Origin of the sequence: Caulobacter sp. CCNWLW153 (assembly GCF_036889365.1) — a bacterium.
GTDB classification, from domain to species: domain Bacteria; phylum Pseudomonadota; class Alphaproteobacteria; order Caulobacterales; family Caulobacteraceae; genus Caulobacter; species Caulobacter radicis.
On record NZ_JBAKFV010000008.1, the window covers coordinates 1 to 57,671 of the forward strand.

Genomic DNA, 57,671 nt, shown 5'->3' on the forward strand with positions numbered 1-57,671 from the left:
CCCCCCCCCCCCCCCCCCCCCCCCCCCCCCCCCCCCCCCCCCCCCCCCCCCCCCCCCCCCCCCCCCCCCCCCCCCCGCGACTGGGCGCGGCGCTCCGTCCCTCGCCCCCTCCGTCACGCTGCGTATCCGCAGCGCGCCACCTCCCCCGTTGCACGGGGGAGGAGTTGGCGGTGTCGATTTCGTCCTTCATCAGTAGAACTTCTTCAGATCCATGCCGCGGTACAGGTCCGCCACCCACTCGCCGTAGCCGTTGAAGGCCAGGGTGTCGCGCCGCCGGAACTCGCCGATGCGGCGCTCGGTGGCCTGCGACCAGCGGGGGTGGTCCACGGCCGGATTGACGTTGGAATAGAAGCCGTACTCCCGCGGCGCCGACAGGTTCCAGGCGGTCGGCGGCTGGCGCTCGACGAGGCTGATCCGGGTGATCGACTTGATGCTCTTGAAGCCGTACTTCCACGGCACGACGAGGCGCAGCGGCGCGCCGTTCTGGTTGGGCAGGGTCTCGCCGTAGAGGCCCACGGCGATCAGCGTCAGCGGGTGGACGGCCTCGTCGATGCGCAGGCCCTCGCGATAGGGCCATTGCAGCACGTCCCAGCGCTGGCCGGTCATTTCCGAGGGCCTCATCAGGGTCTCGAAGGCGACGAACTTGGCCTTGGAGGTGGGTTTGACCGCCGCGATCAGGTCCTTCAGCGGAAAGCCGACCCAGGGGATCACCATCGACCAGCCTTCGACGCAGCGCAGGCGGTAGATCCGCTCCTCCAGCTTGTTGGCCTTCATCAGGGCGTCGATGTCGAAGGTCTGGGGGGCCTCGCAGGCGCCGTCGACGCGAACCGTCCAGGGGCGGGTCTTCAGCTTGCCGGCGTTTTGCGCCGGGTCGCCCTTGTCGACGCCGAATTCGTAGAAATTGTTGTAGCTGGTGACGTCGTCCTTCGGCGTCGGCTTCTCGGTGGTCGAGAAGCCCTTGGTGAAGGCCAGCGGCGCGGCGTGCGCCATGCCGCCCAAGCCCGCCAGGCCCAGGCCCGCCGCGCCAGCGATGAACTCACGTCGGCGCAGGTGGAGCCCCCGGTCGGTGACGTCGTTTTCGGTCAGGTCGGGGCGGTGGCGGATCAGCACGGGCGTGTCTCCGGTTTCAGTGTCGAAGATACGGAGCCGGACGCGGTTTGGTTATGGCTGGGCGTCGTTTTTTCTGCGCGGCCGCTCGGGACGTTCGTCGCGGGGCTTTTGGCGCGGGGCGTAGACCCGGCGCAGGCCCTCGGCCAGCACCTTGCGCTCCTCGAGCGGCAGGCTCTCGGCGAAGGCGACGAGGCGGCCGTCGACCTTGGCGCGGACGCCGCTTTCCAGCGCCCGGGCGGCGGCCATCCGGCGCTCGGCCTGCGCGCGGTCGAAGCGGCCGTCGGCCATGGCCTCGACCACGGCGCGGCGCTCGGCGCGGGCGGCCTGGGCGTCGGCGCGGTTTTCCAGCGCCGCTTCGCGCAGGGTGCGGCGCAGGGCGCGGCGCTGGTCGGGCGGCAGGTCGCGGCCGGCGGTCCACAAGGGCGGGCGCTGGGCCAGGGCGGCGGCCGGGGCCTCGCGGCGGGTCTCCTGGCGCATCCAGGCCGCGCCGGCGATGCCGCCGACCAGGAACAGGTTCAGCGCGCCGGAGACCACCAGGGCGACGATCAGGGAACGGTTGGCGCTCATAGGTCGGTCGCCTCGTCCAGGAGTTCGGGCAGGGCCTCGGCCGCCGTGTCGGGCTCGGGCTGGTCGTAGGCGGCGGCCAGGAGGGCGTCGGCCCGGCGGTCCAGCCGCTCGCCCGCGCCCGAGGCGACGCCGACGGCGACGCCGGCCACGGTGGCGACGGCCAGGCCGATACCGGCGGCCAGGCCCGCCCACCAGGCGCTGGCCGAACGCCGCGGCTTTGGCGCGGCCTCCAGCAGCAGGCCCAGCAGGGCGGCGTCTGCGCTCTGCGCCGGGGCCAGGTCGAGCAGGCGGTCCAGGTCGGCCTCGGCGGCCAGCACCGCGCCCAGCCGCGAGGGATCGGCGGCCAGGGCCGCGCGGGCGGCCTCGCGCAGGTCCTGCGGCCAGCGGCCGATGTCGCCGCCATGGGCGGCCGCCAGGTCGGCGAAGCGGTCGGGGGTCATGGTCGCGCGCCCTCCTTCAAGCTCATCGCCCAGATGGTCATCTGACCGCCTCCATCAGGTCGGCCAGGGCCGCGCGCAGGGCGCGCCGTCCTCGGCCCAGCAGGCTTTCCAGCGTCTCGACCGACACCCCCAGCAGGGCGGCGGCCTCCTTGTTGCCCAGGCCCTGGTGGTGGCAGAGCACGATCGCCTCGCGCTGGCGCTCGGGCAAGGCGGCCAGGGCCGCCTCGATGCGCCCGCCGATCTGGACGCCCAGCAACGCGCCCTCGCCGGTCGGGGCAAGGTCGGCCACTTCCGGGGGCTGCGCCATCGCCGTCTCGCGCCGTCGCCGCAGCCGGTCGCGGCACAGGTTCAGGGCCACGCGGTGCAGCCAGGTGTCGAAGCGGGCCTGGCCCGGACGCCACGAAGGCGCCTGCTTCCAGGCCCGCAGGAAGGTCTCCTGGGCCACGTCCTGGGCCTCGTCCGGATCGGCGAGCAGCCGCCGGGCCAAGGCGAGAATGCGCGGCAGACGGGCGTCCAGCAGCCGTCGCACGGCGGCCTGCTCGCCCCGTCCCACGCCTTCCAGCAACGCCAGGTCGGGGTCTTCCCCCTCGCTCGCCAAGCCTCACCTCGTCACGCCAAGCCCATGCCGGCCGTCACATCGCCGCCTTGGCCTTGCCGGCCGCGGCCTGTCGTTCGGCCGAGGTGAGCACGCCGTCGCCGTCGGCGTCCATCCGCTTGAAGCGCTTGGCCGCCATGGCCTCCAGCTCGGCGCGCGACAGGAAGCCGTCCTTGTCGGCGTCGAGGCGGCCCCAGAGGCGATCGCCCCGGCCGGCCTTGGCGCCCTGGGCCTTGGCGGCGTCGGGCTTCTTCTGGCGCATGGCCTCGAACTCGGTCTTCGACAGCTTGCCGTCCTTGTCGGCGTCCAGCTTGGCCAGCATCTGGGCCGCGCGCTGGCCCTGGAAGGCGGCCTGGGTCTCGCCGGCCGGCTTGGTCTGGGCCTGGGCCGAGGCGGCGCAGGCGGCGATCGCGGTCGCGGCGACCAGGGTGGTGAACGTCTTCATCGAATGCTCCGGGTAGGGGGGATGGCCCGTCCTTCAGGAGCTTCAACGGAGGAGGGCGGGGTTTCCGTCGCGGGTACGAGATCCTCCCCCTGAAGGGGGAGGTGTCGGCGAAGCCGACGGAGGGGGAAGTGGGCGGACTGTCGGCGTAGCGAAAGCTGAAAACGGCCCCCCTCCGGCCCTTCGGGCCATCTCCCCCAGAGGGGGAGGATCTCTTTTTCCCTCCTACTTCACCACCTGCTCGAACGCCTTGCGGGCCTCGGCCTTGGCCTTGACCAGCTTGGCCTTCAGCGAGCGGAACTGGGTCACGTGGCCCGCGCGCGCCAGGAGGGCGCGGAAGGCCTTGGGTTCGCTTTCCGGGTCGTCGCCGTTTTCCAGCGCCACCTTGATCAGCTGCGACAGGTCCTGCTCCAACCGCCAGGCCGACAGGGCCGCGGTCAGGGCCGCCTTGTCGGCGAGGCCCGCGTCGATCAGGGCCGACAGGGCCTCGCCGGTGTTCTGGGCCAGCGGGCCGCCGTCAGGCCCGTGGGCCAGCTGCAGGTACTGCGCGATGAACTCGATGTCGACGAGACCGCCGGGGTCGAGCTTCAGGTCCCAGGGGCCCTTGCCGGGCCGCTCGCGCTCCATCAGTTCGCGCATGTCCAGCACGTCGGCGGCGGTCCTGGCCACGTCGCGCGGGCGGCGCAGGGCCGCCTCGATCGCGCCTTCGGCTCGCGCCTTGAATTCCGGCGAGCTGGCCCAGATCACCCGGGCGCGGGTCAGGGCCAAGAGCTCCCAGGTCTCGGACTCGCGCTCGTAATAGTCCTCGAAGGCGGTGAAGCTGACGGCCACCGGCCCCTTGCTGCCCGAGGGGCGCAGCTTGAGGTCCACTTCATAGAGCGTGCCCTCGGCGGTCGGGGCCGACAGGGCCGAGGTCAGGCGCTGGGTGAAGCGGGCGTAGAAGACGTCGGCGCTCCAGCCCTTCACCTCCGAAACGACATCCTCTTGGGCCGCCGGCGCGTCGGCCGCGTACAGCGTCATCAGGTCGAGATCGGACTTGGCCGTCATCTCGCGCGAGCCGGCCTTGCCCAGGGCGACCACGGCCACCTGGCCGGGGAAGGCGCCGCCAAGCCGTTCGACCTCGGCCAGGGCGGCGGGCGCGAGGCCCCCGACGATCAGGTCGCCCAGGTCGGCGAAGGCCCGGCCCACGTCGCTGGCGTCGGCCGTGCCGCTCATCACCCGCACGCCGATACGGAAGGCCTGGTCGCGGAACAGGCGCCGGGCCGCGTCCATCGACGGCTCGAATTCGGCCGGGTCCCACGGAACCTCCGACGGCATCTCCATGGGGCCGAAGAAGGCCGGATCCAGCAGGGCGTCCAGCGCCGTCGGCCGGCGGGCGAGGGTGGCGGCCAGGCGCGGGGCGAAGGCCATGACCTGCACCACCAGCTCGAACAGGCGCGGCTGGGCCAGGAACAGCGACTGGATCTGCACGCCCGAGCTCAGCGAGGCGAAGAAGTCGGCGAAACGGTTGAAGGCCGGGTCGGGCGCGCCCGTGGCGTTGGCCGCGTCCAGCAGGCGGGGGGCCAGGCGCGTGAAGAGCTCGCGTCCGCGCTCGGTGCGGGTGGCGGCGATGTGGCCGTGGTGCCAGCCGCGGATGGTGGCGGCCACCCGCTCCGGCGACGAGAAGCCCATGCGCTTGAGCGTGGCCAGGGTCTCCGGATCGTCCTCGACGCCGGTAAAGACCAGGCTGCCGAACCGCGACGACAGCTCCTCCTCGCCCTTGAAGAGGGCGCCGTAGCGCTGGTTGACGCCCTTCAGCATCTTGCCGACGGCGGCGTCGAAGCTGCGCAGGTTGCTCTGGCCCCACAGGGCGGCGACCTTCTTCCGGTCGGCGTCGGACTCCGGCAGCTTGTGGGTCTGGTCGTCGGCGATCATCTGGGCCCGGTGCTCCAGGGCCCGCAGGTCGTGATAGGCGGCGGTCAGGTACTCGCAGTCCTCCGGCGTCACGTGGCCGGCGTCGCGCAGGGCGGCGAGCGCGTCGAGCGTGCGCGGGCTGCGCAGGTCCGGATGGCGGCCGCCCAGGATCAGCTGCTGCGTCTGGACGAAGAACTCGATCTCGCGGATGCCGCCGCGACCAAGCTTCAGGTCGGCGCCCTTGGCCTCCAGCCGTTCGTCCACCTTGTAGGCGTGGATCTGGCGCTTGATCGAATGGATGTCGGCGATGGCGGCGAAGTCGAGATTGCGTCGCCAGATGAAGGGTTGCAGCTCGGCCAGGAACGCCTCGCCCCGCGCGATGTCGCCGGCCGCGATCCGGGCCTTGATATGGGCCGCCCGCTCCCAGTTCTGGCCGACGCTCTCATAGTAGTCCAAAGCCGCGTCGATCGGCATGGCCGGCGGGGTCGAGGACGGGTCGGGCCGCAGGCGCAGGTCGATGCGGAAGACGTAGCCATCGGCTGTGCGCTCGGCCAGCATCCGGCCCAGGTGCTGGGTCAGGCGCACGGCCACGCCCTGCGGCTCGGTTCCTTCCGACACCGGCAGCGCCTCGGGCGCGTAGAAGATCGAAAAGTCGATGTCGCTGGAATAGTTCAGCTCGTAGGCGCCGTGCTTGCCCATGGCGATGCAGAACAGGCCCGGGATCGGGCCGTCCTCGCCATCCCCCACGCCGGTCAGCGCCCCGCGCGCCACCTCGACCCGGGCGGCCTGGGCCAGGGCCGCGTGCAGGCTGGCGTCGGCGAAGCGGGTCAGGGCAAGCGTCACCGCGTCGAGGTCCCAGACGCCGCCCAGGTCGCACAGGGCGGTCAGCAGGTGCAGGTCGGCCTTCAGTTCACGCAGTGTCCTGCGGGCGGTCTCGAAGTCGGGCTCGGCGGCGACGGCCTGGGCGGCCGCCAGGATCTGGTCCAGGCGCGCCTGCGGCTCGCTGTCCAGGATGCTGGCCAGGCGCACGCCGTCGCGACGCGCCAGGCCCGCCAGGTAGGGGCTGGCGGCGAACACCGGGGCCAGGGCCGGCCAGGCGGCGTCGACGAGGCCCATCCGCTCGCCGGCCCGCTTGGCGATCATCTCGTGGGCGCGCTCGGCGGCCTTGGGATCGACGATCGGACCGCAGGGGGCGAGGCGAGGGGCGAGCAGAAGAGTCATGGCGCGCACTCTTAACCGACTGCCCGCGTCCGCCAAGCATCGCTTGACGGCTTCATTTACGGGCGTAATCATCCAGGCCAGTAGAGCAGCGGACAGCCATGAGCATCACCCACGCCGAAAGCCACGTCATGGAAGCGCTCTGGACCCAGAGCCCCCTGACCGTCGAGGAGATCCTGGAGGCCGTCGCAGGCCCTCAAGGGTGGGGCGAGGCCACGGTCAAGACGCTGATCAACCGCCTGCTCAAGCGCAAGGCCATCGAGTCGCGCCGCATCGACGGCCGCGTCCGCTACGTGCCGATCGTCAGCCGCGCCGAGTACCTGCAGACCGAGAGCCAGGGCCTGCTGGACCGCCTGTTCGAAGGCCGCCTGACGCCGCTGGTCGCCCATTTCGCCAAGCACCGCTCGCTGTCGCCCGACGAGGTCAAGCAGCTGAAGCAGCTGATCGCGGAGCTGGACGATGCTGATTGAACTGCTGGCCATAACCCTGCTGCGGGCGCAGCTGGCCGCCGCCGTCGGCGTGTTGGTCGTGCTGGCGCTGCGTGTCCCGGTGCGCCGCCTGGTCGGCTCGGAGGCGGCCTACAAGCTGTGGCGCCTGGCGCCGGCCGCCGCCCTGGCCAGCGTCTTCCCCAGCCTGTCGGACGCCCTGGGCGCCGGCGCGGCGCAGCAGCCGCCCGAGCGCCTGCTGGCGGTGGGCTTCCTGGTCGTCTGGCTGGCCGGTGTCGTCGGCCTGGCCGGGTTCATCGCCCTGTCGGAGCGGGCCTTCCGCCAGCGCGCCCGCGCGGGCCTGGAAGGGCCGGCGGTCATGGGGGTGTTCTGCCCGCGCCTGGTTATCCCCCGCGACTTCGCCCTGCGCTTCACCGCCGACGAGCGTGAGCTGGTCCTGGCCCACGAACGCGCCCACATGCGGCGCGGCGACCCGCGCGGCAACCTGATCATCACCGCCTGCCAGGCCCTGGGCTGGCTGAATCCGATCGTCCACCTGGGGGCGTTCGTCGCCCGCCTGGACCAGGAGATCGCCTGCGACGGCGATGTCGTCGCCCTGCATCCCAAGGCCCGCAAGCGCTACGCCGAGACCCTGATGAAGGCCCACGCCTTCACCGCCGCCTCGCCGCTGGCCTGCGCCTTCGGCCGCCATCCGCTGGTGTCGCGCGTGCGGGTCATCGCCGGCCCGGCCCCGGTCTCCAGCGAGGGCCTGACCGCCGCCGTCACCCTGGGCGCGCTGACCGTGATGATCGTCATGGGCGTCTGGTCCCTGGCCCCGCGCGGCCCGGCCCCGCCCTCGACCCGCATCCCCGGCGCCAGCGCCCGGCTGTTCGTCGACGGCGTCACCCCGCCGCCGCTGAACCGCGCCGCGGCCGAGGCGCGGTAGGGATCAGCCCTCGCACCTCCTTCGTCATCCCGGAAAGCCCGCAGGGCTTATCCGGGACCCAGGGGGCTGGGCTCGGCGGTTGGGTGGTCTGCCCGATGGTGGTCGGCGCAGTGCGTCGGCCCCTGGGTCCCGGCTCTCCGCTGCGCTGCGGCCGGGATGACGACTGAAGGGGCGGTTGAATTATAAAATTACATGTGTAATCTTTTCTTCGATCAGAGGGGGAGATCACCGTGTCGTTCGTCCTGCCCGTTCCCGACGCCCATGTCGGCCGCAAGCGCGGGGTCGCCATCGCCTGGCGCATCCTTGGTCTCGTGATGGTCGCCTCGATGCTGGCGGCCCTGGCCTATGGGATCTTCGACTTCATCCGGTTCGAGCGGGCCATGGGACCTTTGCCGCCGGCGGAAGGCGCGGCGCTGGAGCCGGCCCGCCGCCAGGCCGCCCAGCGCTGGGCCGTGGTGCAGCCGGCCCTCGTCGCCCGCCTGAAGCAGTCGCGCGAGCTGGAGCTGGGCGGGGTGTGGATGATGCGCACGGGCCGGGTCTGCGGCGTGGTCAACGGCAAGACCAGCTTCGGCGGCTTCACCGGCATGACCCAGTTCTACACCCAGGGCGATGCGCCCGTGTTTCCCTATGACGACAAGGGCCGCTTCCGCGAGACCTGGCGTCTGTGCGACCGCGACCGCTGGGCGGTGATCCGCCAGGGCTCGGACGAGACCGGCTTCTGCGCCACGAAGTTCGGCCAGACCCGCTGCCGGGTGGTGCGCCGCCAGGCGACGACGATGCCGAGGTAAGGGAGCGGCAACTTCGCCCTTCTACAGGCTCAGGGTGAGTTTGCGTTGGCGCCTGCGCCTGCCTTGGTCCTCATCCTGAGCTTGTCGAAGGACGAGGACCACGCACTGGTCGTCTCCCCAAAAGAAAACCCGCGCCGCCCTGGAAGGAGAGCGACGCGGGCTGCCTAGGCGCCGGGGGGAGGTAGGATCGCGCCTAGAAGTTGTAGCGGAGGCCGACCAGGAACTGGCGGCCGCTGTGGGTGTAGACGTTCAGCCGGTTGCTATCGCCGACGTACTGGTCGTTGAACTCGTCGGTCAGGTTCACGCCCTCGATCGAGAGCTTGAGGTTGTCGCGGATGTTCCAGCTGGCCTGCATGTCGACGTTCAGGGTCTCGTTGGTGCCCTGGACGGTGTTGCCGTCGCTGCCGGGCACCTGGGTCAGGTAGCCGTCGCGATAGGCCAGCGAGCCGCGCACGCTCCACTTGGGGGTCTCGTAGTAGAGCGTCAGGTTGGCGGCGTTCTTCGACAGGCCCACCAGGGTGGCGTTCACCGTCGGCGCGCCCGGCGTCGTCGAGGTCAGGTACTCGATCTTGGAGTCGACATAGGTGTAGTTGGCCACCACGCCGAAGTTGCTCCAGAAGCCCGGCAGGAAGGTGAAGGGCTGCTGGACGTTGATCTCGAAGCCCTTCAGGTCGCCGCCGTCGCTGTTGACGGGTTGGGTCACCTGGAACACCTGGTCGGTGGTCGCGCCGGTGCCGGTCAGCAGCGAGTCCGGCAGGCCCAGGGTGTTGTAGACGGCCTCGCGGCGCAGGGTGGCCACGAAGGTGTCGATGCGCTTGTAGAAGACGCCCAGCGCGATCATCGCGCCCTTTTCGCGGTACCATTCCAGCGAGAAGTCCAGATTGTCGGACTTCGTCGGCGTCAGGTACGGGTTGCCCGAGCTGTAGGTGCGGTTGGCGCCCTGCACGGCCACATCGCCGCCGGGCGACAGCGAGCCGATGCCCGGGCGGGCGATGGTCTGGGCGGCGCTGACGCGGGCCACGACCGTTTCCGACAGGTCGGCGGCCAGGTTGAACGAGGGCAGGGTCAGGTTGTAGTCGCGGGCGACGTCGACCCGCTGGATGGCGCCGGCGACGGCGGCGTAGCCGGCCGACTCCTGCTTGGTATGGACGCGGCGCACGCCGGCGTCGCCGCGGAAGGGCAGGCCAAACGCGTCGAACTTGAACTCGGCCTGGACGTAGGCGCCGTAGTCCTGCTCCTCGACCGCGCCGTACTGGCCGCGGGCGCTGGAGTTGTTGGTGTCGGTCAGGGCGTAGATGCCGCTGTTGCTGTAGATGCCCAGGAGGGCGGCGTACTTGTCGATGTCGGGGATCAGCCAGGAGGTGAAGTTGCCCTCCGGCAGGTTCATGCCGCTGCCGAAGCCCGTGAACACCTTCGACACCGAGGCCAGCTGGGCCGGGGTCAGGGTCTGGACGACCGTTTCGCTGGTCCGGTACTGGCCATAGCTGTCATATTCGAACTTGCGCCAGTCCAGGCCCGCCTTGAGGCGCAGCTTGTCGTTCAGGTCCCACTCGCCATAGACCTTGGCGGTCGAGAACTGGTTCTCGACGAACTGCGGGCGGATGCGCACCTCGGAGGTGCCGTTGGTCGAGGACCAGTTGGCCGGATCGGTCGGGTCGAAGCCCAGCAGGATCTGCGGCGCGCGGCCCTTGCGGAAGTCGTACTGGTAGTTCTGGCTATTGGCCCGGTCGAAGGTGACGATGGTCGAGATCGGCTGGGTGAAGGTCGAGTCCGAATAGCCGGCCAGCATGCCCACCCGCAGGTTGCCGCTGAAGTCGTGCGTGCCCGACAGGGTGAACTGCTTGAACTCGGTGTTCAGCTCGTCATAGGCCGCCTGGGTGCGCAGATCGACATTGTCCATCCGGGCGTAGACCAGGTTGCCGTTCTCGACGACGCCGTCGCGGATGATGGTCTGGGGCTTGCCAGTGTTGGCGCGCGACAGGCCGATGGCCTGCAACTGGGCTTCCTTGCGGGTTCCGGCCAGGTAGGCGTAGAGGGCGTCCAGCGTGACCTGGGTGTCGGAATTGGGCTTGTATTGCAGCGAGCCGGCGATCCCCAGGCGCTTGGATTCGATGTCGTAGCTGACATAGCCGGGGATGCGCGGGGCGAAGATGTTGGCGCTGTTGATCTGGGCGACGGTGTAGCCGGGCACGGTCGAGGCGCTGTTGAAGCCGCCGTTGCTGGCGCCGGTGGCCCAGCGGGTGATGTTGGCGCCTTCCTCCTTCAGGTGGCGCTCTTCGTAGGCCACCGACAGCAGGGCGCCGACCTTGCCGTCGAAGAACACGTTGCTGGCCAGCACCGAGACGCGCGGCGTCGTCTTTTCCGACAGGTCGTTGTAGCTGGCGCCGGCCGACAGCACGAGCTGGGGCTTGCCGCTGTCGAAGGCCTTGGCGGTGGTCAGGTCGACCGTGGCGCCCAGCGAGCCTTCCTCGACGTCGGCCGAGGCGGTCTTGCGCACGGCGATGCTGTTGAAGAGGTCCGAGGCGAAGACGTTGAAGTCGAAGCCGCGGCCGCGGTTGGTGCCGCCGCTGTTGGCGGTGCCGCCGGTGGTGGAGATCGCCTCCATCCCGTTGATGCGGACGCGGGTGTACTCCGAACCCAGGCCGCGCACGGTGATCTGGCGGCCTTCGCCGTTGATGCGCGAGATCGACACGCCCGGGATGCGCTGCAGCGACTCCGCCAGGTTCAGGTCGGGGAACTGGGCGATGTCCTCGGCCTTGATGGCGTCGACCACGCCGCTTTCGTTGCGCTTGAGGTTGATGGCGCTCTGCAGGCTGGCGCGGAAGCCGGTGACGACGATGGCCTCGACCTCGTCGGATGCGGGTTCGGCCGCCGGCGGCTGGGCCTCCTGGGCCATGGCGGCGCCGGCGGCCAGAATGGTGAAGGCCGAAGCGCTGGCGCCGAGCACGGCGCGCAGGCGCGGATTCCTGTTGGACGTCATCTGTCCCTCCCGATGCCCGTCTGCGCGGGCCGCTTTTGGAAGCCGGCTCAGCCTGCTTCTTCGTTGCCTGAACCATAGGGACGGGTTCGAACGGAGGGCCAATCCCAATCAGGTATGGACCTATGCGCGATGTGCACCGATCCACAGGTTTCCGCTGCGGCGCCTGCCGTCTCGCGCGCGGGCGATCCTTTGACAGCCTTGGGTTTCGATGCGTACCGCGGTTCGATCCATGTCGCCCGTGGATCGGTCCATAGGCGATTTGACTTAGACCTGGGCCTCGACGCCCCTTAGCGTCCTCCCAAAGCGCCGACGACAGAGCGGCGCCCCAGGGAGAGCGTCCATGACCGACACCACCAGGCGTACCCGCGTGCGCTGGCTGATCATCGCGACGCTCTTCATCATCACGACGATCAACTACGCCGACCGCGCCACCTTCTCGATCGCTGGCCAGTCGGCGTCGAAGGAGCTGGGCCTGGATCCGGTGGCCATGGGCTACATCATGTCGGCCTTCGCCTGGGCCTATGTGCTGGGCCAGATCCCCGGCGGGGCGCTGCTCGACCGTTTCGGCTCCAAGAAGATCTACACCGCGGCCCTGGTGCTGTGGTCCAGCTTCACCCTGCTGCAGGGCTTCTCGGGCGCCTTCACGGGGCTGGCGGCGGCAGTGGCCCTGTTCTTCATGCGCTTCCTCGTCGGCCTTGCCGAGGCGCCGTCGTTCCCGGCCAACGCGCGCATCGTGGCGGCATGGTTCCCGGGCTCGGAGCGCGGCACGGCCTCGGCGATCTTCAACTCGGCCCAGTATTTCTCGCTGGTCGCCTTCGCGCCGCTGATGGGGTGGCTGGCCCACGACTTCGGCTGGCGCTCGGTGTTCTTCGTCATGGGCGCGATCGGCATCGTCGCGGCCTTCTTCTTCGTCAAGCTGATCCACAGCCCGGTCGAGCACCCGAAGATCAGCAAGGCCGAGTTCGACTACATCGAGGCCGGCGGCGGCCTGGTGCGGATGGAGGACAAGACCGCCAACGCCGGCGCCGCCTTCACCTGGGCCAACGTCAAGCAGGTGCTGACCAGCCGGATGCTGCTGGGCGTCTATATCGGCCAGTATTGCATCAACGTGCTGACCTACTTCTTCGTCACCTGGTTCCCGATCTATCTGGTCAAGGCGCGGGGGCTGTCGATCCTGCAGGCGGGCTTCACCGCCGCTCTGCCGGCCCTGTGCGGCTTCGCCGGCGGCCTGCTGGGCGGGATGATCTCAGACGCCCTGCTGAAGAAGACCGGCAATCTCGACATCGCCCGCAAGACGCCGCTGCTCCTGGGCATGATCCTGGCCACCTGCATCGTCATCTGCAACTACGTCGAACAGGAGTGGCTGGTCATCGTGATCATGGCCGCGGCCTTCTTCGGCAAGGGCGTGGCGTCGCTGGGCTGGGCGGTGGTGTCGGACACCTCGCCCAAGGAGATGGCCGGGGTCACCGGCGGGGTCTTCAACACCTTCGGCAACACCGCCGGCATCGTGACCCCGATCGTCATCGGCTACATCGTCCAGGCCACCGGCTCGTTCGATGGGGCGTTGATCTTCGTCGGCGCCCACTGCCTGATCGCCGTGCTGGCCTACTTCCTGATCGTCGGGAAGATCCAGCGCCTGCAGCTGAAGGCGGCCTGATGCTTTCTCGACGCCACGTCCTGGCCGGCGCCTCGGCCCTGGTTCTCGCCGGGATCGGCCGCGCGGCGAGCGCAGCGCCCGCCGCCCTGACCGTGACGACGCCGATGGTCGCGCCCGAATGGGCCCTGCTGCAACGCGAACTGCTGAAGGCCAACGAAGAGGCCTGCGAGGCCTTCTTCGCCCGCTATTTCGACGAGCGCGGCTACCTGCTGGCCTTCGAGCGCTGGGGCGCCAACGACGGCCCCGACGACGCCATCGAGAACGTCAACGACTGGCCGACCCTGCACGCCCTGGGCGCCGGCGACCGCGTGCTCGAGCTGGCCCGGAAGGCCTTCGAGGGCAATGTCCGCCAGTATACGGCGGCCCGGACCAAGGACGTGCCGTTCGCGCGCGAGGGCATGTACTACAAGGAATTCCCGGTCATGAGCGACTGGCAGCACCTTTCCGAGGGGCTGTCGGTGTTCAACCTGCTGGGCCTTTCCGCGCCGAACGATCCGCGCTTCCGCGAGCGGGCCAGGCGGTTCTCGGGCTTCTACACCGGCGAGGACCCGTCGACGCCGAACTACGACCCCAAGCTCAACGTCATCCGCAGCATGATCACCGGCAGCCGGGGTCCGATGCTGCGCAAGGCCACGCCCCTGGACTGGGCCGGCGACCCGTTCGACGTGACCCACTTCTACATGGAGCACGGCGAGCGCTCGTACGAGGAGACCCTGCGCCACTACGACGAGTACGACGACGTGGTCGGCGACAGTCCGCTGAACCTGCAGGCCACCAGCCTGGTGATGAACGCCTACATGCTGGACCACGAGGCCAGGTACCGCGACTGGATCCTGAAGTACGTCGACGGCTGGATCGAGCGGGCGCGGGCCAATGGCGACGTGATCCCCAGCAAGGTCGGGCTGGACGGCCAGGTCCCCAAGGGCCGGTGGTGGAGCGGGACCTACGGCTGGGGCTTCTCGCCCGTCGTGCCGCAGACCGGCAAGCGCGAGGACCGCAACCGCGTGCCGCGCGCCGTCGTCGGCTTCATGAACGCCTACCTGCTGACCGGCGACGACAAGTATCTCGACGTGTGGCGCCGCCAGAACGACGTCATCAACGCCCAGAAGAAGGTCGAGGACGGCAAGGTCTCGACCCCGCGCATGTACGGGCCCAAGGGCTGGTATGGCTTCGCGCCCGGCGAGTACCAGCTGAACGGGCTGGAGATCTGGTACCTGTCGATGAAGGGTTCCGACCGGGCCCGCGCGGCGGCGCATCCCTGGCTCGATTGGCTGGATGGCAAGGATCCCTCATATCCCGCCAAGGCTCTGCGTGGCGACCTGGAGCGGGTGCGCGCCCGCGCCCAGGCCCAGCGGGACGACACGTCGACCCCCGACACCCGCCTGGCCGACGCCGCGCTCGACATCAATCCGGCCAGCGTCACCGCCCTGATCCAGCTGATGGAAGGCGGCATCCACATCGCCCGGCCGCCGTGGTCGAAGTCCTCGCCCTCGCAGGGCGGGGCGCTGCACTACGCGCGCCTGCGCTACTTCGATCCCGAGCGGCGCCGGGCCGGCGCGCCGCCCGACGTGGCGGCCCTGGTCGAGCGGCTGGCCGACGACGAGACGGTGGTCAGCCTGATCAATCTGAGCCCCGTGACCCCGCGCACGGTGACGATCCAGGGCGGCGCCTATGGCGAGCACCAGATCCTCAGCGCCGCGATCGGCGAGGGCGCCGCCCAGGCGGTCGACGCCTCGGCCTTCACGCTGAGGCTGGCGCCGGGCTCGGGCGCGCGCCTGACCCTGAAGATGAAGCGCCACGTCAACCAGCCGACGTTGAGCTTTCCCTGGGACCGGGTGGTTTGAGACGGCGAAACCTCGCCCTTCGACAAGCTCAGGGTGAGGTTTCGACTGTGCGGCCGTTGAATTGGTCCTCATCCTGAGCTTGTCGAAGGAAGAGGACCCGCACGAGAAGATGGAGGGATCGATGGTTCGTGTTGCGTCCGCCGCGATCGTCGCGGCCCTGCTGGCTTGGCCGGCCTTTGCCCAGGATCCCAAGCCGATCGCCGCGGTCGCCGCCGGCGGGCCGGCCCAGTCGGGCGCGCAGGCCGAACTGCTGCTGGTCGATCGCGACGCTGACGACGGCGACAAGGGCTCGCTGCGCTGGGCTATCGAGACCAGCAACGCCGAACAGGGCCGCTACCGCATCGAGATCGCCGTCCCTGCCATCGTGCTGAAATCGGCCCTGCCGCCGATCAAGGGGCCGGTCATCATCGAGGGCCAGGCCTTCGCCCGCAACGGCGGGCACAATGTCGTCGACGGCTCGGGCTACCTGTCGCGCGACCTGAAGAGCTGCCCCGGCATGGTCCAGGGCCAGTACGGCACCAATGTCCGCACCGCCAGCAATCCCGGTTTCGCCCTGGTCGACACCAAGGGCGTGACCCTGCGCGGGCTGGAGATCCGGGGCTTCTGCATCGGGGTGCTGGTGTTGCGCACCTCGAACGCGGTGATCGCCGACAATCGCATCGTCAGGAACATCGGCGGCGCGGGCGTGATGCTCAGCGGCGATGACGGCAAGGGCGGCTCGACCTCGCACACCACGCTCGACAACAAGGTGCTGCGCAACGCGTTCGTCGAGAACGGCGACGGCCTGGAGCTGACGCGCGGCGCGGCCTTCAACCTGATCGCCGACAACAGCTTCGACGGCGGAGCCGACAACCTGGAGCCCTCGCAGGGCATCGAGATCCTGTGGGGCAACGACAACACCGTCGTGCGCAATCGCTTCTCCAACTACTCCGACGGCCTGCAACTGAACTGGGGCGCGCGCAACTACATCGGCGCCAACGTCTTCACCGGCAACGCCTTCGGGATCAGCGTCAGCGGGGAGGGCAACATGATCGCGGGCAACGAGATCCGCGGCAACGGGATCGGCGTCGCCGTGCGGCCCGAGGCCAAGGTCGCCGCCAACCGCATCAGCCAGAACGCGATCGCCGGCAACGGCAAGCCGATCAGGCTGTGCTCGGCCGGCGGCTCGTGCGACGAGAAAATGGTCCGCGGCGGCATCGTCGTCGGTCCGCCGGGACTGGAGCACGCCAGCTTCGTCGGCTCGCGCGGCATGGGCGTGGTGTTCGACAAGGCCGGCGCGGCCCAGGTCTGCACCGCGCCGAACACGCCGGAGAAGTGCCATGCGGCGCCGCAGTTCGGGCTCCAGCCGCCGAGGCTGGCGAGCGCTCACGTCTCCAAGGACGAGCTTGCCGTGGCCGGCGTGCTGGACGCTTCGCCCAACGCGGCCGTGGTGGTCGAGGTTTTCGGTAACCGGCCGCTGGGTCGGGAGGGCGAGCGCTATCTCGGGAGCCTGCGGGCCGTGACGGACGCCAGCGGCCGGGCCGAGTTCTCCGGCAAGGTCGCCGGGGCGAAGATCGGCGACGCCATCACCGCGACCGTCACGACCCCGGTCGGGGCGACCTCGGCGTTTTCCGCGGCCGTGGCGGTGGGGCGGTAAGGCCGCGCTGCCCCCTCAGTCGCTCCGCGACAGCTCCCCTAGAAGGGGAGCATCTTTAAGAGCGCCGGCGTCAATGGATCCTCCCCCTCTGGGGGAGGTGGCCCGGAGGGCCGGAGGGGGGACGTTTTCAGCTTTCGAGGTATCGGAAGATCATCACCGACTTCCCCCCACCGATCGCTACGCGATCGCCTCCCCCAGAGGGGGAGGTTCCTTGAGCCCCTTACGTCCCTTCCTTCATGAACGGCGCGACCGCGAAGATCTCGCGCTCTTCCTTGCGCGGGTCATCCACCATCGCCGAGGTCTCGTTGACCACCAGGGTCGGCCGTCGGGGCAGGGTGTATTTCTCCCACGCCGGGATCGCCGCGCAGTTGGGATCGCCCGTCCGCGCGAACGAGGCGAAAGCCGCGCCGAGCTGGTCGCGCACCTTCACCGCCGCCGGACCCGTGCCGGTCATCGAGCCCCTGGCGTCCAGCGTGCCGAACACCAGCGCGATGTCGTAGCTGTGATAGGCGCCCATCCGGGGATCGGTCTGGGCGCCGAAGTCCAGCTGGTACATCCAGGCCGGGGCGCCGATGCGGGCGCGCTGCTCGGCCTGGATCAGGTGGCCCGGCCACGAGCGCCCGGCCGTGGTGATGGCGAAGAAGAGGTCCGACGGGCTGGCCTGCGGATAGAGCGCCCGATAGCGGCCGACCAGGTATTCGGGCGACATGTCGAGCACCAGCTCGTTCTCCAGCTTGCCCGGCAGCTCGTCCCAGGTCAGGGCGAAGTTCTTGGGATCCCCGCCCAGGAAGGCCTTGGTCTCGTCGTGGGTGTTGCCGATGATCATCGGGATATGCCCGCTCTCGCGCGGGGCGTCGGGATAGAACGGATGGCGCGGCAGCACCCCGTGGTCCACCACTGACCAGAAGACGATGCCGCCCTTGCGCTCCAGCGGGTCGCGCATCCTCAGCGCCTCGACCAGCTGGGCCGCGGGCAGGGTCTTCAGCTTGTCGGTCTCGTCGGGTTTGAGGCCCAGCTTGTCCATGAAGGCGCGGGCGCGGATCGTGGCGTGGATCGGTCCCATGGCGGTGACGTGCTGGCCGCTCATGGTCGCGACCTTGTGGTAGAGGCCCGCCGCGCGCGGCATGGCCATCAGGGTCACGCACTTTGCCCCGCCGCCCGACTGGCCGAAGGTCGTGACGTTGCCCGGGTCGCCGCCGAAGCCCGCGATGTTGTCGCGCACCCATTGCAGCGCCAGGATCAGATCCAGATTGCCGACATTGCCGCTGTCGGCCAGTTCAGGTCCGCCCAGCCGCGCGAGATAGCTGTAGCCGAAGGCGTTGAGGCGGTGGTTCACCGTCACGACCACAACGTCGTAGGTCCTGGCCAGCCAGGTCCCGTCATAGAGCGGGCTGGAGCCCGAGCCGTTCGCATGGGCGCCGCCATGCACATAGACCATCACCGGCCGCTTCTTTCCGTCGGCCAGGCCCCGGGTCCAGACGTTGAGGAAGAGGCAGTCCTCGCTGGTGGCCTCGTCGCTCTTCAACTGCGGCGAGGCGGGGCCATAGGCCAGAGCGTCGGCGATCCCCTTCCAGGGCTGGGCGGCTTGCGCCGGCTGGAAGCGCCGGGCCGCGGTGTCGGCGCCGTAGCGCACGCCCTTGAAGACCTTGATCCCGTCGATGTCCGCGCCGCGAACCCGGCCCGCCGTGGTGGTGGCCACCGGAGCGGCGCGACCGGAGGCATTGACCTTCAGCGGAACGGCCAGCATGGCGGCGGCGCCCAGCACGGCGCGGCGATCGAGGGTCATGGTCTTCTCCCGTCTTTTATCGTTGGGCCGAGGCGGCCGACGGGAGGAAGGCGCGGCTCAGCGCTCGTCCGGTTCCGCAGGCGATGCCTCGGCCAGGCAAAGGTCGATGAAGGTCTGCAGGATCGGGCTCTCGTTGTCCTTGCGCCAGGCCATGTAGAGCTCGACCGGCCGGTCGGGCGTGGTCTCGACGGGGCGGAACTGCACGTCGTCGAAGTGCAGGCTCATGGCCGACTCCGGCACGATCGCGGCTCCCAGGCCCGCATGCACGAGGGCCAGCATCGAGTGGATCTGGGTGACGTGCTGCACATAGTTCGGGGCCACGCCATGGGCGTCGAACAGGGTGGTCAGCATGTTGTAGAAATAGCCCGCGCCCTCGGGCGAATACATGATCAGCGGCCCGGCGTCGAAATCGGCCAGGGTCAGGCTGGCCTTGACCAGGCGCGGGTCGCCGTTGGGCAGGGCGGCGACCAGGGGCTCGCTCAGCACGCGGGCGGTGGCGAACTCGGCGCGGTCCATCGGCGGGCGGACGAGACCGATGTCGATGCGGCCGGTCAGCAGGGCCTCGACCTGCTCGCGGGTGACCATCTCGCGCAGCGTCAGGTCGGCGTTGGGCAGGCGGGCGTTGGACAGGATCACCAGGCGCGGCAGGAAGCTGTAGCCGGAGACGGCGGTGAAGCCGATGGCGATCTGGCCGGCGTCGCCGCTGGCGATGCGACGGGTGGCGAGCGCCGCGCTCTCGGCCAGGCGCAGGATGCGGCGGGCCTCCAGCAGGAAGGCCCTGCCGGCCGGCGTCAGGCGCACCGAGCGGCTGGTGCGGTCGAGCAGGGTGACGCCGAGGATGCGTTCCAAGAGCTGCACCTGCCGGCTCAGCGGCGGCTGGGTCATGTTCAGCCGCTGGGCCGCGCGGCCGAAATGCAGCTCTTCGGCGGTGGCGACGAAGCAGCGAAGCTGGCTGAGTTCGAACATCGGAAAGCGCCCGTCGACAACACCCTGGAGTCGCGAGGCTAGACGTTCGTTCGGCCCTATCGCCAGGGCCTTCTTTCCGGGCAGGGTCGAGAGCGCGGTCATCGCGGGCGCGGCGGGGGTCGATACGCCGGGCGCATCGACCCCGTCATGCTCAGCCCTGGACGCGGGCGATCAGGCCCTGGAGTTCGGAGAACTCCGCGGGCGTCAGGTCGGTCAGCGGCTGGCGCACGGGCCCGGCGTCGCGGCCGACGGCCTTCATGCCGGCCTTCACGATCGAGACCGCATAGCCCTTACCCTTGTTGCGCAGGGCGATGTAGGGCAGCACGAAGTCGCGCAGGCCGGTCATCACCGTCTCGCGGTCGCGGGCGCGCACGGCCTTGTAGAAGCTCAAGGCCCACTGCGGCAGGAAGTTGAAGATCGCCGACGAGTAGGTCGTCACGCCCATTTCCAGATAGGGCAGGGCGAAGGTCTCGGCCGTCGGCAGGCCGCCGATATAGGTCAGGCGGTCGCCCATGCGGGCATAGACCCGCATCATCAGTTCCAGGTCGCCGACCCCGTCCTTGAAGCCGACGAGGTTGGGATTGCGGTCGCACAGCTTCTCGAGGGTGTCCTCGTTGATGATGGCGTTGTCGCGATTATAGACGATGACGCCCAGGCTGGTGGCCTTGCAGACCGACTCGATGTGGGCGAGCAGACCTTCCTGCGTGGCGTTGGTTAGGTAGGGCGGCAGCAGCAGCAGGCCATCGGCGCCGGCGGCCTCGGCGTCGCGCGCCAGGTCCGTGGCGATGGCCGTGCCGTAGCCGCAGCCGGCGATGACCGGGATCTTGCCGGCCGTCTCGGCGACCGCCGCGCGCACCACCTTGCCCACCTCGTCGGGACGCAGCGAGAAGAACTCGCCCGTGCCGCCGGCGGCGAACAGGCCGGCCAGCTCGTGGTCCAGCATCCAGGCGCAGTGTTCGCGATAGGGCGCTTCCAGGAACTGGTGCTGGGCGTCGAAATGGGTGACGGGGAACGACAGCAGGCCGCCGCCGAGCTGGCGGGCCACGTCCGTCGGCGACATCTGGCTCATGAAGTCCTCTCCGAGCGACGGCCTGTTCCCGAACGCCGGGAGGCCGTTTCTTGAGGCTGACGGTAGAGAGCCGGTCCGCCGGGGTCTAAGCCAAAGGCGCTATCGACCGATACCGGAATTGGCTCGATGGCCGGACGCCGAAAACCGTTCCCCGAACCCTGCCTGCGCGGTGAATTCCACCTTCGGGCGTGCCTCTGGGTTTGGGCTCGCGGATAGAGTTGCCCGCAAGTATCGTTTGGCGTTCATCTTTGCAGTCAGGTTGTCGAAACCATCGTTTTCCCGTTTCGGGAAGTAATGCGGCCTTTGGTCGCGGCGACACCCTCTGGAACTGCTGCTCAATCAGCCATACGGCCTCGCTTGTAGGTCCATACGCGTAACAGATAGCATCGGCCGTCCGCGCTCGTTGGAAAGCTTGACTATAAGAGTGGAAGGTTCTTCGGCGATGACAGCAATGCAGCCATGGCCGTCGATCGAGGGCCAAGACTCGCGGGCGCTGGCATGAGGGCGGGGGGTTCGCCCAAGTCGTTCCTGGAACGGGCGATGCTGCGCGTCGGGGTGGCGCTGCTGGTCGCCGCCTTCGTGGCCGTCGCCGTCGTGGCGATCGTCATGCCGCTCAGCTTCAAGGACCAGGCCCTGTTCGCCGGCGCGACCATCGTCGGCGTGGTGGTGGCCAATCGCCTGTCGCAGTCCAAGCACCTGACCATCGCCCTGTGCGTCGTCTCGGTGATCGTCAGCACGCGCTATCTGTGGTGGCGCACGACCGAGACCCTGCACTTTCGCAACGCCGCCGAGGCGTTCTTCGGCACGGGCCTGTATCTGGCCGAGATCTACGCCTGGCTGATCCTGCTGCTCGGCTACCTGCAGACGGCCTGGCCGTTGCAGCGCCCGGTGCGGCCGCTGGAGGGCGCGCCGCCCAGCTGGCCGACGGTCGACGTCTACATCCCGACCTACAACGAGAGCCTGGAGATCGTGCAGGACACGGTGCTGGCCGCGCTGGGGATGGACTACCCCCGCGACCGCTTCAAGGTGTACCTGCTGGACGACGGCCGCCGCCCCGAATTCAAGGAATTCGCCGAGCGCGCCGGCGCGATCTACATGACCCGCCCCGACAATTTCGGGGCCAAGGCGGGCAACCTCAATCACGCCCTGGAGCAGACCGACGCCGAGCTGGTCTGCATCTTCGACTGCGACCACATCCCCACGCGCGCCTTCCTGCAGATGACGCTGGGCTGGTTCCAGGAGGACCAGCGCCTGGCCCTCCTGCAGACGCCCCACCACTTCTACTCGCCCGATCCGGTGCAGCGGAACATCCAGACGGTGAAGGACATCCCGGGCGAGGGCGACCTCTTCTACGGCGTCGTCCAGCCGGGCAACGACCTGTGGAACGCGGCCTTCTTCTGCGGCTCCTGCGCGGTGATCCGCCGCTCGGCGCTGGAAGAGACCCACGGCTTCGCCCACGAGACCGTCACCGAGGACGCCCACACCGCGCTGAAGCTGCAGCGCAAGGGCTGGAACACCGCCTTCCTCGAGATCCGCCTGTCGGCCGGCCTGGCGACCGAGCGCCTGGCCCTGCACATCGGCCAGCGCATCCGCTGGGCGCGCGGCATGACCCAGATCTTCCGGGTCGACAATCCGCTGCTGGGCAAGGGCCTGACCATGGCCCAGCGGCTTTGTTACCTGAACGCGATGCTGCACTTCCAATTCCCGCTGCCGCGCATCGTGTTCCTGACCTCACCGCTGGCCTTTCTGCTCTTGGGCTTCAACATCATCAGCGCCTCGGCGCCGGTGATCCTGGTCTACGCCCTGCCGCACCTGGTGCACTCGATCGTCACCAACAACCGCATGCAGGGCGAGGAACGCATGGCGTTCTGGGGCGAGATTTACGAGACCCTGCTGGCCTTCCACCTGGTGGCCCCGACCATCGTCACCCTGTTCGCGCCCAAGCGCGGCAAGTTCAACGTCACCGACAAGGGCGGGCGGCTGGAGAAGGGCTATTTCGACTGGTCGCTGATGTGGCCGCACGTGGTGGTCGCGGGCCTGCTGATCGCCGGCCTGTGCTGGGGCATGTGGAAGCTGGTGACCGCCGAGCCCGACCTCGTCCTGTTCGGCACCCTGGTGCTCAACACCTTCTGGACGCTGTTCAGTCTGCTGGTGCTGCTGACGGCCATCGCCGTCGGCCGCGAGACCCGCCAGGTGCGCCAGCATGTCCGCATCGAGGCCTTCCTGCCCGCCCGCCTGCGCCTGACCAACGGCGAGGTGCTGGACGTGGAGACCCGCGAGGTCTCGATGGGCGGCCTTTCGGCGATCGTTCCCGACGGTTTCTGGGGGAACGACCGCCACATCGACACGGTTGAATTCCTGCACGACGAGCGCGCCCGCCAGTTCAAGGCCCGCGCCGTCATGTTCGACAAGGGGGTCTTGAGAGTGCAGTTCCTGCCGCTCGGCTTTGCCGAACGCCGCGACCTGGTGCGCAACGTCGTCGGCCGGGCCGACGCCTGGCAGCCCAACGCCCACTGGGCGCCGGTGCGGCCGCTGGCGGCCCTGGCCGGCCTGGTTCGGGCCAGCGCCAGCATCCTGTTCTGGTGGCGGGCGGCCAAGCCTGCGGCCTTGACGCCGCGCTCGCGCGCCAGCGGCCCCGACGGCGGCGCGGCCGTGATCCTGGCCGGCGCGCTTCTGGCCGGCGCCCTGGGCTGGAGCGGCCAGGCCAAGGCCCAGGCCGCGCCGACCGAGATCACGGCTCCCGTCCCGGCGGGCGCGACCCGCGTGCTGACGCTGAAGGACCTGGGCTTTGGCCAGACGCTGCGCCTGCAAGGCGTGCAGGGCGAGGCCGGGGTCGACTTCACCCTGCGCCGCGACGAGGTGGTCACGGCCGCGCGCCTGGTGGTCAACGGCGCCTATTCGCCGTCGCTGCTGGGCGACCTGTCGCAGCTGGCCGTCACCCTGAACGGCGAGCCCGCCGGCACGGTGATGCTGACCCCCGACCGCGCGGCGGGAACCGAGTGGTCGATCCCGATCGACCCGGCCCTGTTCCTGCGCGACAACAACCTCAACCTCCGCTTCATCGGCCACTACACCCGCGCCTGCGAGGACCCGCAGCACTCGTCGCTGTGGATGAACGTCTCCAACCAGCGCTCGCGCCTGGAGCTGACCGTCTCGCGCTTGCCGGGCCAGCCGGACCTGTCGCAGCTGCCCGGGCCGTTCTTCGACAAGGGCGGCGGCAAGCTGGTGCTGCCGTTCGTGTTCGCAGAGACCCCGTCCGACGCCGTGCTGCGCGGGGCGGGGGCGGCGGCCTCCTATTTCGGCATGCGGGCCAGCTATCGCGGCTTTGCCTTCCCGACCCTGATCGGCGCCCTGCCGCAGGGCGAGGGCGTGGTGTTCGGCCAGTCGGGCCAGGTGATCGGCGGCCTTGTCCTGCCGCAGGTGAACGGCCCCACCCTGGCGGTGGTCGCCAATCCGCAGGCGCCGGAGCACCGGCTGCTGCTGGTGATCGGCCGCGACACCTCCGAGATCCGCCGCGCCGCCCTGGCGCTCAGCATCTCGCAGGGCGGCCTCAGCGGGGCGATGGCCCAGGTCGACACCGCCCTGATCGCCCCGCGCGCGCCCTATGACGCGCCGCGCTGGCTGCGCATGGACCGTCCGGTGCGGATGGGCGAGCTGGTCGACGCCCAGCTGCTGCAGGCGCCGGGGCTGTCGCCGGCCCCGGTCAACGTGCCGTTCCGCGTGGCCCCCGACCTCTTCCTGTGGCCGGTTCAGGGCGCGCCGATGCGCGTGCGCTACCGCTATCCCAAGGGGCCGTGGTTCGACCGCGAGCAGTCGCGCCTGGACGTCTCGCTGAACGGCCAGTACCTGCGTTCCTACCGGCTCAGCGCCCAGGACCGCACCGCCGAGGTGCGCGGCCTGTTCAACCGCTTCGCCCGCAACGAGCACAGCCTCGATTTGCCGCCCTACCTGCTGTTCGGCGCCAGCCAGCTGCAGTTCTATTTCGACATCAAGAGCAACAAGACCGGCGCCTGCCAGGGCCAGCTCCCGACCAACGTCCACAGCGGCATCGATCCCGACAGCACCATCGACCTCAGCGGCGGGCGCCACTTCGCGGCCCTGCCGAACCTGGCCTTCTTCGCCAGCGCCGGCTTCCCGTTCACGCGCAACGCCGACCTCGACAAGACCACCGTGGTGCTGGACGCCGCTCCGGCCCCGGCCGACATCGAGGCCTATCTGAACCTGATGGGGCGCTTTGGCGACGTCACCGGCGCGCCGGTGACGCGGGTCGCGATCTCGCGCACGGCCGACGCGGCCTCGCTGAAGGGCCGCGACGTGCTGCTGATCGGACGGCCCGAGACGGCGCGGCGCCTCTCCAGCCTGTTCGCCGGCGCCCCGGTGACCTTCGAGACCGATCGCCTGCGCCTGAAGACCGCGGCCCTGGCCGAGCGGGTGTTCCTGATGGCCAACGGCGAGGCCGCCAAGGCGCGCGGACAGGCCGACGACCTGCTGGTGGCCGGCGACGGCTTCGAGGGCCTGGTCAGCTTCCGCTCGCCCTATGACCGCGACCGGGCCGTGGTGGCGGTGCTGGCCAGCGATCCGGCCCGTCTGCCGGCCGTTCTCGCCCGCCTGGACGACCCGGCCCAGAACGCCCGCGTGCAGGGCGACCTGGCGGTGGTCACCGAGGACGGCTTCTCCAGCTTCCAGGTCGGCAAGCAGTTCCACACCGGCGACCTGCCCTGGTGGGTCTACATGATGTGGTGGCTGAGCCAGCGTCCGCTGCTGCTGGCCGCCGCCATCTTCGGCGTGGGCCTGGCCCTGTCGTTCCCGATCATCTTCGCGCTGAAGTCCGTCGCGCGCCGTCGCCTCGAAGGGGGCAGCCACCAGTGAAGACCCTGCGTCGCATGTCCGTAGAGGCCGCCTTGGCCGCCATCCTGATGGCGGGCGGGACGGCCAGCGTCGCCGAGGCCCAGACCGGGAGCGCGCCCGGTGGGGCGGCGGTGTCCGCCCTCGTGCGCCAGGGCGACTTCTGGAGCCAGAAGGGCCGCAAGGACCTGGCCGCCGACGCCTACAAGCGCGCCCTGGCCGCCGATCCCGGCAACGCCGCCGCCAAACGCGGCCTGGCGGCGCTCGATGCGCCGTCGCGTCCGGGCGCCAGCGCCCCGGCGGCCGGCGGCGGCGACCTGGCCCGCGCTCGGTCCCTGGCCCAGAAGGGCGACAGCGCCGCGGCCGCGGCCGCCTACCGCCAGGCCTTCGGCGGGGCCAATCCGCCTGACGCCCTGGCCCTCGAATACTACCAGACCCTGGCCGGCGCCCCCGGCGGCGTCGCCCAGGCCCAAGCCGGCCTGCGCGCCCTGGCCGCCCGCAAGCCCGGGGACCAGAACGTGCAGCTGGCGCTGGGCCAGGCCCTGACCTATCGCGAGGGCAGCCGCCGCGAGGGCGTGGCCGTGCTGGCCCGCCTGGCGGGCGGCGGTGGGGCGGTGTCGGGCAAGGCCGCCAGCGCCTGGCGCCAGGCCCTGACCTGGATGGACGACAGCCCGCGCAACGCCGATCTGTTCGGCGACTACCTGGCCGCCCGTCCCAATGACGCGGAGATCTCGCGCAAGCTGGCCGCCGCCAAGGTCGCGCCCAAGGCCAGCGCCGCAGCACCCGTCGACCCGTCGGCCGGCGACCGCGCCAAGGGCTTCCAGGCCCTGCAGGCCGGCGACGTCGCCGAGGCCGAGCGCCGCTTCCAGGCGGCCCTGTCGCGCCGGGCGAGCGACGCCGACGCCCTGGGCGGCCTTGGCCTCGTGCGCCTGCAGGCCCAGCAGTTCACCGAGGCCGCTGACCTCTTGACCCGGGCCGGCCGCGCCAGTCCCGCCAGCGCCGGCCGCTGGAAGGAGGCCCTGACCAGCGCCCGCTTCTATTCCGGCCTGCAGACCGCCCAGGCCGCCCTCGACCAGGGCCAGGCGGCCAAGGCCGAGCAGACCCTGCGGCCGCTGACGGCCCAGGCCTATCCCGACCGCCTCCTGGCCTCGAACCTGCTGGCCGAGTCGTTGCGCCGCCAGGGCAAGGCCGCCGAGGCCGAGAGCGTCTATCGCCAGATCCTCGCCGCCGCGCCCACCCAGGCCGAGGCCCAGCAGGGCCTGGTGCAGGTGCTGCTCGACCAGGGCCGCACGGGCGAGGCCGAGACGGTCGCCACCGCCTCGCCGGCCCTGCAACCCGACGCCAGCGGCCAGAACCTGCTGCGCGGCCGCATCGACCACGAGCGCGCCAACCAGCTGTGGGCCAACGGCGACCTGTCGGGCGCCAACGCCGCCTTCGAGAGCGCCCTGGCCTCGGCGCCGAGCGATCCGTGGGTGCGGCTCGACTTCGCCCGGTTCCTGGCCGGGCAGGGCGAGGCCCAGGCGGCCGAGGGGCTGATGTCCCAGGTCTCCGCCGGCAGCGATCCCGAGCAGATCCACGCCGCCGCCGTCTTCGCCGACCAGCAGGGACGCCCGACGGAGGCCCTGGCCCTGCTCGGCCGCGCCTCGACCGCCCGGATGACGCCGGAGATGACCGCCCTGCGCGGCCGGCTGGAGATCGACGCGGCCATCGACCAGGCCAGGCAAGGCGGCAGCGTCGCCCAGCTTCGCGGCCTGGCGGCCCGTCCCGGCCTGTCGGTCGACGCGCAAGGGCGGCTGGCTTCGGCGCTGTACGACCTGGGCGACCGCCAGACGGCGCTGTCCATCGCCCAGCGCACCCTGGTCGAGGGCGTCACCGAGACGCCGGCCAGCTATGACGGCATGGTCGCGGTGCTGGCCAAGGCCGGCCGCGACGCCGAGGCCGCCGCCATCATCCGCCAGGCCGCCACCCGGGCGGGAACCTCGCCGGAAGGAACGCGCGCCGTCGCCGACCTGACCGCCACCCTGGGCGCCGAGCGGGCCGACCGCCTGCGCGCCGCCGGCGATCTGGCCAGCGCCTTCGACGTGCTGTCGGCCGCCTTCGCCGTGGCGCCCAAGAACACCCGCCTGCTGGCCCCGCTGGGCCGCGTCTACCTGGATGGCAGGATGTACGGCGAGGCCGCCCAGGCCTACGGCGTGCTGCTGCGCGCCAAGCCCGGCGACAAGGAGGCCCTGATCGGCCTGGCCGACGCCTCGGCCGGCAAGGGCGACCTGGCCGGCGCCCGCCGCACCCTGGCCCAGGCCATCGCCGCCTCGCCGCGCGACGCCGACCTCTATCTCGCCTCGGCCCGGGTCGAGCGCCAGGCCGGCAACGAGCGCGGCGCGCTGGAAGCCCTGCGCACCGCCAAGCTCCTGCGCGAGCGCACGCCGACCTTCGGCTCGGGGCTCGACGCGGTGCTGGCGCCCGGCGGCTCCAACGCCGCGCCGGGCGGGGGCCTGGGGCCCAACCCGTTCACCAGCGGCGGCGTCCCGGCCCGCACCTCGCCGGTGCTGCCGGTGGCGGCCAGTCGCTACGATCTGATGGGTTCGGCCGCCGCGGCCCCGCTGCTGGGCGTCGACGTCGCCTCGGGCGGCGACCAGCTGGCGGGCGTGCTGGCTCCCGCCGCCGCGCCGACCACCACGAGCGAGCGCAACTTCGCCGGCGTCGCCTTCCCGTTCACCGGCCGCAACGGCCGCGCGGGCGAGGCGGCCTCGCCGCGTCCGACCACAAGCGTGGCCCCCGCGCCGGGCAACCCGTTCGTGGCCCCGGCCGTCCGCGATCCGGTGGTCGGCGACATCGACCGCCAGATCGCCGAGATCACCGCCCGCACGGCCGCGCAGGTCGCGGGCTCGGCCCAGATCCGCACCCGCTCGGGCGAGGCGGGCCTTGGCCGGCTGCACGAACTGTCGGCCACGGCCTCGGCCTCGGCCAACCTCGGCGAAGTGCGCTTCATCGCCTCGGTCTCGCCGGTCAGCATCGACGGCGGCACGCCCTCGGGCTCGGCCGAGCAGCGCTATGGCGGCAACCAGATCGTCAACGCCCGGGCCATCGTCGGGGAGTTCGCGCCCGTCTATCGCGCCGCCTCGCCGCAGAGCGCCTCGGGCGCGTCGGTGAATCTCGCCATGGAAGCCGGGCCGCTGAAGGCCGACATCGGCACGACCCCGATCGGCTTCGGCGACATCGACGTGGCCGGCGGCGTGACCTTCTCGCCGCGCCTGGGCGCCAACGGCCAGGGCAAGGCCTGGATCGAGCGGCGCCCGGTCACCGACAGCGTGGTGGCCTATGCCGGCGCCCGCGACCCGGTCACCGGCCAGCGCTGGGGCAGGGTGATGCGCACCGGCGGCGGGGTCAGCCTGTCGTATGACGACGGCTATTCGGGCCTCTACGGCGACGCCAGCTACAGCCACTACGACGGCGAGCACGTGGCCGACAACGACGGCTACCAGATCAATCTGGGCGGCTACATCCGGCCCTATCGCCGCGGCGAAACCGAGGTTCAGGTCGGCTTCAACCTCAACCAGCAGGGCTTCGACAACAACCAGAACTTCTTCAGCCTGGGCCATGGCGGCTATTTCAGCCCCAAGACCTTCACCAGCCTGACCGCGCCGATCAGCGTCACCGCCAGGCAGGGCGCATGGAAGTTCAAGGGCGCGATCGCCCCCGGCTATCAGACCTACAACCAGGCCGGCGCGGCCTATTTCCCGATGGACGCCGCGCTGCAAGGCGAGCTGACGACGCTGGCCCAGGCCGACGCGGACGTCTTCCCGCGCTACCTGGCCCAGAGCGCCAGCGGCTTCGGGATATCGGGCGGGCTGTCGGCCGACTACCAGTTCCGGCCCGGCGCCAGCATCGGCGGCGCGGTCAACTTCAACACCTTCGGCGTCTACAACGAGACCGCGGTCAGCGTGGGCGTGAAGCAGATCCTCGGCGGAGATGGCGGCCGATGAGCGCCAGCGAATTCGATCCCCGGTCCAAGGACCTCGGCTACCTGCGCCGGCGACGGGTCAGCGGCCAGTGGGCGCCGTTCCTGGCGGCGCTGGCCGACGAGCTGGCGGCCGTGGCCGACAAGGGCGCGGTCAAGCGCTTCCTGTGCGCCACGGGCGAGCGGATGGCCCGCCGCCACGCCCTGCCCAAGCTCGAGACGCTGGACGAGCTGGAGGCGCGGCTGAACGAGATCCTCGACGCCATGGACTGGGGCTGGGTGCAGCTCGCCGTGGCCGAAGGCCACATCCTCATCACCCATGGGGCCTGTCCGAATGTTCTCGAAGACGACGACGAGCGCGCCTGGCCGCCCCTCATGGCCGAGCTTCTGGCGGGCGCCTACGGCGCCTGGCTGGCGGCGCAGGGGAGCCCGGGCGGGGTCACCACCTGCCGTGATCCCCTGGCTTCTCCGCTGGTGTTCGAGCACCGCGTCTAGGCTGCTGGCGGTGGCGCTGGTGGCGGCGGCCGGAGGATCGGGCGCCTGCGCGCGGCCGCCGGACGGCTGGGCGCAGTTCAAGGCGACCTACGTGCAGCCCGACGGGCGCACCATCGATCCCGAGAACGGCGGGGTCAGCCACAGCGAAAGCCAGGGCTGGACCATGCTGCTGGCCGAGGGGCGCGGCGACCGCGAGGCCTTCGACAGGGCCTGGACCTGGACCCGGACCAACCTCGTCCGCAAGAACGCGCCGCTGCTGGCCTGGCGCTACGATCCTCGGGCGACGCCGGCCGTCGCCGACGAGAACAACGCCTCCGACGGCGACATCCTGGCGGCCTGGGCGCTGCTGCGGGCCGGGCGGCGCTGGAAGAACGACGACTATCTCGCCGCGTCCAAGGCCATGCGCGAGGCGGTGGCCGAGCGGCTGGTGGTCGAGGTCGGCGGCCGCACCGTGCTGCTGCCCGGGCTGGAAGGCTTCCGCAGCCCGGCGGGCGTCGTCACCAACCCCTCCTATTTCGTGCTGCCGGCGCTCAAGGACTTCGCCGTCGAGGACGGCCCTGCGGCGCCTTGGCGCACCCTGGTCGCCGATGGGGTCAAACTGGCCAGGGAGGGGCGGTTCGGCGCGCAGAAACTGCCTCCCGACTGGCTTCTGGTGCGCAATGACGGCAGCTTGGCCTTAGCGCCTGAAAAACCTCCATTATTCGGTTTCGACGCTATTCGCGTGCCCCTCTACCTCGCCTGGGGCGGAGAAGATTCGCTGGCGCGCGAGACCGCGGCGTATTGGCGTGGAAAGATTCAAGCCCAAAAACCGCCACCGGCATGGGTCAATATGTCCGACGGGCGGGAAGCCGACTTTCCGCTATCTGGAGGTGGTGTCGCCATCGCCGCCCTGGCTTTGAACGACCCGTCGATCCAGGCGCTGCGGGGAGCGTCGCAGGATCGCACGTACTACTCTTCGGCCCTTGGCCTGCTCGCCGAAATGGCGGGGCGGGAGAAGGGACGCAAACGACCTTAACCCCGTACCGCTGGAAGCGGTGGAGCCGAACCATGGCTGGCGACGTCAACCGACTCTTTTCGATGATCAACCAGGCGAACCTGCCCTACCAGGTGTTCGAGCAGGTCTTCGATGACGTAGCGCCGGTGGTCGAGGCCCAGGCCGCCCTCAGCGAGGGCGAGGCCATGGCCCTGGCCTTGCGCAACGTCTTCGGCTGCCCCCCGGCCGCCAACGAGGACGCTGTGACCGTCGAGTCCGGCTTCCTGAAGGCCTATTGCGAGCCGGAGCCGGCGCCGGTCCAGCCCGCCGCGCCCGCCGCCGAAAAGCCGGCCGGCGCCCGCCTGGACGACATCTTCCGCCGCATGGTCGCGCGGGCCTAGTCGGCCGCGGCGAACCGCAGTTCCACCACCAGTCCCGGCCGCGGCGCGCGCGTGCGCGCGGCCAGGCCGATGCCGAGGCGCTGGGCGATCGAGCGCACGATCGCCAGCCCAAGCCCGGCGCCGTTCGCTTCGGTCTTGCTCCTGCCCCGGAAGAACGGGCTGAAGATACGGCCGATCTCCTCGGGCGCGACGCCGGGGCCGTGGTCCCACAGCGTCAGCCCCAGCGACGGGCCTTGCGCCGCGACCGCCAGCGACACGCTGCCCCGCCCGTAGGCGCAGGCGTTGAACACCAGGTTGCGCAGCAGTTCGCCCACCAGCACCGCGTTGCCGGCCGCGATGGCGCTCTCGGGCAGGCGGCGGCGGAAGATCACGTCCGGATAGTCGCGGGCCACCTCGGCGGCGATGGTCTCGACCAGCAGCCGCAGGTCGCTCGTTCCCTCGACGGCGATCGCCTCCGAGCGGGCCAGGGCCAGCAGCTGGCTGAGCACCTGCCGCAGGTTGGCGGCGGCGGCCATCGAGTCCTTCAGCAGCGACTTCTGCGGTTCGGTCTCGATCGTGCGCTCGACCAGGGCCAGGTTGGCGATGATCACCGACAGCGGCGTGCGCAATTGGTGCGAGGCGTCGGCCGAGAACCGCTCCAGCGCCTTGGTGAAGCGCTCCAGGCTCGGCATCAGGCGGTTGAAGGCCGCCACCACCGGCGACAGCTCGGCCGGGGCGTCCAGGTCGCGCACAGGCGCGAAGTCGGGCCGCGAGGACTGGGCGCGGCGGGTCAGGTCGGCGGTCAGGCTGCGTAAGGGGGCCAGGCCCCAGGTCACGGCCGGGATGACCAGGGCTGCGGCGACCAGCACCAGCAGCAACGGCAGGATGATGAAGTTGAACTGCAACTCGCGCACGCTGGCGCGGCGGGAGTCCAGGCTCTGGGCCACGGCGACCACGACGGGGTCGGCCACGCCGGGCACCATCACCGTCGCCTGGGCGATGCGCACGGGATAGCCGCGCATGTCTGCATAGGCGAAGTCGGTCTCGTTGGGCGGCGGGGCCGGCGGGTGGGGCAGGTCGTCATAGCCGGTCACCAGCCTGGGGCCCTGCCGCACGGCGTAGAACACCGCATCGCGCTCGGGGCTGTCGAGCAGGCCCAGCGACCAGGGGGGCAGGGCGACCTTGGCGCGGCCGTCCTCGGCCCCGATCTGGGCGACGATCGAGGCCACCGAGCCGGCCAGCAGCCGGTCGGAGGTCTTTTCCACCACCTGGTGGGCGGCCAGGGCGCCGGCCAGGGCCAGCGCCGCGCCCAGCAGGGCCAACGGCGCCACCTGGGCGATCAGCAGGCGGGCGACGAGGCTGGGCGGACGCCGCCGCCTCACGGATCCAGCCGATAGCCGGCGCCGCGCAGGGTCTGCAACTGCGGGCCATCGGGCAGCAGCTTGCGGCGCAGCCGGCCCACATGCACCTCCAGCGCGTTGGGCGAGGCGGGCTGCTCGTCGGGAAACACCTCGGCCGCCAGCTGGCCGCGGTCGACCACCCGCCCGGGGCGCATGGCCAGGGCCTTGAGCGCGGCCCATTCGCGGGGGCGCAGGTCCAGCCGCCGCTGGCCGACCCAGGCCGCGCCGGCCTCCCAGTCGCAGGTCAGCGAACCCAGGGTGACGATGCGGGCGGCATAGCCGCTCTTGCGGCGGACCACGGCGCGCACCCGGGCCACCAGCTCGAACGGGTCGAAGGGTTTGAGCACGTAGTCGTCGGCGCCCATGTCGAGGCCGGCGATGCGGTCCTGCACGGCGTCGCGGGCGGTCAGCACGACGATCGGGGTGGAAAAGCCCTCGCGACGCAGGCGCGACAGGATCTCGAAGCCGTCGATGTCGGGCAGGCCGATGTCTAGGATCATGGCGTCGAAGTCGCCGGGCAGGGCCAGGGCGAGGGCGGCCTCGCCGGTCTCGGCGCAGACGGCCTCGTGGCCCTCGCTCTCGAGGGTGGCGGTCAGCGAGCGGCGCAGAGGCGGATCATCCTCGACAACGAGTATCTTCATCGGGGATGTAGCGGGTCACGACGCGAAACGAGGGGAGCGCCGACCATCCGACGCCGATTGACAGTCGAGGTCAAGAGACGCCGGGCGCTGGGCCTGATCGGCGCGGCAGGGCTGGCCGCGCTGGCGACCGGGTGCGCGCCGCGCGTCGAAGGCCAGGCGACCAGCGGCTGGGACGTCATGGGCGCGCAGCGCGAGGGCGAGGTCGTCGTCTATGTAAACACCGGCGTCTACGGTCCGGTGGCGGAGGGGTTCCGCAAGCGTTTTCCCAAGATCAAGCTGACCATGGTCGAGGTCGCCGCCCGCCCGCTGCAGGCGCGGGTGATGGCCGAGACCGACAGCGGCGCACCGGTCGCCGACGTGGCCTGGAGCTCGTCGATGGACATCCAGGTCAAGCTGATCAACGACGGCTACGCCCAGACCTACCGCAGCCCCGAGGCCCGTCACCTGCCGGCCTGGGCGGTATGGCGCGACCAGGGTTTCGGGGTCACCGCCGAGCCGATCGTCTTCGCCTACAACAAGCGCCTGCTGAAGGAAGAGGACGTGCCGCGCAGCCACGCGGCGCTGCTGGCGGCCCTGCGCGACGACCCGGCCCGCTGGCGCGGGAAGGTGGCGATGTACGATCCCGAAAAGAGCGGGGTCGGCTTTCTCTACCTGTCCAGCGACACCCTGGTCTATCCGGACGCCTGGGCGCTTTACGACGCCCTGGCGGCTTCCGATCCTGGCCTCTACGTGCCGGGCGCGCCGATCCTGGCCAGCGTCACCTCGGGCAAGCACCTGCTGGCCTACGACATGAACCGCTCCTACGCCGACTGGTGGGCGCGAGGGCAGGGGCCGGACATCGGCTATGTCGTGCCCAGCGACTACTATCTGTCGATCGCGCGGGTGGCGTTCATCACCCGCGCCGCGCCGCACCCCAAGGCCGCGCGACTGTTCCTCGATTACCTGATGTCGGAGGAGGGCCAGCGGCGTCTGGCGCAGGCGCGGCTGACGCCGATCCGCGAGGGGCTGGGCGCTGCCCCGCCGCCGGGCGGGCGGCCGATCCGGGTCGGGCCGGCCCTGCTGGCCAATTTCGACCAGGGACGGCGGGCGGACATGCTGGCGCGCTGGCGTCGCGCCCGGGGTAATCGAGACTGATTGCTCTCGTTTTGGGCAATATGTGATCTTTATTTGTGCAAATCGGCCCGCTGGGCCGAGCGCCAGCCCATTTTTGCGCCGTGCGCCCGCGCCGCGAAGCTGTCACCGACCTGTCACGCGCCCCCGATCGGCTGAAACCGACGCGCGATGGCGGAACCCCCAGGGTTGATCGCCAGGAAGAACGTGCCCGCGCACCGGCCGGCACGCGAGGAAAACATGCCGTCTCCTCTGGTTTTGCCGACATCGGAACGCCCGGCCTAACTGATCCTGCTCTTGCGGAAGAGATCAGGTTCTACCCGACGCCGAAGGCGCAACCGCCCCGGAAACGCTCAGGCAAAAGGACCGCGGAGCACAAGGACGCTGGAAAGCAGGCGCGCCTCCCAGAGGAGCGTCTCGCCGAAGGAGCAAGGGCGCGGTCGCGTTCCGAATCTCTCAGGCCAACAGGACAGCGGGGGCAGAGGAACGCCTTGCGATCTGGCGGGCGGCGCATCGTGCGCCGGTGGCGGATCGCGGCTCCTGGATCGTCCAGTTCATGGGCGTTCGGGGCGGGGGCGACTGTCGACTGCATGTTTGAGAGGGGATCTCACTTGGCATTTTCACGTCACTCCCGCCGCGCCCTGCTGATCGGCGCCAGCATCCTGCCCGCGGCGCTCGCCCTGCACGGCGCCGCCCTGGCCCAGACCTCGGGCGACAAGGCCGACGACAGCGTCGGCGAGATCGTCGTCACCGCCTCGCGCATCGACCGCGCCGGCTTCCAGGCCCCGACCCCGACCGTGCGGGTCACCGACGCCGACCTCGCCGTCGGCGCGCGTCCGAACATCGCCGCGGCCCTGAACGACCTGCCGCAGTTCCGCGCCACCACCTCGGCCCAGACCACCGGCACCAACACCGGCGCCGGCAACGCGCCGCTCGACCTGCGTGGCCTGGGCATCAGCCGCACCCTGGTGCTGATCGACGGCCGCCGCTTCTCGGGCGAGAACGACCTGAACGTGGTGCCCAGCGTCCTGGTGAAAGGCGTCGACGTCGTCACCGGCGGCGCCTCGGCCGCCTGGGGCTCGGGCGCCGTGGCCGGCGTGGCCAACATCATGATCGACCGCAACTTCACCGGCGGGAAGCTGGGCGTCGAGGGCGGGATCTCGTCCTATGACGACGCCGAGCAGGTGCGCGTCGAAGGCGCCTGGGGCACCGGCTTCGCCGACGGCCGCGGCCACTTCGTCATCGGCGGCGAGTTCCTCAACAACGAAGGCGTCGTTCCCAAGAACAGCCGTCCGAACATCGGCCGCTGGGCCACCGTTCCCAACGGCGACGGCCGCTACAAGCTGGCGCCCGACGTCGGCTTCTCGAACGCGGCCTATGGCGGCCTGATCATGTCGGGCGTGCTGAAGGGCAAGGCCTTCAACCCCGACGGCAGCCTGCGCGACTTCGACTACGGCGCGGTCAGCGGCGCCAACTCGATCGGCGGGGAAGGCCCCTCGAACGACGACCTGTCGCCGCTGGTCACGCCCCAGCGCCGCTACGCCACCATGGCCAGCGTCACCTACGACCTGACCGACAGCGTCAAGCTGACCGCCGAGCTGCGCCACTCGCGGATGTGGAACGACTACGTCTGGTTCGGCGACCACAACCGCGGCAACCTGACGATCAAGGCCGACAACGCCTTCCTGCCGACCGCCGTGCGCACTGCCTTGGCCAATGCCGGCGAGACCCAGTTCACCATGGGCCGCTTCAACAGCGACCTGTCGTACTCGACCATCGACTTCGAGCGCGTGGCGACCCAAGGCACGATCGCCCTGGACGGCGCGTTCGGCGACGGCTGGCGCTGGAGCGCCTACTACAGCCACGGGGAGAACGAGAACAACATCGACACCCCCGGGTTCCTGCTGACCCAGAACTACGCCAACGCCGTGGACTCGGTGATCAGCCCGACCACCGGCCAGGCTGTCTGCCGCGTCGCCCTGACCGACCCGACCAGCAACTGCGTGCCGATCAACCTGTTCGGCGAAGGCGCGCCGTCGGCCGAAGCCATTGCCTATGTCACCGGCACGCCCAGCATGCGCGAGACCAGCAAGATCGACGTCGGCGGCTTCAGCCTGCGCGGCGAGCCCTTCGAACTGCCGGCCGGTCCCGTCTCGATCGCCGTCGGCGGCGAGGCCCGCAAGGAGTCGGTCGACCGCTCGGTCGGCGCGCTCGACACGGCCAAGGCCTTCACCTCGTTCAGCTTCTCGGCCATGTCGGGCAGCTTCACGGTCAAGGAAGCCTTCGCCGAAGTGCTGGTGCCCGTCATCCGCGACGTGCCGGTGCTCAACAAGCTGGAAGTCAACGCCGCGGCCCGCATCAGCGACTATGACACCACCGGCTCGATCTGGTCGTGGAAGCTGGGCGCGACCAACGAGTTCTTCCCGGGCTTCCGGGGCCGCATCACCCAGTCGCGCGACATCCGCTCGGCCAACCTGACCGAGCTCTTCACCACCAGCACGACGGGCTACAACACCATCGTCGACCCGGTGACCAGCTCCAGCGTCTACGTGCTGACCAACGGCGGCGGCAACCAGGCCCTGCAGCCCGAGACGGCCAAGACCTTCACCGCCGGCTTCGTCTACTCGCCGCCGCAGCTGCCGGGCTTCAACGTCTCGGTCGACTACTACAACATCGACATCGACGACGTGATCACCACGATCGGCGCCCAGGACATCGTCACCCGCTGCGCCGCCGGCAACCAGGACATGTGCTCGCGGATCACCCGCGACAGCGCCACCAACGCCATCACCCGGATCGTCTCCACCTACGTCAACCTGTCGAACTACAAGACCGACGGCGTCGACGTGGAGATGTCCTATTCGATGGACGCCTCGCGCGTGCACTCCAGCCTGGACGGCCGCCTGCGCCTGCGCACGGTCGGCACCTGGGTCAACAACCTGACCACCGACGACGGCGTCAGCGAGATCGACTACGTCCGCTCGCAGGGCTACTCGTTCGGCCTGGGCGTGCCGGAGTTCCGGGTCGTCAGCAGCCTGGACTATTCGGGTCCGGTGTTCGGGGCCAACCTGCGGGCCCGCTACATCTCGCCCGGCAACTACAACAACACCGTCGACCTCGTGAACGGCCACATCAAGGCCTACACCTATGTCGACCTGGGCGTGCGCGCCAAGCTGCCTGAGTTCAATGGCTACAACGTCGAACTCTACGCCAACGCCACGAACCTGTTCGACAAGGAGCCGCCGATCGGCTCGCTCTACTCGCCCTACTACGACGTCATCGGTCGCTACGTGACCCTGGGCGCGCGGATGCGCTTCTAGGGACGCTAAGGACCTGGCGCGCGCCGTCGCCCCCGCCGGCCGCGCCAGACCCCAGCGAGGTCCGGAGCCTTCCCCCAAGGCTTCGGACCCGGCCGATACCCGCGCCGCCGGCCGCACCCTCCGGGCCGGCGGCGCCTCACCCCCTCGATTGGTGATTTCCCCATGATCTCACGCCTTACCCTGGCGCTCGCCCTGATGGCGTCGAGCGGCGGCCTCGCCATGGCCCAAACCGCGCCCGTCGCCGCCGTTCCGGCCGCCATCGTCGCCGACGGCCTGCCGCCGGTCCCGCAGGAACTGGTCTCGGCGACCACGCCCTATCTGCAGGCTCGCCACGCCAACTTCCTGGGTTGGAACCCGGCCGACCGCTCGATGCTGATCAAGACCCGCTTCGGCGGCACCGACCAGGTGCACACGGTGGCGGGGCCGGGCGCCGACCGCCGCCAGCTGAGCTTCGAGGCCGAACCGATCCTGGCCGCCGCCCTGTCGCCGGCCGGCGACGCCCTGGTGCTGCAGAAGGACGTCGGCGGCGACGAGTTCTACCAGCTCTACCTGCTGGTCGACGGCCGTCCGCGCCTGGTCACCGACGGCAAGAGCCGCAACTGGTTCGGCGCCTGGTCGCCCGACGGCAAGCAGGTCGGCTACGCTTCCTCGCGCCGCAATGGCGCGGACATGGACCTCTATGTCGTCGACCCGCGCGATCCCAAGACCGACCGCCTGGTCGCCAAGGTCACCGGCGGCGGCTGGAACATCGCCGACTTTTCGGCCGACGGCAAAAAGGCCCTGGTGCTCAATCGCATGTCGATCAACGAGGCCATGGTCTACGAGCTGGACCTGGCCGGCGGCGCGATGACCCCGCTGACCGACCCGAAGGCCAAGGCCTCGTTCGTCGATCCGCACTACGCCCATGACGGCTCGGTGTGGCTGACCTCGGACAAGGATAGCGACTTCCTGCGCCTGGGGCGCCTGGACGCCAGGGCCAAGACCTTCGTCCCGGTCAGCAAGGAAGCGCGCTGGGACGTCTCCGACTTCGCCCTGTCGTCCGACGGCAGCTTCGCGGTCTACGCCATCAACGAGGCCGGCGTGTCGCGTGTGCGGGTGCTCGACCTGGCCAGCGGCGCGGTGCGCACCGTCGAGGGCCTGCCGGCCGGCGTCATCCCCTACAGCATCGGCCCGGCGATCGAGATCTCGCCGTGGGGCGAGATCGGCCTGTCGATGTCGTCCGCCAAGGTCGCCGGCGACGCCTTCGCGATCGACGCCAAGACGCTGAAGGTCACCCAGTGGACCCGCAGCGAGACCGGCGGCCTGGACCCCGCCAAGAACGTCGAGCCGCGCCTCGTCGAGATCAAGAGCTTCGACGGCGAGACGGTCTCGGGCTTCCTCTACCAGCCCGACCCGGCCAAGTTCCCGGGCAAGCGCCCGCTGATCGTCGACATCCACGGCGGCCCCGAAGGCCAGACCCGTCCCGACTTCCTCGGCGGCAACAACTACCTGGTCAACGAGCTGGGCGTGGCGCTGTTCTTCCCCAACGTCCGCGGCTCGTCGGGCTACGGCAAGCGCTTCGTCAATCTCGACAACGGCCCGTTCAAGCGCGAGGACTCGGTCAAGGACATCGGCGCCTTCCTCGACGCTCTCTCCACGGAGCCGGCGCTGGACGCCGACCGCTTCGCGGTCAACGGCGTCTCGTACGGCGGCTACATGTGCTACGCCTCGGCCACGCACTACAGCCCGCGCCTGAAGGGCGCCAACTGCTACGTCGCGATCTCCAACTTCGTCACGTTCCTGGAAAACACCCAGTCCTACCGGCGCGACCTGCGCCGGGTGGAATACGGCGACGAGCGCGACCCCAAGCAGCGCGCCCAGCTGATGAAGATCTCGCCGCTGACCAGCGTCGACAAGATCACCATCCCGCTGCTGGTGGCCACGGGCGGCACGGACCCGCGCGTGCCGGCCTCCGAAGCCGACCAGATGATCGCCGCCGTCCGCGCCAAGGGCGGAGCGGCCTGGCACCTGCTGGCCAAGAACGACGGCCACGTCTTCCGCAAGAAGGAAAACGCCGACTACTACTTCTGGAGCAGCATCATGTTCTGGCGAAAGACGCTGCTAGGCGAGTAGCGCCGGACGCTCAGGCCGGAGAAGAGCAGGGCGCGGGACGAGGGTTCCGCGCCTTGTTTCGTTTGGGGGGGGGCTTACAACCCACATGGCGGCCCGGGAGGGACTCGAACCCCCGACCTTCGCTTTAGGAAAGCGCTGCTCTATCCTGCTGAGCTACCGGGCCGCGTGGGCGGCGGAGAGGGTGCATAGCGCATGTTGCGCCGGGTGCGAAGCCTGAGCGTGGCGGCGGCGCGGCGGATTGTCGCAAGGGCGCGGGACGGAAACATCGCACGGCGCCGCTTCAAAGCCTTGATCTCGTTCGACTGTGGGTCGTCTGGAAGACTCTGTTAACCTTCCCGGCAACCGTGAGTAGATGTGTGCATCGTCACGCCTCTTGTTGTTGTCTCCCCGACGCGTGCTAGGCTCGCGTCCCAGTGGATCCGCGAGCGTCCTTTCGTATGTTGGATATGGCCGAGCACGACCTGTCGGACGGCGAAGACGATTCCGCCCTTCTGACCCTGGTCGAAACGATCGAGGAGCTGTCGGCGACCCGGACCATCGATGAGGTGGCCGCGGTGGTCCGCTCGTCCGCGCGCCGAATTTCGGGCGCCGACGGCGTGGCCTTCGTGCTGCGCGACAACGACTGCTGCTGGTACCTGGACGAGGACGCGATCGGCCCATTGTGGAAGGGCAAGCGCTTCCCGCTGACCGCCTGCATCTCGGGCTGGTCGATGCTGAACCGCCAGACGGTGGTGATCCCCGACATCTACCAGGACGACCGCATCCCGCACGACGCCTACCGTCCGACCTTCGTCAAAAGCCTGGTGATGACGCCGGTGCGCACCCGCGACCCGATCGCGGCGCTGGGCGCCTACTGGGCCAAGGAACACACGCCGCCGCCGGAGATCGTGGCCAAGCTGCAGGTGATGGCCCGCGCCACCGCCGCGGCCCTGGAAAGCGGCCGGCTGCACGCCTCGCTGAACAAGGAGCTGGAGCGGCGCACCTTCCTGATGCGCGAACTGGACCACCGGGTGAAGAACACCCTGGCCTCGGTGCAGTCGATCGCCAGCCAGACCCTGCGTACGGCCGCCTCGCCGCAGGCCTTCAACGAGTCGTTCGAGTCGCGCCTGCTGGCCCTGTCGCAGGCCCACGAGCTTTTGACCAAGCAGGCCTGGGGCAAGGCCCACCTGCGCGAGATCCTGGCCGCGGCCATGCGCCCGTTCGGCGGGCTGGAGGACGGCCGGTTCGTGGTCGAGGGGCCGCCGATCGAGATCACGCCCGAGGCGGCGGTGGCCGTGCACATGACGCTGCACGAACTGATCGTCAACGCCGCCAAGTACGGGGCCCTGTCGGTCCCGACCGGCTCGGTGTCGGTCGCCTGGCGCATCGAGGACGCGGGCGGTCTGCATCCCACCTTTGCTCTGGAATGGCGCGAGCGCGGCGGCCCGCCGGTGGCGCCCCCGGAACCCAAGGACGAAGGCTTCGGCTCGCGGCTGATCCGCCGCGGCCTGTCGCGCGACCTGGGCGGCGCGGCGGTGCTGGACTTCGCGCCCGAAGGCCTGACCTTCACCTTCCGCGCGCCCCTGTCGCAAAGGCTGGCGGCGGCATGAGCGGGCGTCGGATCATGATCGTCGAGGACGAGGCCCTGGTGGCCATGATGGTCGAGGACCTGCTGACCGATCTCGGCTGCGAGGTTTCCGGCTCGTTCGGCGCGGTGGGCGAGGCCCTGGCCTATCTCGACGACGGCAAGTCGTCGCTGGACGGGGCCGTGCTCGACATCAACATCGGCGGCGAGATGGTGTTTCCGGTGGCCGAGGCCCTGCGGGCCAAGGGCGTGCCGTTCGTGTTCGCCACCGGCTACGGGGCCCTGCCGCGCAAGGGCTTCGAGGACGTGACGGTGCTGTCCAAGCCGATCAATTTCGGCCACCTGCGCGACGCGGTGCACGGGTTCGGCCAGGCCGCCTGACGGGCCGTCCTTAAGTAGCCGCGGGCGCTCCGCTCGCGTTGACCTCAACCACGGTTGAGGTTCTAGAGGCTTCGTCGGTCAAGGGGCTCCCATGGGGGGCCGTGCATCCGGAGCCGACGCCATGTCCTTTTCCCTGCAACGCCCGCGCTGGGCGCCCGTCCTGGCCTGGCTGCTGGCCGCCTTCTTCGTGTTCGGAGCGGTCGGCAACCTGCTGGCGCCGCCCGACATCGCCGAGAGCTACCGGCGCTGGGGCTATCCGGACTGGTTCCACGTCGTGACCGGCGTCCTGGAACTGGCGGCGGCGGGGCTGCTGGCCTGGCGGCGTGCGCGGCCGGTCGGCGCGGGGCTGGCTGCGACGGTGATGGGGGCGGCTGTGCTGACGTTGCTTCTGCACCGCGACTGGGGCCATCTGCCGCCGCCGCTGACCGTGCTGGCCCTGTCGGTGCTGGCCGGCTGGGGGGCGCTGCGCAGCGGACGCGCCTAGCCCGGCTCGCCGTAGACGATCCCGCGCCCGTCCGTGCCCACGTACACGCGTCCGTACACCCGCATGTCGGCGGCCAGGCAGCGGAAGCGGCGGCCGTATTCGTGGCGGCCGTCGTTGACGCGGACCCAGCTCTTTCCCTCGTCGTCCGAGCGCCAGACAGCCCTGATCCCGTCCTTGCGGCCGATGGCGAAGAGGGCCGGCCAGGCCTTGCCGGGCGGCGGTGCGCCCAGGTCGAGCTGGTCGACCTGCACGCCGCCGTCGATCCGCGTGAAACGAGCGCCGCCGTCGGTGGAGCGGAACAGGCCCTGCGTCGAGACGAACCACAGGTGGCCGGCCTGGCCCGGCGCGGCCTTCAGCGGCCAGGGGATCTCGCGCCAGGTCACCTGGTCGGCGGAGAGGTCGGCGGGCAGGCCGCGCGTCGGGGCCGGGGCGAAGCTGGCGCCGGCGTTGGTGCTGAGGAAGCGCTTGCCGGTCTGGGTGTCGATCGCGGTGAAGCGCCTGGGATCGACGCGGTCGGGCACGGGGCGGACCCAGGCGGGCAGGCCCTGGCTGGCGGTCCAGCTCGCGCCCCTGTCGCGGGTGACCTGGGCCTGGGCGGTCATGACCATGAATACCGAGCCGTCGGCGTTGACGACGATGGCGGCGTCGTCATGCGGGTCGGGACCGCGACGGCCCTGACCGGGCGGGGGCGGCGCGCCCGGGATGCGCGGCGCGGTCATCGGCGCCCAGGTCCGGCCGTGGTCGCCCGACCAGGCCAGGGTCGGGCCGCCGTGGCGCTGGTGCGGCGTGCCGCTGCGCACGACGATGGCGGGCTTGCCGCCGGCGTAGTCGATGAAGTTGGTGTTGCCGAACACCGGGGTGGTGAACTGGTCGGTCGGCGAGACGGTCAGGTCGTCGTGCACGAAGCCGGAAATGTCGCCGAAGCCGCTGAGCAGCTGCGGACCCTCGGGCAGGCTGGCCAGGGTGATGATCGCGGTCTGCTCGATGCCCTCCACCCACGGGAACCAGGTGGTCGGGCGGCCGGCGGCGGCCTTGGTGAACTCGCGGGTGGCGTAGATGGTCGCGCCGGTGGTGTAGCAGGCGAAGTCGGGATCGAACGGGTCGATCGCCAGGCCCGCCATCCACCAGCCGAAGTCGGCCCGCGGCTCGCCCCAGTAGAGGAACGGCGTCGTCGTCACGTCGCGGCGGGCGTCCGGATAGAGGTCGGTCCAGGTCGCGCCGTGATCGGTGGAGCGCCACAGGGTGTCGTGCGGGTTCCAACGATTGAGGCTGGTCACCGCCACCGCGCCGCTGCCGTCGACCGCCACGCCCATGAAGCCGCCGCCGCGCTGGGGCAGGGGCTTGGCCGGGGTAATCTCGGTCCAGGCGTTGGTCGCCGTGTCGAGCCGCCAGACCGCGCCATCGGCCACGTTCGACGGGCCGATGCCGCTGGAATAGGTGACGTACAGCCGGCCCTCGCCATCCAGCGCCGCCTTGCAGGCCAGGTAGGCGTGCGGCGCGGGGATCGGCTTCCAGCTGGCCCCGCCGTCGTCGCTGCGCCACAGGTGATGCTCGGACGGGTCGGCGACGCCGACGAAGATCGTCCTGGAGCCTTCGCCCGGCTTGCCGCCGCGCGGATCGAAGATCACGAACGACAGTCCGCCGTGCGTGGGCGCGGGGCGGGCGTTGAGCCCCAGGCCCGGCAGCGGGAAGCTCGCCGACTTCGTCCAGGTCGCGCCCCGGTCGCGGCTGACCTGCAGGCCGTCGTGGCGCGAGGCGAAATAGAGCGTGCGGGTGTCGTTGGGGTCGATGGCCAGGCGCTCGCCCAGGCCCCGGCCGTCCTCGTTGCCGCCCATGCGGAACGGAACGGGGACCACGGTCCAGTCGGTTCCGCGATTGTCCGAGCGCAGGATGGCGGCCGGGTCGGGGCGGCCCATGCCGCAGGCCAGGTAGACGACGTTCGGGTCGAGCGGATCTGGGGCGACGCTCTCGACGCCCTGCCAGCTGCCTTGCGCCTGGTCGTCGAGCAGCGGGATCCAGCGGCTCTCGGTGGCCTGCCAGCGATAGGCCCCGCCCATGTCGGAGCGCAGATAGGCCAGGCCCTTCTCGACGCGGCTGAACACGACGTTGGGCACGAAGCCGCCGCCGCCCACCCGCACGTTGCGCCAGCGATAGGGCAGGGCGCGCGTCGCGGCCGTCGCGCCGAGAGGCAGCGCTGTCATGCTCGTCGCGAGCAGAAGGCCTGTGAGGGTCGCGCGGCGTGTCGGAATGTTGGAAGACATGTCGGCCCTGATGCTCAAGCGTACTGTTCCAGCAAGGTTTGGCATGCGGCCGACACGTTTCGCCAGCCCCAATTGGTAGCGCTAACCAAGCTCTACTTTGCCGCGCCGTGGCCGAAATGACGCAACCTCAGCTCAATTCGATAAGCCGTTTCAGCCGCGTTTGACAGGCGGTGATGGCTGCGCCTATTCGCTTTTGCGAGTCATTATCGTTATCGCGAGAGCCCGATGCCCTGCACCTTCCGCGCCCTTCTCCTGGCCGCCGCGCTGAGCCCGGCCGTCCTGGCCGCCGCCGCCCATGCCGACGAGGCTCCGGCGGCCGAAGCGACGGCGGACAGCAACGTGGACGGGGTGGTGGTGACCGGGGCCCGCGCTCGCTCCACCGGCGCGACCGGCCTGGATCTCAGCCTGCGCGAGACGCCGCAGTCGATGACCATCGTCGGCCAGCAGCAGATCCGCGACTTCGGCCTGACCAGCGTCACCGACCTGCTGGACCGCGTGGTCGGCATCAATGTCGAGCGGGTCGAGACCGACCGCACCTACTTCAACGCCCGCGGCTTCGACGTGACCAACTTCCAGGTCGACGGCGTGGGCCTGCCGCTGAACTGGGGCATCCAGTACGGCGAGATCGACACCATCCTGTTCGACCGGGTCGACGTGGTGCGCGGCGTCAACGGCCTGACCACCGGCGTCGGCAATCCGTCGGCGACCATCAACTACATCCGCAAGCGCCCGATCGCCGGCTTCCAGGCCTCGGCGGCGGCGTCGTACGGGTCGTGGAACGACAAGCGCCTGGAGGCCGACGTCTCCGGCTCGCTGAACGCCTCGGGCACGCTGTCGGGCCGGCTGATCTACGCCAACCAGGACCGCGACTCCTATCTCGACCACTACAAGGTCAACCGGAACGTCTATTACGGCGTGCTGTCGTGGGACGTGACGCCGAAGCTGAACGTCACCGGCGGCTATTCGCAGCAGGACAACCTTGCCACCGGCGTGCTGTGGGGCGCCCTGCCGCTGAGCTTCTCGGACGGCTCGCGCATCCCCTGGAAGCGCTCGGCCAGCACCTCGGCCGACTGGTCCTACTGGGACGTCAACGACAAGACCGCTTTCGTCGAGGCCAGCTACCTGTTCGACAACGCCTGGGTCGCCAAGGCCACCTACACCCACAAGGACGTCGAGCAGAACGCCAAGCTGCTCTACGCCTCGGGCTATCCGGACAAGACCACGGGCCTGGGCATCGGCGGCTTCGTCGGCCACTACCCGTCGGAATCCAAGCAGGACCTGGCGGACCTGACCTTCAACGGCCCGGTGTCGCTGTTCGGCCGCACCCACCAGCTGGTGTTCGGCGCCAGCTACGCCGAGCAGACGCGCGAGGACTTCGCCTCGTCGGGCGCGACCTACCCGGCCTATCCGTCGGTCTATGACTGGGGCAGCGTCGCCGAGCCGACCACCTACACCGACCTCTACTCGGCGGCCCAGATCAAGGACCGCCTGACCCGCGTGTTCGGCGCCGCGCACCTGAACTTCACCGATCGCCTGAAGGGCGTGGTGGGCTTCAACGCCGTCGAGCAGAAGACGTCGGGCATATCGTACGGCGTCGACCAGGGCCGCACGGTGTCCAAGACCAGCCCCTATGCCGGCCTCGTCTTCGACCTGACGCCGCACGTGTCGCTGTACGGCAGCTACACCGACATCTTCAATCCGCAGGCCGAGGTCGACGCGAGCAACCGCAAGCTCGACCCGGTGCAGGGCGAAAGCTTCGAGGCGGGCGTCAAGAGCGAGTGGTTCGGCGGCAAGCTCTACGCCAGCGCGGCGGTGTTCAAGGTCGAGCAACAGAACCTAGCGACCGCCGCTGGCACGTTCGGCGCGGGCGATCCCGGCCCGGTGGGCTTCACCTACTACACGGGCGTCGACACCACCTCGAAGGGCTACGAGCTGGAGATCAGCGGCATGGTCACCGACCGCTGGCAGGTCAGCGGCGGCTGGACCCAGCTGTCGCTCGAGGACAAGGACGGCGAGGACGCCCGCACCTTCCTGCCGCGCAAGAGCCTCAAGGTCTCGACCACCTACAGCTTCCCCGAATGGCGCAACGCCAAGGTGGGCGCCTCGCTGCGCTGGCAGGACGAGATCTCGGGCCTCGACACCTTCGTGGTCACACAGAAGGCCTACGCCGTGGTCGACCTGATGGGCAGCGCCGACCTGACCGACCAGATCAAGCTGACGGTCAACGTCAGGAACCTGTTCGACGAGTCCTACCTCAACAGCGTGATGTGGGGGCAGGCCTACTACGCCGCGCCGCGCAACGCGTCGGTTCGCCTTGACTATCGCTTCTAAGAATCATTCCTAGAAACATCCTCAAGGAGCCGGCGCGAGCGATCGCGCCGGCTCTGCTTGGTTCCGAGCAGATGGAGGCGGCCTCATGGACGCGCGCAATCTCGACACGCCCTACGCGCCGCCCGTCTCGCCGCCGGTGCGCAAGGCCGCGGGCGTAGCCAAGGCCGTACGCGCGGCCGTGCGGCCGACCCTGACCTTCATCCACCGCTGGGTGGGGCTGATCATGGCCGGCTTCCTGTTCATCTCCGGCGTCACCGGCGCGGTGATCTCGTGGGACCACGAGCTGGACGACGTGCTCAACCCGCACCTGATGCACGCCAGGAGCGATGGCCCGGCCCTGCCGACCCTGGACATCGTCAAGGCGGTCGAGGCGCGCGATCCGCGGGTGATCGTCTCGTACTTCCCGCTGGTCGCCGAGCCGGGGGAAACCCTGGCCATCGGCGTCGACGCCCGCCAGGACCCCAAGACCGGCAAGCACTACGAGCTGGGCTACAATCAGGTGTTCATCGACCCGGCGACCGGCGTCGAACAGGGGCGGCGCGAGTGGGGCGCGGTCTGGCCGATCAAGACCGAGACCTTCGTTTCGTTCCTCTACGTGCTGCACTACACCCTGCACATTCCCGAGTTCTGGGGCGTCGACCGCTGGGGCATCTGGCTGCTGGGCGGGATCGCGGTGCTGTGGACGCTGGACTGCTTCGTCGGCTTCTACCTGACCCTGCCGGCCAGCGCCGCCAATGGTCGCAAGCCGGCCAAGGGCTTCTGGAGCCGCTGGAAGCCGGCCTGGCAGATCAAGACCAAGGCCAGCGCCTACCGGATCAATTTCGACATCCACCGCGCCTTCGGCCTGTGGCTGTGGGGCGTGCTGTTCGTCGTGGCCTTCACGGCCTTCTCGCTGAACCTCTACAGCGAGGTGTTCTATCCGGTGATGTCGAAGGTCTCGAAGGTGACGCCGACGCCGTTCGACACCCGCGTGCCGACCAGCCACGACAACCCGATCCTGCCCAGGCAGACCTACGAAACGATCATCGCCAAGGCGCGGGCCGACGCGAAGGCGCGCGGCTTCACCGCCCCGGTCGGCGGGGCGTTCTATTCGGCCCACTACGGCATCTACGGCGTGGCCTTCCACAAGGTGGGCGACGACCACGGCGCCGGCGGCGTGGGCCCGCCCTACCTCTATTACGACGGCGCCGACGGCCGTTACCTGGGCGAGCGCCTGCCGTGGAAGGGCACGGCGGCCGACATCTTCGTCCAGGCCCAGTTCCCGCTGCACTCGGGCCGGATCCTGGGCGTTCCGGGCCGCATCCTGATCTCGCTGACCGGCCTGGTTGTCGCCGCGCTCAGCGTCACCGGCGTGGTCATCTGGCTGAAGAAGCGCCGGGCCCGGGTGCTGCGGAAGAAGCCGGCCTAGCGGCTCAGCAGGTCGTGTGGCCGCTGCGCGTCCAGGCGGCCGAGCCTTCCGCGAGCCGGCGCAGGACGGCCAGGTCGATGTCGGCCAGGCGCTTGATGTAGACGCAGGAGACGGCCGAGCGGTGTTTGCCCAGCCTTTCGAGCAGCGCTTCGCGCTCGGGAAAGTCGGAGGCGAAGTAGAGCACCAGCTCGGTCTTGCGCGGCGAGAAGCCCAGCAGCGGCCAATCCATCGGCTTGGCGCCGCCGGTCGAATAGGAGCCGAAGCCGACGATCGACGGCCCCCACATCACCGCGGGCGCGCCGGCGATCTCGCCCAGCAGGTCGCGAACCGCTCGGGCGTCGGCCTGGCGGGCCGGCGGCGAGGCGTCCAGGAAGTCGTCGACGCTGGCGTCGGTGGGGCGGGTCTTTGGTTCGGCGGCCATGGCGGGGCTCCGGATGACCTGGCCAGATTGAGCGGGATCGAGCGCCTTGCCAAGGTCCGGGCCGGTGCGGTTTGAGACGCCTGGTCGAATGATCGCGGGCGGATCGCGCTAAAAGGTTCGAACTCACAGCTTGGCCACGGGGGGGCGGAGCATGCCGCACGACGTCCAGCCTGATCGCCTGCCGCACCTGGCCGCCAATATCGGCGCCGACTATGCCGACAGTTTCGCCGCCTGCCGTGAGTTGCTGGCGCTGATGTTCGAGCTGGACGCATCGTCGCCGGACGGGCGCGCCGGTTACGCCATGGACTTCGCCCTCTACGACTATGGCCCAATCAAGCTGGGCATGTCGCGCGGACCGGCGTCGATCATGGTCCGCGGTCCCCAGCTCATCGCGCGAACGGGCGTCGACCAGTTCCACGTCCAATACTATCGCAGCCACGGTTTCGTCCTGACGCTGGACGGCGCCGATCAGGAGGTCCGGCCGGGCGACATCTGCATGCTGGACCTGTCCCGCCCGGCCGTCTTGCGCACCGACGGGATCGACAACCTGTCGGCCATCGTCGCGCGGGACCTGCTGTCGCCGCTGCTGGCGGACGCGGGCGATGTTCACGGGCTGGTGCTGCGCCGCGACAGCGAGGCCGGCGTCGCCGTTCGCGAGCATCTGGACGAGATGTGGCTGCGAGGTCCCGAGCTGACGGTGGAGCAGGGGCTGGCGTGGAGCCGCTCCACCGCGGCCCTGCTAGCCGGCGTCGTCCGGGCCAACACCCAGAGCCGGGCCGCGACCCGAGCCGAACTGCGCAGGAGCCAGTTCCGCGCCATCCGCCGGCGCATCGACCGGGACATCGGCGACCCGGACCTCGGCCCGGCCGCGCTCGCCGGCCAGTTCTACGTGACCCGCCCGACCCTCTACCGGATGTTCGAGCCCTATGGCGGCGTCGGGCGCTACATCCTCGGGCGCAGGCTGACGGGCGTCTTCCGCGACCTGTCGGATCCGGTCCTGGCGCGAGAGCCGATCGCCGCCATCCTGCGCCGATGGGGCTTCGAGAACCACACGGCCGCCGGGCGCGCCTTTCGCGCCGCGTTCGGCATGACGCCCTCCGCCTGCCGATCCCAGGCCCTGGCCGTCCGTGCGAGCGGCGGCGCGGCCGGCGATGCGGCCTTCGACATTCCGTCCGAGGTGCCGGCGAACATCAGGGCGTTCCAGGGGCGCGCCGCGTCGAACGCGTAAAGGCCCCGCCGGCGATGGCGGGGCCTTTGGCGCATCAGCTCGCCGCCGTCGGCGCCGGCGGGGCGTCGATCGTCAGCGTGTACTGCATGGCGATGCGCGCATTGCCGTTCTCTAGCGGCGGAAGATTGTCGCCGTTGAAGCCGGTGACGGCCTGGCTCAGCCCGGTCCAGTTGAGGTTGTCGCTCAGCCCCTTGTTGTTGAAATAGGCGAACACCTCGACCTGGATCTGCAGCGGATCGGCCGAATGCGGGCGGCACAGCAGCATCTGGGCCAGCAGGGGCGTCGCGCCCTGGGCTTCCAGCGAGCCCGCGGCGACGATGTATTCCCAATGGCCGATCGCGGAAGGACCCACGTGCGATCGGTTGAGGATCTGGAGGTCCGAAACCGTGGTGCTCGTCGAGTGGGTCATCGTCTTGGAGCCGCCGAACGAGACGGAGATGCCCCCGTCGCTCGAGAAACCGAAGCTGCCGGTGGCGGTCCAGCTGATGGTGTCGTCGTAGGTCGTCGACGCCACCGTGGTGTCCGGCTTGGCCGCGATCAGCTGCAATCCGGCCGGAGGCTCGGTCGGCGCCTCGTAGGTGACATAGAGGCCGTAACCGGCGGGCGCCCGATTGCCGATGGTCGCCAGCGAGCTCTGGCCGACCAGCTCGATCTGGAAGTAGTCATAGACTTGGCTGCTGTTCTCCGGCTGCACGGAGATCGGCTTGCCGTTGACGGAGAAGCCGAAGTCCCAGGCGCCGACCTCGGCGTTGCCGGGCCAGTGGTTCGCCAGCGGCTGCATGATGGTGCTGACTTCCGCCAGGAGGTTGTCGCTCGTGGCCGTAGCCGTGGCCGTAGTCGTCATTCCGTCGGGCATCGGATCCCCCCAATGTTTGGCTGCGCGGACACGCTCCGCGGCGGCGGGCCGAGCGTGCGCTGGCGGCCCCATCAATCAGAAATTGCACCGAGATCCGGCTGTCGCAACAGGATCGGCGGGGCCCGCTTCAGATTGAGACGCCTGGTCGAAGCCCGGGAGGGAAGGGGCGTTCTCCAACGAAAAACGCCCCCGGCGAAACCGGGGGCGTCTTCGAAAACGTCGTAGGCTCAGGAGGCCTTAGGCGGCCGTCTTGACCAGCGACTTGGTCAGGATGCCGATGGCGGCTTCGCGGTCGATGCGCTCGATGGCGGCGACTTCACGAGCCATGCGGTCCAGGGCCGATTCATAGAGCTGGCGCTCCGAATAGGACTGTTCCGGCTGGTTCTCGGCGCGGTGCAGGTCGCGGACCACCTCGGCGATCGACACCAGGTCGCCCGAGTTGATCTTGGCTTCGTATTCCTGGGCGCGACGCGACCACATGGTGCGCTTGACGCGGGCGCGGCCCTTCAGGGTGGTCAGGGCCTGGCTGACGACGTCGCCTTCGGCCAGCGGGCGCAGGCCGGCGACCTTGGCTTTCTTGGTCGGGACGCGAAGGGTCATCTTCTCGTGGTCGAAGGTGATGACGTAAACCTCGAGCGACATCCCGGCCACTTCCTGGGTCTCGATGCCCTGGATCGTCCCCACGCCGTGGGCGGGATAGACGACGTGATCGCCGACCGAGAATTCCAGACCGCTCTTGCTCATTCGTTCGTCCTCATAAAATTGGGCTTGCGCCCAAAACGCCGTTTCCAAACATTCCAAAAGGCGATAGCAACCCGTCCGTCGGAGAGGCGGGGCCAAGTCGGATCAGGATTTGGAGTGTCTCTTAAGTCACCCTTCGCCTTCGATCGGGCGAGCCGTTGGAACGGCTGTCGTCTTCCACGAGACATGCAGGTGCGAGGCCGCACCCGTCACGTCGAGGGCGACAATAGCATAAAATTCAGCCTCATGAAAGGCTTGCGACCCCAACCTGGGGTATGCCGGCCCGATTAGGGCCGCCAAACGCCGGATTTTGCGTGGATCAGGAGCCCTTGCCGGGCTTTTCGCTGAAGTACTTCTCGAACTTGCCGGTCTCGCGCTCGAAGTCGGCACGGTCGGCCGGCGGCTCGCCCTTCACGGTGATGTTCGGCCAGACCTTGGCGTATTCGGAGTTGATCCGCAGCCACTTGCCGTCGGCGTCGTCCTCGGTGTCCGGCTTGATGGCGTCGACCGGGCATTCCGGCTCGCAGACGCCGCAGTCGATGCATTCGTCCGGATTGATCACGAGGGTGTTCTCGCCCTCGTAGAAGCAATCCACCGGGCACACCTCGACGCAGTCCATGAACTTGCAGCGGATGCAGGCGTCGGTGACGATGTAGGTCATCGGAACTTGGCGGCTTTCTCGGACGGACTTAACGCGGCCGCGTTTTCGGAGCGACGGCGCCGAATGTCAATGCGGCGCCGCGCGCGAGGCCCGCAGGATTTCTCATGGCGCCCGCAGGGCGACAGGCAAAATCGTCGCCGATCCCGCTCCGTGTCGGCTTTCCGACGATGCACAACGGCGTTCGTCGAAAGATACCTTTTCTTATGGAAGAGCGTTTCAGTGTGCGGTTGAGGACGCGTCCAAGAACAACGTCGGGAAGCCGACAGCAGAATGCTCTCCATGGCCCTGAAGCCCGCGCCGTCCATGGCGGCCGATGACATCCACGCGCAATTGCGGCTTCGAATGGCCTCGTTCGAGGCCTTCGTCGCGCACGCCCCGTTCGCCGCGGCCCTGATCGACCGCAGCGGCCGGCTGGTCGCCGTCAGCCCCGAGTGGCGCGACGAGGACCTGACCCCCAGCCTGCATCCCGGCGAACCGTTCGCCCGCTGCCTGATGAACCTGGAGGACGTCGAGAGCCTGGAGCGCTGCCTGGCGTCCGGCGAGCCGTTCTCGCGCTACCGGGCCCAGACCAGCGAAGGCGTCCAGCGCATCTGGCGCAGCGAGTTCGCCGCCTGCCGCAGCGACGAGGGCGTGATCTTCGCCGTCATGGTCACCGCGCGCGACGTCACCGGCTACGCCCAGACCGCGCTGCGGGCCGAGCGCAACGAACAGCGCCTGAAGCTGGCGCTGGAGCTCGACGACCTGATGGTGCGCGAGGTCGATCTGAAGACCGGCGAGGTCTATGTCTCGGGCACCTGTCTCGAGCTCGAGAAGTGGTGCCTGTTCGACCGCGATCCGCTGGAGATCGTGCACGAGGACGACCGTGAGCGCATGGCCCAGATCATGCGCGCCCGCCGCGACGGCGAGGCCGCCGTGTTCGAGTTCCGCCTCAACCGCGACGACGGGATCGAGACCTGGGTGCGCTCGGTCGGCAAGCGCTTCCTGGGCGCCGACGGCAAGCCCGAGCGGCTGGTCAACCTGTTCAAGGACATCACCGACCGCCGCCGGCAGACCGAAGCGGTCGAGAACCTGGCCTTCCGCGACCCGCTGACGGGCCTGCCCAACCGCGCCTATTTCCAGCGCAAGTTCCAGGAGGCGGTCGACGCCTCGGAGATGGCCGGCGAGATCTTCGGCCTGATCATGATCGACGTCGATCACTTCAAGGACATCAACGACACCCTTGGCCACGACGCTGGCGACGCCTTGCTGCGGCGCCTCGCCGACGTGCTGCGCCATGCCTTCCGCTCGGGCGACACGGTGGCCCGCCTGGGCGGCGACGAGTTCGCGGTGATCCTGCGCGGCCTGCACGGCGAGGGCGACATGCTGCGACCGATCAAGTCGCTGCAGGAGCTGCTGCGCCAGCCGATCCAGCACGGCGGCCGCAGCTTCTCGGTCAGCGCCAGCATCGGGGCGGCCCTGCACGGCGATCCCGACGCCGACCCGCACCACATCTTCAAGAACGCCGACATCGCCCTCTATCGGGCCAAGGACGAGGGGCGAAACCGCTCGATCCTGTTCGACCCGTCGATGCGCTCGGCCCTGGAACAGCGGCTGGAGCTGCTGCGCGACGTGCGCGCGGCGATCGAGGCCGACGAGTTCATCCTCTACTACCAGCCGGTGATCGACCTGGAGAGCGCCTCGGTGGCCGGGTTCGAGGCGCTGATGCGCTGGGCCCATCCCGAGCAGGGCGTGCTGACGCCCGACCGCTTCATGGCCGCCTTCGAGGACCAGGACCTTTCGCTGAAGCTGGGCGACGTGGCCTTCGAGACGGCGCTGAAGCAGATGCGCGCCTGGCTGGACGCAGGCGTCGAGTTCGGCCGGGTGGCGGTCAATATCTCGGCCGCCCAGTTCCGCTCCGGGCGGCTGGCCGAGGAGGTGCAGGAGCGCCTGGCCCGCTGGGGCGTGCCGTGCGATCGGCTGACCATCGAGGTCACCGAGACGGTCTATATGGGCTGGGCCTCGGACGTGGTCAGCGACACGGTGCGCAAGCTGCACGCCGCCGGGGTGATGATCGCGCTCGACGACTTCGGCACCGGCTACGCCAGCCTGGCCAACCTGCGGCAGTTCCCGATCGACCGCCTGAAGATCGACAAGGGCTTCGTCCAGAACACCGAGGACGCCGCCATCGTCAAGGCGGTGATCACCCTGGGCGGCTCGATGGGCATGAAGGTGGTCGCCGAGGGCGTCGAGGACCGCGAGCAGCTGGAAGCCCTGGCCGCCTACGGCTGCGACCAGGTGCAGGGCTACCACTTCAGCCGCCCGATGCCGCCGGAGAAGGTGCCGGGCTTCGTCGACGGGTTCGTCGGGTAGGGCTCGGCCCCTTCCTCTCCCCTCCGGGAGAGGGCCTATGCTCGCTGGCCCTACTTCTTGCCCAAGTCCGTCTTGCTGATCTTGCCCTTGTCGATGACCCAGACGTCCTTGCCGCCGTTCGTGCCGATGGCGAGCGGCATCTTGTAGAGGCTGCTGAGGAAGACGTGGGTCTCGACCGGGGTGGGCGAGACGATGTGGCTGGCGAAGGCCAGGGCCGGCTTGCCGTCGGCGGCCTTGGGCTTCTCGATCAGCAGGCACGAGGCCGACAGGGCGTCGACGCGCTTGACCGTCTTGCCGTCGGCCGCGACGAAGATCCGGTAGTGGCCGCCGACCGGAATGGCGCCGGCGGCCGGGGCGGGGGCCAGCAGCCAGACGATCCAGCCGTCGCCGTCGGGGTTCTTGACCATGGCCGTGTTGTAGCCGGCGCGGCAGGTGCTGGCGCCCGCCCCGGCGGCGGCCTGGCGGGCCGAGAACGCCAGCCGCTCCTCGTCGGTCAGCTTGCGGTCGGCCGGCTCGGTGACGGGGCCCGCGCCCTTGCCGTCGACCACGACGTCGTAGCCGATCTCCAGGCCGTTCCCCTTGTCGCGGATGAAGCGGACCTTGGCGGTCTTGCCGTCGTCCTGCACCAGCCAGCCCCGCAGGCCGGCGGCCCGCAGGTCGGAGACCTTGGCGGCCAGGGCGTCGCTGGCCAGCCAGGCGGCGATGTCCTGGCGATAGATGGCGTTCCCGAAGGCCTGGATCTGCGGCAGGTCGTAGGCCTGGATGGGCGCGACAGGCTTGGCGGGAGCCTTGCTGGCGCCGGCTGCGGCGCCGGCGGAGGGCTGGGCGTGCGCGACGCCGGCGAGCATAAGGGCCAGGCTCACGGCCAGGGCCGGACGGAACGACGCCACGCAGGTACTCCCCCAGGATGCAACTCATCCCAAGGTAGCGATTGGCGCGGCGACGTCCATGGGAAAGGTGGAGGCTCATAAGCCCTCTTCCAGAGGGAGAGCAGGTAAGGTCCGCGCTACCCCTCCAGCGCCTCGTACAGTCCCCGCGCCTCGGTCGCCGGGCCACGGCGTTCGCCGCAGTCGAGGATGCGCACGTTCACCAGCCGGCCGCCGATGGCGAAGACCAGCACGTCGCCGGCCTTGAGCACGCGCGAGGGCTTGTCGATGCGGCTGTCGGGCGCGCCGGCGCGGGTCAGGCGGATGCGGCCCTCGTCGACGAAGCGGGCGGCCATCGAGCGGGTCTTGAAGAAGCGGGCGCGCCACAGCCAGACGTCGGCGCGGCAGTGTTCGTCGTTATGGGCCTCGTCGCTCATGAGGCGGCCTTCTCGGGCGCGGCGGCCGGCTTGCGGCGGCGGGGCTTCCTGCGGCGGGCGGGCGAGGGCGGCGGCTCGGTCAGCTTGGCCAGGGCCGCGAACGGCGAGTCCGGGCGGGCCTTGACCGGCTTGGGCTCCAGCCGCTGGGCGCCGCGGCGCTTCCAGATGATCGGGGCGTCGGGCCTGGCGCGCACGGCCGGGGTGTAGTCGAGCGAGCGCAGGATCGAGGAGGCCTCGGCCGGTGTCCAGCCCAGGGCCTCCAGCGCCGCGGGGGTCAGCACCACGCCGCCGGGGCGCTGTTCGGCGCGCAGCAGGCCGTCGAGCTTCTCCAGGGTCTCGACCTGCACCAGGTGCTTGCCGGCGACGCGCAGGCCGCTGGCGACCAGGGCGCGGGGGGAGGGCGGCGGCGAGGGCAGGGGGGCGAGCCCCACCAGCGGGCCGCGCCAGCCGCCGGGGTCCAGCGCCCGCGCGCAGGCGATGGCCTCGGGCTTCAGCACGCCCGGGCAATAGAGCGAGAAGGCGCCGATGCGCACGCCGAGGCTCTTCAGCGCCCGGCGCTCGGCCTGGCTGAGGGCCTTAAGTTCGGGGTCGAGGGGGCGCTTGTCGAGCACGCCGCCGGCTTCCAGCAGGCGGTGGGCGACGCCGCGCGGCAGGCCGCGCAGCTCGCCGCCGGCCAAGGCGGCTTGAAGCTTGCGCAGCGGGGCCAGGCAGCGGTCGACCTCGGAAGCCAGGAAGGCGTCGAGCCGGCGCTCGGCCCGCTCGCGGGCGGGAGCGGGGCCCAGCTCGCCCAGCAGGCGGGCGCGGGGCGACAGCAGGTCGCCGCCCGAGCGCACCGCGCCGGCCGTCTCGCCGCGCCACAGGATCGCGCCGTCCGGCGTCAGGGCGAAGGCCTCGTCGGGCTCGGCGGCCAAGAGGCCCAGGCGCCGGGCGATCTCGGGCCCCACGGCGCGCTGGGCGGCGTTGCGCAGGGCGCGTTCCTCCAGCGGGGTCGAGGCCTTCTCGGGAACGAAGGTTACGCCGGTCAGGCGGCCGACCACCTGGCCCTCGACGCTGACCTCGCCGTCCTGGGCGACCCCGGCCAGCAGCACGTCGCGTTCGCCCAGCTGCTTCATCAGCACGCTGGTGCGGCGGTCGATGAACCTGGCCATCAGCTTTTCGTGCAGGGTGTCGCTGATCTTGTCTTCCAGCTCGCGGGTGCGGCCCTGCCAGTGGACGGGATTGGCCAGCCAGTCGGGACGGTTGGCGATGTAGGACAGCGTGCGCACCCCGGAGAGCCGCGCGGCCAGGCTGTCGATCTCGCCGTCGGTGCGGTCCAGCGCCTTGAACTGGCCGTTGATCCAGTCCTCGGGCAGGCGCTTGCGGCCCGTGGTCAGGTCGTCGAACAGGGTCTTGACCATCCGCTGGTGGTCGTCGTCGGTGGTCTTGCGGAAGTCGGGAGTCTGGCAGACGTCCCACAGCTTCAAGAGGGCCGAGCGGTCGGTCTTGCAGCGGGCGACGACGTCTTCCTGGGCGGCCAGCTTGCGCAGGGTGCGCTCGTCCAGCGCCTCCTGCGACAGGGTCAGGCCCGTGCGGTTGGGCGGCTCGGACAGCGAGCGCAACAGACCCTGCAGCGAGCCGAAGTCGAGCCGGGCGTTGCGCCACTCGGCCGCCAGGATCGGCTGGAAGGCGTGCTCCTCGACGGCCTGGACCAGGTCTTCGTCCATCTCCTCGCAGTCGCCGGTGACGCCGAAGGTGCCGTCGCGGGTGTAGCGGCCGGCGCGGCCGGCGATCTGGCCCACCTCCTGCGGGTGCAGCCAGCGGGTGCGGCGGCCGTCGAACTTGCGCAAGCCCGCGAAGGCCACGTGGTCGACGTCCATGTTCAGGCCCATGCCGATGGCGTCGGTGGCCACGAGGAAGTCGACCTCGCCGCTCTGGTAGAGGGCGACCTGGGCGTTGCGGGTGCGGGGGCTCAAGGATCCCATGACCACGGCCGCGCCGCCCCGCTGGCGACGGATCAGCTCGGCGATGGCGTAGACCGCGTCGGTGGAGAAGGCGACGATCGCCGTCCGTCGGGGCAGGCGGGTCAGCTTCTTGGAGCCGGCATAGGA

Annotated in this window: 41 protein-coding genes, 1 tRNA gene and 2 riboswitches (1 of these 44 running past the window's edge); of the genes, 21 read left to right on the forward strand and 21 right to left on the reverse strand. The window is 70.1% G+C overall.

From position 1 onward, the window contains the following. Window positions 1–189: 189 nt before the first annotated feature. The 6 genes from msrP to V6S85_RS13630 form a co-directional block, all read right to left on the reverse strand. Entirely contained in the window at window positions 190–1,140 is a 951-nt protein-coding gene (gene msrP, locus V6S85_RS13605) for a protein-methionine-sulfoxide reductase catalytic subunit MsrP (protein ID WP_334349362.1), read from the reverse strand. Window positions 1,141–1,161: 21 nt separating this feature from the next. After that, a complete protein-coding gene (locus tag V6S85_RS13610; protein ID WP_334349216.1) occupies window positions 1,162–1,677 on the reverse strand; it encodes a periplasmic heavy metal sensor in 516 nt (171 codons plus the stop codon). Continuing rightward, entirely contained in the window at window positions 1,674–2,117 is a 444-nt protein-coding gene (locus tag V6S85_RS13615) for a hypothetical protein (protein WP_334349217.1), read from the reverse strand. Before V6S85_RS13615 ends, V6S85_RS13610 begins: the two co-directional genes overlap by 4 nt. Window positions 2,118–2,154: 37 nt before the next feature. Continuing rightward, on the reverse strand, window positions 2,155–2,715 hold the full coding sequence (locus V6S85_RS13620) for an RNA polymerase sigma factor (protein WP_116568566.1): 561 nt from the start codon (window positions 2,713–2,715) through the stop codon (window positions 2,155–2,157). Window positions 2,716–2,749: 34 nt separating this feature from the next. Then, window positions 2,750–3,157 carry an EF-hand domain-containing protein gene (locus V6S85_RS13625; protein WP_116568567.1) on the reverse strand — a complete coding sequence of 136 codons (408 nt, stop codon included), beginning with the start codon at window positions 3,155–3,157 and terminating at the stop codon, window positions 2,750–2,752. A gap of 222 nt (window positions 3,158–3,379) precedes the next feature. After that, the gene (locus V6S85_RS13630; protein ID WP_334349218.1) at window positions 3,380–6,268 is read right to left on the reverse strand and encodes a bifunctional [glutamine synthetase] adenylyltransferase/[glutamine synthetase]-adenylyl-L-tyrosine phosphorylase; all 2,889 of its coding nucleotides are present in this window, start codon (window positions 6,266–6,268) and stop codon (window positions 3,380–3,382) included. Window positions 6,269–6,366: 98 nt separating this feature from the next. Here V6S85_RS13630 and V6S85_RS13635 point away from each other — a divergent pair, with 98 nt between their 5' ends. The 3 genes from V6S85_RS13635 (at window position 6,367) to V6S85_RS13650 (ending at window position 8,424) form a co-directional block, all read left to right on the forward strand. Then, window positions 6,367–6,735: a BlaI/MecI/CopY family transcriptional regulator gene (locus V6S85_RS13635; protein ID WP_116568614.1), complete on the forward strand. Its 369-nt coding sequence runs from the start codon at window positions 6,367–6,369 to the stop codon at window positions 6,733–6,735. Then, complete coding sequence (locus V6S85_RS13640; protein WP_116568569.1) at window positions 6,725–7,636, forward strand: M56 family metallopeptidase; 912 nt, start codon at window positions 6,725–6,727, stop codon at window positions 7,634–7,636. The genes V6S85_RS13635 and V6S85_RS13640 overlap by 11 nt, the downstream gene beginning before the upstream one ends. Before the next feature lie 230 nt (window positions 7,637–7,866). Further along, a complete protein-coding gene (locus V6S85_RS13650) occupies window positions 7,867–8,424 on the forward strand; it encodes a hypothetical protein (protein ID WP_116568570.1) in 558 nt (185 codons plus the stop codon). 193 nt (window positions 8,425–8,617) lie between these two features. On the opposite strand, the gene V6S85_RS13655 is transcribed toward V6S85_RS13650, so the two are convergent. Continuing rightward, on the reverse strand, window positions 8,618–11,404 hold the full coding sequence (locus V6S85_RS13655) for a TonB-dependent receptor (protein ID WP_334349219.1): 2,787 nt from the start codon (window positions 11,402–11,404) through the stop codon (window positions 8,618–8,620). Between the two features lie 340 nt (window positions 11,405–11,744). On the opposite strand from V6S85_RS13655, the gene V6S85_RS13660 reads away from it, so the two are divergent. The 3 genes from V6S85_RS13660 to V6S85_RS13670 all read left to right on the forward strand — a co-directional run bounded on the left by V6S85_RS13660 (window position 11,745) and on the right by V6S85_RS13670 (window position 16,541). After that, window positions 11,745–13,061, forward strand: a complete 1,317-nt coding sequence (locus V6S85_RS13660; protein WP_334349220.1) for an MFS transporter — start codon at window positions 11,745–11,747, stop codon at window positions 13,059–13,061. Next, a complete protein-coding gene (locus tag V6S85_RS13665) occupies window positions 13,061–14,905 on the forward strand; it encodes a hypothetical protein (RefSeq protein WP_334349221.1) in 1,845 nt (614 codons plus the stop codon). The genes V6S85_RS13660 and V6S85_RS13665 overlap by 1 nt, the downstream gene beginning before the upstream one ends. 121 nt (window positions 14,906–15,026) lie before the next feature. After that, window positions 15,027–16,541: a right-handed parallel beta-helix repeat-containing protein gene (locus tag V6S85_RS13670; protein WP_334349222.1), complete on the forward strand. Its 1,515-nt coding sequence runs from the start codon at window positions 15,027–15,029 to the stop codon at window positions 16,539–16,541. A 220-nt stretch (window positions 16,542–16,761) separates the two neighbouring features. On the opposite strand, the gene V6S85_RS13675 is transcribed toward V6S85_RS13670, so the two are convergent. The 3 genes from V6S85_RS13675 to kdgD form a co-directional block, all read right to left on the reverse strand. Then, complete coding sequence (locus tag V6S85_RS13675) at window positions 16,762–18,327, reverse strand: carboxylesterase/lipase family protein (protein WP_334349223.1); 1,566 nt, start codon at window positions 18,325–18,327, stop codon at window positions 16,762–16,764. Window positions 18,328–18,384: 57 nt separating this feature from the next. After that, on the reverse strand, window positions 18,385–19,293 hold the full coding sequence (locus tag V6S85_RS13680; protein WP_165828898.1) for a LysR substrate-binding domain-containing protein: 909 nt from the start codon (window positions 19,291–19,293) through the stop codon (window positions 18,385–18,387). Window positions 19,294–19,444: 151 nt separating this feature from the next. Further along, complete coding sequence (kdgD, locus tag V6S85_RS13685; RefSeq protein ID WP_116568576.1) at window positions 19,445–20,362, reverse strand: 5-dehydro-4-deoxyglucarate dehydratase; 918 nt, start codon at window positions 20,360–20,362, stop codon at window positions 19,445–19,447. Between the two features lie 498 nt (window positions 20,363–20,860). Between kdgD and bcsA the strand changes: the two genes are divergently transcribed. From bcsA to V6S85_RS13710, 5 genes are read left to right on the forward strand one after another with little or no spacing between them, the layout of a single operon-like run. Beyond that, window positions 20,861–25,231 (forward strand): UDP-forming cellulose synthase catalytic subunit, encoded by a 4,371-nt coding sequence (bcsA, locus tag V6S85_RS13690; RefSeq protein WP_334349224.1) that lies wholly within the window; start codon window positions 20,861–20,863, stop codon window positions 25,229–25,231. Continuing rightward, window positions 25,228–29,190 carry a cellulose biosynthesis protein BcsC gene (locus V6S85_RS13695; RefSeq protein ID WP_334349225.1) on the forward strand — a complete coding sequence of 1,321 codons (3,963 nt, stop codon included), beginning with the start codon at window positions 25,228–25,230 and terminating at the stop codon, window positions 29,188–29,190. The genes bcsA and V6S85_RS13695 overlap by 4 nt, the downstream gene beginning before the upstream one ends. Next, window positions 29,187–29,660: a cellulose biosynthesis protein BcsD gene (gene bcsD / locus V6S85_RS13700; RefSeq protein WP_334349227.1), complete on the forward strand. Its 474-nt coding sequence runs from the start codon at window positions 29,187–29,189 to the stop codon at window positions 29,658–29,660. Before V6S85_RS13695 ends, bcsD begins: the two co-directional genes overlap by 4 nt. A 10-nt stretch (window positions 29,661–29,670) precedes the next feature. Beyond that, window positions 29,671–30,675: a glycosyl hydrolase family 8 gene (locus V6S85_RS13705; protein ID WP_334349229.1), complete on the forward strand. Its 1,005-nt coding sequence runs from the start codon at window positions 29,671–29,673 to the stop codon at window positions 30,673–30,675. A 32-nt stretch (window positions 30,676–30,707) separates the two neighbouring features. Beyond that, a complete protein-coding gene (locus V6S85_RS13710) occupies window positions 30,708–31,034 on the forward strand; it encodes a hypothetical protein (protein WP_334349230.1) in 327 nt (108 codons plus the stop codon). Here the strand turns inward: V6S85_RS13710 and V6S85_RS13715 are convergent. After that, window positions 31,031–32,395: a sensor histidine kinase gene (locus V6S85_RS13715; RefSeq protein ID WP_334349232.1), complete on the reverse strand. Its 1,365-nt coding sequence runs from the start codon at window positions 32,393–32,395 to the stop codon at window positions 31,031–31,033. The genes V6S85_RS13710 and V6S85_RS13715 overlap by 4 nt on opposite strands. Continuing rightward, window positions 32,392–33,054 (reverse strand): response regulator transcription factor, encoded by a 663-nt coding sequence (locus V6S85_RS13720; protein ID WP_116568582.1) that lies wholly within the window; start codon window positions 33,052–33,054, stop codon window positions 32,392–32,394. The genes V6S85_RS13715 and V6S85_RS13720 overlap by 4 nt, the downstream gene beginning before the upstream one ends. A 57-nt stretch (window positions 33,055–33,111) precedes the next feature. Between V6S85_RS13720 and V6S85_RS13725 the strand changes: the two genes are divergently transcribed. From V6S85_RS13725 to V6S85_RS13735, 3 genes are all read left to right on the forward strand, one after another. Then, on the forward strand, window positions 33,112–34,188 hold the full coding sequence (locus V6S85_RS13725; protein ID WP_334349234.1) for an ABC transporter substrate-binding protein: 1,077 nt from the start codon (window positions 33,112–33,114) through the stop codon (window positions 34,186–34,188). A 266-nt stretch (window positions 34,189–34,454) separates the two neighbouring features. Further along, window positions 34,455–34,543, forward strand: a riboswitch (glycine riboswitch). Between the two features lie 3 nt (window positions 34,544–34,546). Beyond that, a riboswitch (glycine riboswitch) is annotated at window positions 34,547–34,639 on the forward strand. 136 nt (window positions 34,640–34,775) lie between these two features. Then, window positions 34,776–37,484 carry a TonB-dependent receptor domain-containing protein gene (locus V6S85_RS13730; protein WP_334349235.1) on the forward strand — a complete coding sequence of 903 codons (2,709 nt, stop codon included), beginning with the start codon at window positions 34,776–34,778 and terminating at the stop codon, window positions 37,482–37,484. A 162-nt stretch (window positions 37,485–37,646) separates the two neighbouring features. After that, on the forward strand, window positions 37,647–39,596 hold the full coding sequence (locus V6S85_RS13735; protein ID WP_334349236.1) for a S9 family peptidase: 1,950 nt from the start codon (window positions 37,647–37,649) through the stop codon (window positions 39,594–39,596). Between the two features lie 86 nt (window positions 39,597–39,682). Here V6S85_RS13735 and V6S85_RS13740 read toward each other — a convergent pair. Then, window positions 39,683–39,759 (reverse strand) — tRNA-Arg (locus V6S85_RS13740). A gap of 283 nt (window positions 39,760–40,042) precedes the next feature. Here V6S85_RS13740 and V6S85_RS13745 point away from each other — a divergent pair. From V6S85_RS13745 to V6S85_RS13755, 3 genes are all read left to right on the forward strand, one after another. After that, window positions 40,043–41,185, forward strand: a complete 1,143-nt coding sequence (locus V6S85_RS13745; protein WP_334349237.1) for a sensor histidine kinase — start codon at window positions 40,043–40,045, stop codon at window positions 41,183–41,185. Beyond that, window positions 41,182–41,541, forward strand: coding sequence for a response regulator (locus V6S85_RS13750; protein WP_101714972.1), 360 nt, complete (start codon window positions 41,182–41,184; stop codon window positions 41,539–41,541). The genes V6S85_RS13745 and V6S85_RS13750 overlap by 4 nt, the downstream gene beginning before the upstream one ends. 121 nt (window positions 41,542–41,662) lie before the next feature. Beyond that, window positions 41,663–42,025 (forward strand): DoxX family protein, encoded by a 363-nt coding sequence (locus tag V6S85_RS13755; RefSeq protein WP_334349239.1) that lies wholly within the window; start codon window positions 41,663–41,665, stop codon window positions 42,023–42,025. Here the strand turns inward: V6S85_RS13755 and V6S85_RS13760 are convergent. After that, a complete protein-coding gene (locus tag V6S85_RS13760) occupies window positions 42,022–44,226 on the reverse strand; it encodes a WD40/YVTN/BNR-like repeat-containing protein (RefSeq protein WP_334349240.1) in 2,205 nt (734 codons plus the stop codon). The genes V6S85_RS13755 and V6S85_RS13760 overlap by 4 nt on opposite strands. A 285-nt stretch (window positions 44,227–44,511) precedes the next feature. Between V6S85_RS13760 and V6S85_RS13765 the strand changes: the two genes are divergently transcribed. Continuing rightward, the gene (locus V6S85_RS13765) at window positions 44,512–46,617 is read left to right on the forward strand and encodes a TonB-dependent siderophore receptor (protein WP_334349241.1); all 2,106 of its coding nucleotides are present in this window, start codon (window positions 44,512–44,514) and stop codon (window positions 46,615–46,617) included. A gap of 85 nt (window positions 46,618–46,702) precedes the next feature. Further along, window positions 46,703–48,025 carry a PepSY-associated TM helix domain-containing protein gene (locus V6S85_RS13770; protein ID WP_334349243.1) on the forward strand — a complete coding sequence of 441 codons (1,323 nt, stop codon included), beginning with the start codon at window positions 46,703–46,705 and terminating at the stop codon, window positions 48,023–48,025. A gap of 4 nt (window positions 48,026–48,029) precedes the next feature. Here V6S85_RS13770 and V6S85_RS13775 read toward each other — a convergent pair whose 3' ends face one another. Continuing rightward, window positions 48,030–48,446 (reverse strand): DUF1801 domain-containing protein, encoded by a 417-nt coding sequence (locus V6S85_RS13775; protein ID WP_334349244.1) that lies wholly within the window; start codon window positions 48,444–48,446, stop codon window positions 48,030–48,032. Between the two features lie 151 nt (window positions 48,447–48,597). On the opposite strand from V6S85_RS13775, the gene V6S85_RS13780 reads away from it, so the two are divergent. Then, window positions 48,598–49,674, forward strand: a complete 1,077-nt coding sequence (locus V6S85_RS13780; RefSeq protein ID WP_334349245.1) for a helix-turn-helix domain-containing protein — start codon at window positions 48,598–48,600, stop codon at window positions 49,672–49,674. A gap of 34 nt (window positions 49,675–49,708) precedes the next feature. Here V6S85_RS13780 and V6S85_RS13785 read toward each other — a convergent pair whose 3' ends face one another. The 3 genes from V6S85_RS13785 to fdxA form a co-directional block, all read right to left on the reverse strand. After that, window positions 49,709–50,530, reverse strand: coding sequence for a hypothetical protein (locus V6S85_RS13785; RefSeq protein WP_334349246.1), 822 nt, complete (start codon window positions 50,528–50,530; stop codon window positions 49,709–49,711). A gap of 237 nt (window positions 50,531–50,767) precedes the next feature. After that, window positions 50,768–51,274: a CarD family transcriptional regulator gene (locus V6S85_RS13790; RefSeq protein WP_058349270.1), complete on the reverse strand. Its 507-nt coding sequence runs from the start codon at window positions 51,272–51,274 to the stop codon at window positions 50,768–50,770. Window positions 51,275–51,590: 316 nt separating this feature from the next. Further along, a complete protein-coding gene (fdxA, locus tag V6S85_RS13795) occupies window positions 51,591–51,932 on the reverse strand; it encodes a ferredoxin FdxA (protein WP_058349269.1) in 342 nt (113 codons plus the stop codon). A gap of 270 nt (window positions 51,933–52,202) precedes the next feature. Here fdxA and V6S85_RS13800 point away from each other — a divergent pair, with 270 nt between their 5' ends. After that, window positions 52,203–54,281, forward strand: coding sequence for a putative bifunctional diguanylate cyclase/phosphodiesterase (locus tag V6S85_RS13800; RefSeq protein WP_442885666.1), 2,079 nt, complete (start codon window positions 52,203–52,205; stop codon window positions 54,279–54,281). 50 nt (window positions 54,282–54,331) lie between these two features. Here V6S85_RS13800 and V6S85_RS13805 read toward each other — a convergent pair whose 3' ends face one another. From V6S85_RS13805 to V6S85_RS13815, 3 genes are all read right to left on the reverse strand, one after another. Beyond that, the gene (locus V6S85_RS13805) at window positions 54,332–55,171 is read right to left on the reverse strand and encodes a hypothetical protein (RefSeq protein WP_116568595.1); all 840 of its coding nucleotides are present in this window, start codon (window positions 55,169–55,171) and stop codon (window positions 54,332–54,334) included. 116 nt (window positions 55,172–55,287) lie between these two features. Beyond that, the gene (locus V6S85_RS13810) at window positions 55,288–55,584 is read right to left on the reverse strand and encodes an RNA-binding S4 domain-containing protein (protein WP_116568596.1); all 297 of its coding nucleotides are present in this window, start codon (window positions 55,582–55,584) and stop codon (window positions 55,288–55,290) included. Next, window positions 55,581–57,671, reverse strand: partial view of a helicase-related protein gene (locus tag V6S85_RS13815; RefSeq protein WP_334349248.1) — the 3' portion only. The gene runs 471 nt beyond the window's last position; the window shows 2,091 of its 2,562 coding nt (coding positions 472–2,562); its start codon lies off the right edge, out of view — the gene reads right to left on this strand; it ends in the stop codon at window positions 55,581–55,583. The genes V6S85_RS13810 and V6S85_RS13815 overlap by 4 nt, the downstream gene beginning before the upstream one ends.

What these genes read in the sequence shown, in the direction of transcription:
- V6S85_RS13785 (WP_334349246.1), bottom strand. Translation starts at nt 50,530, where the DNA reads ATGCCCGACGGAATGACGACTACGGCCACGGCTACGGCCACGAGCGAC.
- kdgD (WP_116568576.1), bottom strand. Translation starts at nt 20,362, where the DNA reads ATGAGCCAGATGTCGCCGACGGACGTGGCCCGCCAGCTCGGCGGCGGC.
- V6S85_RS13630 (WP_334349218.1), bottom strand. Translation starts at nt 6,268, where the DNA reads ATGACTCTTCTGCTCGCCCCTCGCCTCGCCCCCTGCGGTCCGATCGTC.
- V6S85_RS13665 (WP_334349221.1), top strand. Translation starts at nt 13,061, where the DNA reads ATGCTTTCTCGACGCCACGTCCTGGCCGGCGCCTCGGCCCTGGTTCTC.
- V6S85_RS13710 (WP_334349230.1), top strand. Translation starts at nt 30,708, where the DNA reads ATGGCTGGCGACGTCAACCGACTCTTTTCGATGATCAACCAGGCGAAC.
- V6S85_RS13720 (WP_116568582.1), bottom strand. Translation starts at nt 33,054, where the DNA reads ATGAAGATACTCGTTGTCGAGGATGATCCGCCTCTGCGCCGCTCGCTG.
- V6S85_RS13625 (WP_116568567.1), bottom strand. Translation starts at nt 3,157, where the DNA reads ATGAAGACGTTCACCACCCTGGTCGCCGCGACCGCGATCGCCGCCTGC.
- bcsA (WP_334349224.1), top strand. Translation starts at nt 20,861, where the DNA reads ATGAGGGCGGGGGGTTCGCCCAAGTCGTTCCTGGAACGGGCGATGCTG.
- fdxA (WP_058349269.1), bottom strand. Translation starts at nt 51,932, where the DNA reads ATGACCTACATCGTCACCGACGCCTGCATCCGCTGCAAGTTCATGGAC.
- V6S85_RS13675 (WP_334349223.1), bottom strand. Translation starts at nt 18,327, where the DNA reads ATGACCCTCGATCGCCGCGCCGTGCTGGGCGCCGCCGCCATGCTGGCC.
- V6S85_RS13800 (WP_442885666.1), top strand. Translation starts at nt 52,203, where the DNA reads ATGCTCTCCATGGCCCTGAAGCCCGCGCCGTCCATGGCGGCCGATGAC.
- V6S85_RS13615 (WP_334349217.1), bottom strand. Translation starts at nt 2,117, where the DNA reads ATGACCCCCGACCGCTTCGCCGACCTGGCGGCCGCCCATGGCGGCGAC.
- V6S85_RS13670 (WP_334349222.1), top strand. Translation starts at nt 15,027, where the DNA reads ATGGTTCGTGTTGCGTCCGCCGCGATCGTCGCGGCCCTGCTGGCTTGG.
- V6S85_RS13765 (WP_334349241.1), top strand. Translation starts at nt 44,512, where the DNA reads ATGCCCTGCACCTTCCGCGCCCTTCTCCTGGCCGCCGCGCTGAGCCCG.
- V6S85_RS13775 (WP_334349244.1), bottom strand. Translation starts at nt 48,446, where the DNA reads ATGGCCGCCGAACCAAAGACCCGCCCCACCGACGCCAGCGTCGACGAC.
- V6S85_RS13745 (WP_334349237.1), top strand. Translation starts at nt 40,043, where the DNA reads ATGGCCGAGCACGACCTGTCGGACGGCGAAGACGATTCCGCCCTTCTG.
- V6S85_RS13655 (WP_334349219.1), bottom strand. Translation starts at nt 11,404, where the DNA reads ATGACGTCCAACAGGAATCCGCGCCTGCGCGCCGTGCTCGGCGCCAGC.
- V6S85_RS13760 (WP_334349240.1), bottom strand. Translation starts at nt 44,226, where the DNA reads ATGACAGCGCTGCCTCTCGGCGCGACGGCCGCGACGCGCGCCCTGCCC.
- V6S85_RS13640 (WP_116568569.1), top strand. Translation starts at nt 6,725, where the DNA reads ATGCTGATTGAACTGCTGGCCATAACCCTGCTGCGGGCGCAGCTGGCC.
- V6S85_RS13750 (WP_101714972.1), top strand. Translation starts at nt 41,182, where the DNA reads ATGAGCGGGCGTCGGATCATGATCGTCGAGGACGAGGCCCTGGTGGCC.
- V6S85_RS13660 (WP_334349220.1), top strand. Translation starts at nt 11,745, where the DNA reads ATGACCGACACCACCAGGCGTACCCGCGTGCGCTGGCTGATCATCGCG.
- V6S85_RS13780 (WP_334349245.1), top strand. Translation starts at nt 48,598, where the DNA reads ATGCCGCACGACGTCCAGCCTGATCGCCTGCCGCACCTGGCCGCCAAT.
- V6S85_RS13735 (WP_334349236.1), top strand. Translation starts at nt 37,647, where the DNA reads ATGATCTCACGCCTTACCCTGGCGCTCGCCCTGATGGCGTCGAGCGGC.
- V6S85_RS13610 (WP_334349216.1), bottom strand. Translation starts at nt 1,677, where the DNA reads ATGAGCGCCAACCGTTCCCTGATCGTCGCCCTGGTGGTCTCCGGCGCG.
- V6S85_RS13635 (WP_116568614.1), top strand. Translation starts at nt 6,367, where the DNA reads ATGAGCATCACCCACGCCGAAAGCCACGTCATGGAAGCGCTCTGGACC.
- bcsD (WP_334349227.1), top strand. Translation starts at nt 29,187, where the DNA reads ATGAGCGCCAGCGAATTCGATCCCCGGTCCAAGGACCTCGGCTACCTG.
- V6S85_RS13755 (WP_334349239.1), top strand. Translation starts at nt 41,663, where the DNA reads ATGTCCTTTTCCCTGCAACGCCCGCGCTGGGCGCCCGTCCTGGCCTGG.
- V6S85_RS13790 (WP_058349270.1), bottom strand. Translation starts at nt 51,274, where the DNA reads ATGAGCAAGAGCGGTCTGGAATTCTCGGTCGGCGATCACGTCGTCTAT.
- V6S85_RS13680 (WP_165828898.1), bottom strand. Translation starts at nt 19,293, where the DNA reads ATGTTCGAACTCAGCCAGCTTCGCTGCTTCGTCGCCACCGCCGAAGAG.
- V6S85_RS13770 (WP_334349243.1), top strand. Translation starts at nt 46,703, where the DNA reads ATGGACGCGCGCAATCTCGACACGCCCTACGCGCCGCCCGTCTCGCCG.
- V6S85_RS13810 (WP_116568596.1), bottom strand. Translation starts at nt 55,584, where the DNA reads ATGAGCGACGAGGCCCATAACGACGAACACTGCCGCGCCGACGTCTGG.